Source organism: Paenibacillus silagei (assembly GCF_017874735.1).
In the GTDB taxonomy this organism is placed as follows: Bacteria; Bacillota; Bacilli; order Paenibacillales; family Paenibacillaceae; genus Paenibacillus_AQ; species Paenibacillus_AQ silagei.
In genome coordinates this window covers 1-56,657 of sequence record NZ_JAGGLV010000005.1, presented here as the reverse complement: position 1 = coordinate 56,657, position 56,657 = coordinate 1, and the positions used below count along the sequence as shown (strand labels likewise).

General features: G+C 49.3%; 56 protein-coding genes, 3 tRNA genes and 1 pseudogene (1 of these 60 running past the window's edge). 45 read left to right on the top strand and 15 right to left on the bottom strand.

The genetic code is table 11. The features are described from left to right. From J2Z70_RS09245 to J2Z70_RS09220, 6 genes are all read left to right on the top strand, one after another. A protein-coding gene (locus tag J2Z70_RS09245) for an SDR family NAD(P)-dependent oxidoreductase (RefSeq protein WP_209871895.1) crosses the window boundary here: on the top strand, positions 1-128 show its 3' end. It extends 667 nt beyond the left edge of the window; 128 of the gene's 795 nt are visible here — the last part of the coding sequence; its start codon lies beyond the left edge, outside the window; it ends in the stop codon at positions 126-128. Between the two features lie 17 nt (positions 129-145). Beyond that, the gene (gene pseG / locus J2Z70_RS09240) at positions 146-1,240 is read left to right on the top strand and encodes a UDP-2,4-diacetamido-2,4,6-trideoxy-beta-L-altropyranose hydrolase (protein ID WP_209871892.1); all 1,095 of its coding nucleotides are present in this window, start codon (positions 146-148) and stop codon (positions 1,238-1,240) included. Next, a complete protein-coding gene (gene pseH, locus J2Z70_RS09235) occupies positions 1,212-1,784 on the top strand; it encodes a UDP-4-amino-4,6-dideoxy-N-acetyl-beta-L-altrosamine N-acetyltransferase (protein ID WP_209871889.1) in 573 nt (190 codons plus the stop codon). Before pseG ends, pseH begins: the two co-directional genes overlap by 29 nt. Further along, positions 1,762-2,814 carry a pseudaminic acid synthase gene (pseI, locus tag J2Z70_RS09230; protein WP_209871886.1) on the top strand — a complete coding sequence of 351 codons (1,053 nt, stop codon included), beginning with the start codon at positions 1,762-1,764 and terminating at the stop codon, positions 2,812-2,814. Before pseH ends, pseI begins: the two co-directional genes overlap by 23 nt. Before the next feature lie 1,175 nt (positions 2,815-3,989). Beyond that, positions 3,990-7,082, top strand: coding sequence for an isoleucine--tRNA ligase (ileS, locus tag J2Z70_RS09225; RefSeq protein ID WP_209871883.1), 3,093 nt, complete (start codon positions 3,990-3,992; stop codon positions 7,080-7,082). Positions 7,083-7,532: 450 nt separating this feature from the next. Next, the gene (locus tag J2Z70_RS09220; protein WP_209872489.1) at positions 7,533-7,817 is read left to right on the top strand and encodes a DUF5665 domain-containing protein; all 285 of its coding nucleotides are present in this window, start codon (positions 7,533-7,535) and stop codon (positions 7,815-7,817) included. Between the two features lie 368 nt (positions 7,818-8,185). Here J2Z70_RS09220 and J2Z70_RS09215 read toward each other — a convergent pair whose 3' ends face one another. Beyond that, positions 8,186-8,914: a TraR/DksA C4-type zinc finger protein gene (locus tag J2Z70_RS09215; protein ID WP_209871880.1), complete on the bottom strand. Its 729-nt coding sequence runs from the start codon at positions 8,912-8,914 to the stop codon at positions 8,186-8,188. 256 nt (positions 8,915-9,170) lie between these two features. On the opposite strand from J2Z70_RS09215, the gene lspA reads away from it, so the two are divergent. The 3 genes from lspA (at position 9,171) to J2Z70_RS09200 (ending at position 11,996) form a co-directional block, all read left to right on the top strand. Then, entirely contained in the window at positions 9,171-9,674 is a 504-nt protein-coding gene (gene lspA / locus J2Z70_RS09210) for a signal peptidase II (protein ID WP_076075971.1), read from the top strand. Beyond that, positions 9,667-10,641, top strand: coding sequence for an RluA family pseudouridine synthase (locus J2Z70_RS09205; RefSeq protein WP_036724243.1), 975 nt, complete (start codon positions 9,667-9,669; stop codon positions 10,639-10,641). The genes lspA and J2Z70_RS09205 overlap by 8 nt, the downstream gene beginning before the upstream one ends. 101 nt (positions 10,642-10,742) lie before the next feature. Continuing rightward, positions 10,743-11,996, top strand: a complete 1,254-nt coding sequence (locus tag J2Z70_RS09200; protein ID WP_209871876.1) for an LL-diaminopimelate aminotransferase — start codon at positions 10,743-10,745, stop codon at positions 11,994-11,996. A gap of 415 nt (positions 11,997-12,411) precedes the next feature. Here the strand turns inward: J2Z70_RS09200 and J2Z70_RS09195 are convergent, their stop codons facing one another. Continuing rightward, on the bottom strand, positions 12,412-12,972 hold the full coding sequence (locus J2Z70_RS09195) for a GNAT family N-acetyltransferase (RefSeq protein WP_245368117.1): 561 nt from the start codon (positions 12,970-12,972) through the stop codon (positions 12,412-12,414). A gap of 170 nt (positions 12,973-13,142) precedes the next feature. Between J2Z70_RS09195 and J2Z70_RS09190 the strand changes: the two genes are divergently transcribed. From J2Z70_RS09190 to J2Z70_RS09135, 12 genes are all read left to right on the top strand, one after another. Next, entirely contained in the window at positions 13,143-13,379 is a 237-nt protein-coding gene (locus J2Z70_RS09190; protein ID WP_209871873.1) for a hypothetical protein, read from the top strand. 620 nt (positions 13,380-13,999) lie between these two features. Further along, positions 14,000-14,581 carry a bifunctional pyr operon transcriptional regulator/uracil phosphoribosyltransferase PyrR gene (gene pyrR / locus J2Z70_RS09185; protein ID WP_036724239.1) on the top strand — a complete coding sequence of 194 codons (582 nt, stop codon included), beginning with the start codon at positions 14,000-14,002 and terminating at the stop codon, positions 14,579-14,581. 2 nt (positions 14,582-14,583) lie between these two features. Beyond that, positions 14,584-15,492, top strand: a complete 909-nt coding sequence (locus J2Z70_RS09180) for an aspartate carbamoyltransferase catalytic subunit (protein ID WP_209871870.1) — start codon at positions 14,584-14,586, stop codon at positions 15,490-15,492. Between the two features lie 115 nt (positions 15,493-15,607). After that, entirely contained in the window at positions 15,608-16,882 is a 1,275-nt protein-coding gene (locus J2Z70_RS09175) for a dihydroorotase (protein ID WP_425355106.1), read from the top strand. Between the two features lie 84 nt (positions 16,883-16,966). After that, positions 16,967-18,148 (top strand): glutamine-hydrolyzing carbamoyl-phosphate synthase small subunit, encoded by a 1,182-nt coding sequence (gene carA, locus J2Z70_RS09170; RefSeq protein ID WP_209871867.1) that lies wholly within the window; start codon positions 16,967-16,969, stop codon positions 18,146-18,148. A gap of 1 nt (position 18,149) precedes the next feature. Then, positions 18,150-21,371, top strand: coding sequence for a carbamoyl-phosphate synthase large subunit (carB, locus tag J2Z70_RS09165; protein ID WP_209871864.1), 3,222 nt, complete (start codon positions 18,150-18,152; stop codon positions 21,369-21,371). Positions 21,372-21,559: 188 nt separating this feature from the next. After that, the gene (gene pyrF, locus J2Z70_RS09160) at positions 21,560-22,276 is read left to right on the top strand and encodes an orotidine-5'-phosphate decarboxylase (protein ID WP_209872480.1); all 717 of its coding nucleotides are present in this window, start codon (positions 21,560-21,562) and stop codon (positions 22,274-22,276) included. Next, on the top strand, positions 22,273-22,914 hold the full coding sequence (pyrE, locus tag J2Z70_RS09155) for an orotate phosphoribosyltransferase (RefSeq protein WP_209871862.1): 642 nt from the start codon (positions 22,273-22,275) through the stop codon (positions 22,912-22,914). Before pyrF ends, pyrE begins: the two co-directional genes overlap by 4 nt. 62 nt (positions 22,915-22,976) lie before the next feature. Beyond that, on the top strand, positions 22,977-23,237 hold the full coding sequence (locus tag J2Z70_RS09150; RefSeq protein ID WP_209871857.1) for a hypothetical protein: 261 nt from the start codon (positions 22,977-22,979) through the stop codon (positions 23,235-23,237). Positions 23,238-23,395: 158 nt separating this feature from the next. Further along, complete coding sequence (locus J2Z70_RS09145; protein WP_019909365.1) at positions 23,396-23,560, top strand: hypothetical protein; 165 nt, start codon at positions 23,396-23,398, stop codon at positions 23,558-23,560. A gap of 85 nt (positions 23,561-23,645) precedes the next feature. Beyond that, positions 23,646-23,719, top strand: a tRNA-Met gene (locus J2Z70_RS09140). Positions 23,720-23,768: 49 nt separating this feature from the next. Next, positions 23,769-23,842 (top strand) — tRNA-Ile (locus J2Z70_RS09135). Between the two features lie 287 nt (positions 23,843-24,129). On the opposite strand, the gene J2Z70_RS33225 is transcribed toward J2Z70_RS09135, so the two are convergent. Continuing rightward, positions 24,130-24,603 (bottom strand): site-specific integrase, encoded by a 474-nt coding sequence (locus tag J2Z70_RS33225; RefSeq protein ID WP_245368116.1) that lies wholly within the window; start codon positions 24,601-24,603, stop codon positions 24,130-24,132. Between the two features lie 428 nt (positions 24,604-25,031). On the opposite strand from J2Z70_RS33225, the gene J2Z70_RS09125 reads away from it, so the two are divergent. From J2Z70_RS09125 to J2Z70_RS09105, 5 genes are all read left to right on the top strand, one after another. After that, positions 25,032-26,180 (top strand): YARHG domain-containing protein, encoded by a 1,149-nt coding sequence (locus J2Z70_RS09125; protein ID WP_245368115.1) that lies wholly within the window; start codon positions 25,032-25,034, stop codon positions 26,178-26,180. A gap of 157 nt (positions 26,181-26,337) precedes the next feature. Next, positions 26,338-27,141, top strand: a complete 804-nt coding sequence (locus J2Z70_RS33855) for a phage tail sheath subtilisin-like domain-containing protein (RefSeq protein WP_209872478.1) — start codon at positions 26,338-26,340, stop codon at positions 27,139-27,141. A 3-nt stretch (positions 27,142-27,144) separates the two neighbouring features. After that, entirely contained in the window at positions 27,145-27,588 is a 444-nt protein-coding gene (locus J2Z70_RS09115; protein ID WP_209871851.1) for a phage tail tube protein, read from the top strand. A gap of 114 nt (positions 27,589-27,702) precedes the next feature. Then, positions 27,703-27,981: a hypothetical protein gene (locus tag J2Z70_RS09110; RefSeq protein WP_036724232.1), complete on the top strand. Its 279-nt coding sequence runs from the start codon at positions 27,703-27,705 to the stop codon at positions 27,979-27,981. 72 nt (positions 27,982-28,053) lie between these two features. Next, complete coding sequence (locus J2Z70_RS09105) at positions 28,054-28,464, top strand: hypothetical protein (protein WP_209871848.1); 411 nt, start codon at positions 28,054-28,056, stop codon at positions 28,462-28,464. Positions 28,465-28,610: 146 nt separating this feature from the next. Here J2Z70_RS09105 and J2Z70_RS09100 read toward each other — a convergent pair whose 3' ends face one another. Together J2Z70_RS09100 and J2Z70_RS09095 are read right to left on the bottom strand one after the other, a co-directional pair. Beyond that, positions 28,611-29,345, bottom strand: coding sequence for a hypothetical protein (locus J2Z70_RS09100; RefSeq protein WP_209871845.1), 735 nt, complete (start codon positions 29,343-29,345; stop codon positions 28,611-28,613). Between the two features lie 993 nt (positions 29,346-30,338). Then, complete coding sequence (locus J2Z70_RS09095) at positions 30,339-30,539, bottom strand: DUF6199 family natural product biosynthesis protein (RefSeq protein WP_036724228.1); 201 nt, start codon at positions 30,537-30,539, stop codon at positions 30,339-30,341. A gap of 647 nt (positions 30,540-31,186) precedes the next feature. On the opposite strand from J2Z70_RS09095, the gene J2Z70_RS09090 reads away from it, so the two are divergent. Together J2Z70_RS09090 and J2Z70_RS09085 are read left to right on the top strand one after the other, a co-directional pair. Beyond that, positions 31,187-31,918, top strand: a complete 732-nt coding sequence (locus J2Z70_RS09090; RefSeq protein WP_281068137.1) for a collagen-like protein — start codon at positions 31,187-31,189, stop codon at positions 31,916-31,918. A 194-nt stretch (positions 31,919-32,112) separates the two neighbouring features. Next, positions 32,113-32,916: an undecaprenyl-diphosphate phosphatase gene (locus J2Z70_RS09085; protein ID WP_209871840.1), complete on the top strand. Its 804-nt coding sequence runs from the start codon at positions 32,113-32,115 to the stop codon at positions 32,914-32,916. A gap of 10 nt (positions 32,917-32,926) precedes the next feature. On the opposite strand, the gene J2Z70_RS09080 is transcribed toward J2Z70_RS09085, so the two are convergent. From J2Z70_RS09080 to J2Z70_RS09070, 3 genes are all read right to left on the bottom strand, one after another. Then, on the bottom strand, positions 32,927-33,091 hold the full coding sequence (locus J2Z70_RS09080; protein ID WP_155991360.1) for a hypothetical protein: 165 nt from the start codon (positions 33,089-33,091) through the stop codon (positions 32,927-32,929). 92 nt (positions 33,092-33,183) lie between these two features. After that, positions 33,184-33,726: an ImmA/IrrE family metallo-endopeptidase gene (locus J2Z70_RS09075; protein WP_036724201.1), complete on the bottom strand. Its 543-nt coding sequence runs from the start codon at positions 33,724-33,726 to the stop codon at positions 33,184-33,186. Positions 33,727-33,869: 143 nt separating this feature from the next. Then, on the bottom strand, positions 33,870-34,046 hold the full coding sequence (locus J2Z70_RS09070; protein WP_076076056.1) for a YjfB family protein: 177 nt from the start codon (positions 34,044-34,046) through the stop codon (positions 33,870-33,872). A gap of 169 nt (positions 34,047-34,215) precedes the next feature. On the opposite strand from J2Z70_RS09070, the gene J2Z70_RS09065 reads away from it, so the two are divergent. Further along, positions 34,216-34,371 carry a hypothetical protein gene (locus tag J2Z70_RS09065; protein WP_155991357.1) on the top strand — a complete coding sequence of 52 codons (156 nt, stop codon included), beginning with the start codon at positions 34,216-34,218 and terminating at the stop codon, positions 34,369-34,371. A gap of 47 nt (positions 34,372-34,418) precedes the next feature. Here the strand turns inward: J2Z70_RS09065 and J2Z70_RS09060 are convergent, their stop codons facing one another. Beyond that, a complete protein-coding gene (locus J2Z70_RS09060; protein WP_036724199.1) occupies positions 34,419-34,607 on the bottom strand; it encodes a hypothetical protein in 189 nt (62 codons plus the stop codon). An 86-nt stretch (positions 34,608-34,693) separates the two neighbouring features. Next, positions 34,694-35,134 carry a NucA/NucB deoxyribonuclease domain-containing protein gene (locus tag J2Z70_RS09055; RefSeq protein WP_209871837.1) on the bottom strand — a complete coding sequence of 147 codons (441 nt, stop codon included), beginning with the start codon at positions 35,132-35,134 and terminating at the stop codon, positions 34,694-34,696. Between the two features lie 162 nt (positions 35,135-35,296). On the opposite strand from J2Z70_RS09055, the gene J2Z70_RS09050 reads away from it, so the two are divergent. After that, positions 35,297-36,772 carry a glycosyl hydrolase gene (locus J2Z70_RS09050; RefSeq protein WP_209871834.1) on the top strand — a complete coding sequence of 492 codons (1,476 nt, stop codon included), beginning with the start codon at positions 35,297-35,299 and terminating at the stop codon, positions 36,770-36,772. A gap of 17 nt (positions 36,773-36,789) precedes the next feature. Here J2Z70_RS09050 and J2Z70_RS09045 read toward each other — a convergent pair whose 3' ends face one another. Continuing rightward, a complete protein-coding gene (locus J2Z70_RS09045; protein WP_036724191.1) occupies positions 36,790-37,281 on the bottom strand; it encodes a PH domain-containing protein in 492 nt (163 codons plus the stop codon). A gap of 201 nt (positions 37,282-37,482) precedes the next feature. Between J2Z70_RS09045 and J2Z70_RS09040 the strand changes: the two genes are divergently transcribed. Further along, positions 37,483-38,085, top strand: coding sequence for a peptidylprolyl isomerase (locus J2Z70_RS09040; protein WP_036724189.1), 603 nt, complete (start codon positions 37,483-37,485; stop codon positions 38,083-38,085). 87 nt (positions 38,086-38,172) lie between these two features. Here the strand turns inward: J2Z70_RS09040 and J2Z70_RS09035 are convergent, their stop codons facing one another. Further along, positions 38,173-38,598 carry a GNAT family N-acetyltransferase gene (locus tag J2Z70_RS09035; RefSeq protein WP_209871831.1) on the bottom strand — a complete coding sequence of 142 codons (426 nt, stop codon included), beginning with the start codon at positions 38,596-38,598 and terminating at the stop codon, positions 38,173-38,175. A gap of 275 nt (positions 38,599-38,873) precedes the next feature. Between J2Z70_RS09035 and J2Z70_RS09030 the strand changes: the two genes are divergently transcribed. Continuing rightward, on the top strand, positions 38,874-39,209 hold the full coding sequence (locus J2Z70_RS09030; RefSeq protein WP_209871828.1) for a YolD-like family protein: 336 nt from the start codon (positions 38,874-38,876) through the stop codon (positions 39,207-39,209). A 42-nt stretch (positions 39,210-39,251) separates the two neighbouring features. Here the strand turns inward: J2Z70_RS09030 and J2Z70_RS09025 are convergent, their stop codons facing one another. Further along, positions 39,252-39,413, bottom strand: a complete 162-nt coding sequence (locus J2Z70_RS09025) for a hypothetical protein (RefSeq protein WP_209871825.1) — start codon at positions 39,411-39,413, stop codon at positions 39,252-39,254. Between the two features lie 178 nt (positions 39,414-39,591). On the opposite strand from J2Z70_RS09025, the gene J2Z70_RS09020 reads away from it, so the two are divergent. The 8 genes from J2Z70_RS09020 to J2Z70_RS08985 all read left to right on the top strand — a co-directional run bounded on the left by J2Z70_RS09020 (position 39,592) and on the right by J2Z70_RS08985 (position 48,529). Then, on the top strand, positions 39,592-40,278 hold the full coding sequence (locus tag J2Z70_RS09020) for a M15 family metallopeptidase (protein ID WP_209871822.1): 687 nt from the start codon (positions 39,592-39,594) through the stop codon (positions 40,276-40,278). Between the two features lie 75 nt (positions 40,279-40,353). Continuing rightward, positions 40,354-40,830 (top strand): WGxxGxxG family protein, encoded by a 477-nt coding sequence (locus tag J2Z70_RS33220; protein ID WP_245368112.1) that lies wholly within the window; start codon positions 40,354-40,356, stop codon positions 40,828-40,830. A 185-nt stretch (positions 40,831-41,015) separates the two neighbouring features. Continuing rightward, a tRNA-Leu gene (locus J2Z70_RS09010) sits at positions 41,016-41,101 on the top strand. 325 nt (positions 41,102-41,426) lie between these two features. Beyond that, entirely contained in the window at positions 41,427-41,618 is a 192-nt protein-coding gene (locus tag J2Z70_RS09005; protein ID WP_209872472.1) for a helix-turn-helix domain-containing protein, read from the top strand. 453 nt (positions 41,619-42,071) lie between these two features. After that, positions 42,072-42,728 (top strand): hypothetical protein, encoded by a 657-nt coding sequence (locus J2Z70_RS09000; protein WP_209871820.1) that lies wholly within the window; start codon positions 42,072-42,074, stop codon positions 42,726-42,728. A 275-nt stretch (positions 42,729-43,003) separates the two neighbouring features. Further along, on the top strand, positions 43,004-43,891 hold the full coding sequence (locus tag J2Z70_RS08995) for a hypothetical protein (RefSeq protein WP_209871817.1): 888 nt from the start codon (positions 43,004-43,006) through the stop codon (positions 43,889-43,891). Between the two features lie 3 nt (positions 43,892-43,894). Beyond that, positions 43,895-47,479 (top strand): DEAD/DEAH box helicase, encoded by a 3,585-nt coding sequence (locus tag J2Z70_RS08990; RefSeq protein ID WP_209871814.1) that lies wholly within the window; start codon positions 43,895-43,897, stop codon positions 47,477-47,479. Between the two features lie 90 nt (positions 47,480-47,569). Next, positions 47,570-48,529, top strand: coding sequence for a restriction endonuclease (locus J2Z70_RS08985; RefSeq protein WP_209871811.1), 960 nt, complete (start codon positions 47,570-47,572; stop codon positions 48,527-48,529). A gap of 122 nt (positions 48,530-48,651) precedes the next feature. Here J2Z70_RS08985 and J2Z70_RS33215 read toward each other — a convergent pair. Beyond that, positions 48,652-48,849, bottom strand: a pseudogene (locus tag J2Z70_RS33215) (IS256 family transposase); the annotation flags it as partial. A gap of 171 nt (positions 48,850-49,020) precedes the next feature. Next, a complete protein-coding gene (locus J2Z70_RS08980) occupies positions 49,021-50,058 on the bottom strand; it encodes a LacI family DNA-binding transcriptional regulator (RefSeq protein ID WP_209871808.1) in 1,038 nt (345 codons plus the stop codon). Positions 50,059-50,493: 435 nt separating this feature from the next. Here J2Z70_RS08980 and J2Z70_RS08975 point away from each other — a divergent pair, with 435 nt between their 5' ends. The 5 genes from J2Z70_RS08975 (at position 50,494) to J2Z70_RS08955 (ending at position 56,537) form a co-directional block, all read left to right on the top strand. Beyond that, positions 50,494-51,483: an ABC transporter permease gene (locus J2Z70_RS08975; RefSeq protein WP_209871806.1), complete on the top strand. Its 990-nt coding sequence runs from the start codon at positions 50,494-50,496 to the stop codon at positions 51,481-51,483. Between the two features lie 14 nt (positions 51,484-51,497). Further along, a complete protein-coding gene (locus J2Z70_RS08970; protein WP_173128009.1) occupies positions 51,498-52,382 on the top strand; it encodes a carbohydrate ABC transporter permease in 885 nt (294 codons plus the stop codon). A 47-nt stretch (positions 52,383-52,429) separates the two neighbouring features. After that, on the top strand, positions 52,430-54,019 hold the full coding sequence (locus tag J2Z70_RS08965) for an ABC transporter substrate-binding protein (RefSeq protein WP_209871804.1): 1,590 nt from the start codon (positions 52,430-52,432) through the stop codon (positions 54,017-54,019). A 96-nt stretch (positions 54,020-54,115) separates the two neighbouring features. Further along, the gene (locus J2Z70_RS08960; protein ID WP_209871801.1) at positions 54,116-55,666 is read left to right on the top strand and encodes a glycoside hydrolase family 32 protein; all 1,551 of its coding nucleotides are present in this window, start codon (positions 54,116-54,118) and stop codon (positions 55,664-55,666) included. After that, the gene (locus J2Z70_RS08955; protein WP_209872468.1) at positions 55,647-56,537 is read left to right on the top strand and encodes an ROK family protein; all 891 of its coding nucleotides are present in this window, start codon (positions 55,647-55,649) and stop codon (positions 56,535-56,537) included. Before J2Z70_RS08960 ends, J2Z70_RS08955 begins: the two co-directional genes overlap by 20 nt. The last annotated feature ends 120 nt before the right edge of the window (positions 56,538-56,657 follow it).

The following is a 56,657-nucleotide window of genomic DNA, read 5'->3' as shown; positions in this document are numbered from 1 at the left end:
AGAATCCGCTGGGCAGGATCGGCACTCCTGAAGATCTAAAGGGAGTGATGGTATTCCTGGCTTCCGCCGCGTCAAGCTATGTTACAGGTGAGAATATCTCTGTTGACGGAGGCTGGACCGCATGGTAAGCACAGCAGCTAATCCAATGAATATATGGATCCGGGCCGATTCCTCGTATTCTATGGGCACGGGCCATATCATGCGCTGCCTGACACTTGCAGGCGGGCTCGCCGCCAGAGGCGGGCAGATCACGTTCATTTGCCGTGAGCTGCCGGGGAATCTGGCTGACTATATCAGGGGCCAGGGCTATGCGGTGGAGCTGCTGCCGCCTCCGGATGATCCGTCGTACGCCGCATTCTGGCTTCAGGTGGATTGGCGGACCGATGCCTTGCAGACAGTTCAGCGGCTGGAGGGAGCTGCTCCTATAGATTGCCTCATTGTTGACCATTACGGGATTGATAAGCGGTGGGAAGCATGGGTACAGGGAAAAGCGAAGAAGATCGTGGCCATCGACGATTTGGCGGACCGCCCGCATGAGTGTGATCTGCTGCTGGACCCCAATCCATCCGCTGCCCGGGACCGCTACCAGGGGCTGCTTCCCGCCTACTGCACGAAGTTGACAGGCACCTGCTATACGCTGCTGCGGCCGGAATTCCGCGCGGCTAAGCTGGGGCTGGCTGAACGGGACGGAGGCATAAACCGGGTTCTGGTCTTTTTTGGCGGCACAGATCCTACGGGTGAGACCCTCAAAGCCTTACAGGCCCTGCAAAGTCCCGCCTTCGCTAACCTGCAGCTGGATGTCGTAGCAGGCGGAATGAACTGCCGCAAGGATGACATCGCAGCGTTATGTGACTCGATGCCACAGGCCAGCTTCCATTGCCAGATTGATTACATGGCGGACTTGATGCAGAAGGCAGACCTCTCCATCGGAGCAGGCGGAAGTACGACCTGGGAGCGCTGTTACCTGGGCCTGCCTTCACTGTGTATTATTACGGCGGATAATCAGCGGGAGATCACGGCCTTGGTTCATGCGCAGGGAGCTGCACTTTGCCTGGGGAAGAGTAATGAGGTGACCGCTCAAGCCATTGAGCAGGGGCTTAAGGCTATGCTGGCCGACCCGTCCAAGGTACAGGCCATGTCTAAGCAAGCGCTCCGCCTGATGGGCGAGGATAAATGGAATGAGGTCATAGACAGGATTATGGGAGGGGACTATGGCAGACCTAAGGGACTACAGGCTTGAGAAGCTGGGCCAAGAGCATAGCCGGCTCATATGGGAATGGCGCAATGCCGATCACATCAGGCCGTATATGAATCATGACGAGATCATTCCGCTGGAAGAGCATCTTAACTGGATGCATGCTATAGAGGAGGATACCAGCCGGGTGGTCCGAATCTGTTACTATCTGGACACACCGGCAGGCTTCGTGCAGTTCTCACAGATTGACAGGGTCCACAAGACCTGTGAATGGGGCTTTTATATAGGGGACAAGAGCTGTCCCCCCGGCTCCGGCACCATGATGGGAATCTTGGCGCTGGAGCATATTTTCCAGGTGGAGCAGCTAAATAAGGTGTGCGCACAAATCCTGGATTTCAATCAGCGGAGCTTGTCCTATCACCGCAAGCTAGGCTTCATAGAGGAAGGCAGGCTAGGCAGACAACGGATCAGAAATCATCAGCCTGTGGATGTGGTCTTGATGGCCCTATTCCGGGAGCAATGGGAGAAGCACAGGCTACGGCTGACAGAGGAGGCAACGACAGGCCATGAAGGAAATCAGGATCGGTAACCGCACCATCGGCAGCGGGCATCCGCCTTTTGTCATCGCGGAGATGTCCGGTAATCATAATAAGTCCCTGGACCGCGCGCTCGACATCGTTAAGGCCGCCGCCCGGGCTGGCGCACATGCGTTCAAAATCCAGACCTATACGCCGGACACCATGACGCTTAATCTGCAGAATAAGGATTTCATGATTGGGGATTCGAATGGACTGTGGAAGGGAAAATCGCTGTATGAGTTGTATGCTGAGGCGTATACGCCATGGGAGTGGCATGAGCCTATCTTTGCTTCGTGCAGGGCGCTCGGGATGATTCCGTTCAGCACCCCGTTCGATGAGTCCTCGCTCGAATTCCTGGAGACCCTCGGCGTCGACTGCTACAAGATTGCTTCCTTCGAAAATAATGATATTCCCTTATTGCGGAAGGTGGCCTCCAAAGGGAAGCCGATGATTATTTCCACCGGGATGGCCTCGCTTGGCGATATTGAACAGGCTGTCCACACCATTACCGAAGCCGGCTGCCGGGAATATATCCTGCTCAAATGCACCAGCAGCTATCCGGCTTCGCCCGGGAATACCAACCTCAATACCATTCCGTATCTGCGCGACATCTTCCGTGCTCAGGTGGGCCTGTCCGACCATACCCTGGGCGTAGGGGCCGCTGTGGCAAGCGTGGCGCTGGGCAGTACGGTGATCGAAAAGCATTTCACCCTGAACCGTGCGGAAGGCGGCGTGGATGCTGCATTCTCCCTGGAGCCGGCAGAATTCGCTTCCCTGGTCCGGGAGACGGATACGGCCTGGAGGGCACTCGGGGGTATCTCCATCGGTCCCACCCCCGAAGAAGAGAAATCCCTGCAATTCAGACGATCTGTCTATACCTCCAAGGACATCAAGGCCGGAGACCTGCTCACTGCGGATAACATCAAAGTCATCCGCCCCGGCTACGGCCTCGCGCCCAAATACTATGATCTTCTTCTCGGCAAACGCCTCAGAACCGATCTGCCCGTCGGCACCCCGCTGAGCTGGGACCTGCTGTTGTAATCCGCCTTGACAATTGGGGCGAAAACGTCTATAACTAGAACATATCTGTATCCATTGAGTCTAAATTCGATGACGGGACAAGTACGATAAGGTAACGTTCTCCAGAGAGTCGGTGCTTGCTGCGAGCCGATCGTTCACGCCTTACCCGAAGATCCTCCCCTAGAAGCTAAGCTGAAGCGTGTATACGTGCGTAGGCTCCGCCGTCTGCCGGACGTTATCCCGGACCCGCAAGGTTGTCTATTGCCTGCGGACTGAGATTGTACTGAATCCACACCCTTAGGATGTGCGTGCAGTGCAGATTAGGGTGGTATCGCGAGCGCTGTCTCGCCCCTTTGGGGGCGGGGCGGCGCCTTTTTGTGTGGTGGGCATCCCCCTAAATCGTCAGAGATCCCCCTAAATCCCCCTTCCAAGGGGGACCCCAAGGGCTGGCCGCCCTCTGGACACCCGCAGGCAAGTGCTTATCGAGGTTGGAGAGGCGTCCGCGGAAGGGGGGGGATTTGTTCGGCGTAGGACCGGCCCTTCTTAGGCTGCCCTATCGGGTACGCCTGCGGGGCCTCAACAGCGCCCCGAGCAATGGGCCAAGAGCCCCCGGCAAGAACCCCAGGCACAGCGCGGACGGTGTAACGGACTGAGGAGCCCTTATTCTGGAAGAAAGCTACTATTAGGGCAAGTAAAGGACCCCACAGCCCTTATTACCGGAAAATTCGCTTCTAGATGGTTCTTAGTAGGACAATAAGGTCGACTGGGTCCGTTAGTTCGCCAAAAGTGCTGTTTTCTTGAATATAACGGCTCTGCGGTCCGCTAGGACTGACCTACTCGGTTGGTGTGGCTTCTTTTCATCCAACCTTCAGTGGGCCTGGGTTTAAAGATTCATGCTGCATTAGCGCGGTTAAGGCCCCGCAGGCGTACCCGTCAGGGCAGCCTAAGAAGGGCCGAGGACCCCGTCGAAGTAATCCTTCCCGTCCACTGACACTGCTCCTCGCACGATGCACTTATTTCGGGTGTCCAGAGGGCAGCGCCCTTGGGGCCCTCCCTTGGCGAAGGGAGGGTTTGGGAGGGATCGAAAATCTTTAAAATCTCGCAACGGTTTACGCTTGCAAGCTTTAAAATCTTTTAAAAAGAAGGCTCGGATGTAATCCGATACAGTTTAAGACTAAACGAAGGGATTGACCATCATGCATAAGGTAGACGTCAAAGAAAAAGCCCGGGCCAGAGATGTCCGGATCTTGAAAAAGTGGAGTGAGGAGGACACATTCCGCCGCTCGATGGAGAACCGCGAGGGACGCCCGAACTATGTGTTCTATGAAGGGCCGCCGACCGCGAACGGGGTGCCGCATATCGGGCACGTGCTGGGCCGGGTCATCAAGGATTTTATCGGCCGCTACCAGACCATGAAGGGCTTCCGCGTCATCCGCAAAGCGGGCTGGGATACGCACGGCCTGCCGGTAGAGCTCGGAGTGCAGAAGAAGCTTGGCATCTCCGGCAAGCAGGATATCGAAGAATATGGTGTGGAGAAGTTCATCAAGGAATGCAAGGAAAGTGTATTCGGCTATGAGAAGCAGTGGCGCGAGTTCACGGAAGCGATCGGCTACTGGACAGATCTGGATCATCCGTATGTAACACTGGACAATACGTATATCGAGAGTGTGTGGAACATCCTGGCTACGGTTCATGAGAAAGGCCTGATGTACCGGGGGCACCGCGTTAGCCCGTACTGCCCGAGCTGCCAGACGACCCTCAGCTCCCATGAAGTAGCCCAGGGATATAAGACCGTTAAGGATCTGAGTGCCACCGCCAAGTTCAAGCTGGACGGCAGCGGCGACTATGTGCTGGCCTGGACGACTACGCCTTGGACGCTTCCGGCGCACATGGCGCTGGCGATGAATCCGGCTATGGAATATGTGCGTGCGCAGCAGGAAGACGGCGTGTATGTACTGGCTAAGAATCTGGTGGACGAAGTATTGAAGGGCGAGTACACCATCCTGTCTACACACACAGGCGCTGACTTTATCGGCCAGAGCTACACACCGCCGTTCGGTTATATCAAGGCAGAGAAGCATAATGTGATTGTCGGAGCCTCTTTTGTAACGGACTCCAGCGGTACCGGGATCGTACATATGGCTCCGGCTCACGGGGAAGACGACTATAAGAGCTGCCGCGAGAATGGGATCAGCTTCGTGAATGTAGTGGATGCTTCCGGGAAATACACGGATGTAGTGAGTGATTTTGCCGGACGGTTCGTGAAGGAATGTGACCTTGATATTGTGAAGGTGCTGTCTGAACGCGGCCTGCTCTACCACAAAGAGAAATACGAGCACAGCTATCCGTTCTGCTGGCGCTGCGACACCCCGCTGCTCTATTACGCAACAGACAGCTGGTTCATCCAGACGACAGCAATCAAGGATCAGCTGATTGCCAACAATAACAGTGTGGACTGGTACCCGGACCATGTGCGCGAAGGCCGCTTCGGCAAGTTCCTGGAGGAGCTGGTGGACTGGAATATCAGCCGTAACCGCTACTGGGGTACACCGCTTAACGTATGGGTCTGCCAGGATACCGGCAAGGAATTCGCACCGCACAGCATCGCCGAGCTGAGAGCGATGGCCATCGGCGAGGTCGCTGAGGATATCGAGCTGCATAAGCCGTATGTGGATAATATCCAGCTGCGCAGCCCGTTCAGCGAAGGCGGCGTCATGGTCCGCACCCCGGAAGTGATCGACGTCTGGTTCGACAGCGGCTCGATGCCGTTCGCCCAGAGTCATTACCCGTTCGAGAATCAAGACCGGTTCGAGGACCAGTATCCGGCAGATATGATCTGCGAAGGGATCGACCAGACGCGCGGCTGGTTCTACAGCCTGCTGGCAGTATCGACCCTGTTCACAGGCAAGGCGCCGTACAAGGCGGTTATCGCCCACGGCCATATTTTCGATGAGAACGGCCAGAAGATGTCCAAATCCAAAGGCAATGTCATCGACCCTTGGGAGATCATGAACGAATACGGCACGGATGCCTTCCGCTGGGCCATTCTGTCTGACAGTGCGCCGTGGAACAACAAGCGGTTCTCGCGCGGTCTGGTCGGGGAGACGAAGTCCAAGGTAGTGGACACTCTGGTGAACACGCATGCCTTCCTAACGCTGTACGCCGGAATCGACGGCTATGATCCTGCGGATCACACGTTCAAGGTGTCTGAGCATAAGCTCGACCGCTGGATTCTGTCCCGCCTGAACAGCCTGATCGTGCTGGTGGATAAAGGGCTGGCTGTGAATGATTTCGTGAACACCTCCAAGGCCATTGAGAACTTCGTGGATGAGCTGAGCAACTGGTACATCCGCCGTTCCCGTGACCGGTTCTGGGGCAGCGGGCTGGGCGAAGAGAAGCTGGATGCTTACCGCACCCTTACGCATGTCCTGCTGACCACAGCCAAGCTGATGGCTCCATTCACCCCGATGCTGTCCGAGGATATCTTCACGAACCTGGGCGGCGGAGAGAGTGTGCATCTGGCAGACTATCCGGCAGCGGATGAGAACCTGATCGACCTTGCTCTGGAAAAAGATATGGAGTACGCCCGCGGCATCGTCGAGCTGGCCCGTAACGTCCGCAACGAGAGCGGCATCAAGACCCGCCAGCCGTTGTCCGAGCTGATTGCCTCCACTCCGGACGACTTCAACGTGGCGGATTATGAAGAGCTGATCAAAGAAGAGATCAACGTCAAAAATATCGTCATCGAGCACAGCGACAGCGGCTTCGTAGACTTCACCCTGAAGCTGAACCTGAAGGTGGCGGGTAAGAAATACGGCAAGAGCGTCGGCTTCCTGCAAGGCTTCCTCAAAGCGATGGATAGTGACGCTACCCGCAAAGCAGTGCAAGAAGGCGTTATCGCCATTGTGTCACCGGACGGAGAAGAGCTGCAGATTACGTCCGAGGAGCTGCTGGTTGAGAAGCAGGCCAAACCAGGCTTTGCCTCCGCTTCCGGCTATGGACTGACCGTGGCCTTGAACACGGAAATCACGCCGGAGCTGGTACAGGAAGGCTGGGTACGCGAAGTCGTACGTGCGGTGCAGGATTACCGCAAACGTCTGGACCTGCCGATCGACAAGCGGGTTGCGCTGACCCTGCATGTCGATGACGAGCTGAAGGCGGCGGTGACCGCATTCGAGCATGTGCTGCGTGAGAATGTACTGGTGACTACGGTTGATTTTGACGGAGAGTATACCTATGAGACCGTGGATGCCGGCGGCAAGAGTATCGGTATTCATATCGGCGCTTAACTCCGGAGCGGCCGCGCATTTCCTGCATTACTTGTCCATGTATGGCATATACTAGCCGCAAAGAAAGTTTCCACGGGTTAGAATGCAAATGACGAGCCCTGTGCTTGAAGAGAGAATTCTCTTTGACCGGGCTCGTTTGTTTTGCGGCGTATAGACAACAGGAGGTGCAGGGGCATGGGCGGATGGAACAACGGGAAGATTCCTGCGGAGCAGCCGAAGCAGCCGGAAGGGCCGGGCAGAATTTCGATCAGAACCACGGACAGAGGGAATAACAGGGAGGAAGCACAGCATGAGCAGAAGCCCACGCATTCTGGAGCAGGCCAACCATCGGGCAAGACAGATCCGGGCGCAGAATATCCTGAGAAAAGTCAGCCGACCGCTTCCCCTCCTAAGCCTACAGCGGCTGTTACAGCAGCCGTCGATCCGGCCGATCTTCCCCCGGAAGAGAAGCTGAACGCCTTGTACCGGATGACCACGAGTCTGGCTCAACAGATGGAGAAGTCACGAATCTCGGAATATACCGAGCTGCTGCATTCCCCGTTCCGGCTGATCTGGCTGAACATTCTCTCCGGAACAGCCAGGGGGCTGGGGATTGCGCTCGGGTTCACTTTTTTTGCGGCGACGATTATTTATGTGCTTCAGGTGCTGGGTGCGCTGAATCTGCCGATCATCGGCGACTATATCGCGGACATTGTGCGGATTGTCCAGCATCAGCTGGAGCTGAAGACGTTCTGAGTGCGGCTGAACCTGAAATAACCCCACAATGTGGGGCCTTGCGATTGCGAATAGAAGGAAATGGAACAGGGTTCCAAGACAAGCACAGGGATAGTTGTAAAATGTACACCTAAATGCAGCAAAATAGCCTGCTTTAAACAGATAACTGTAATCTGTACAACTAAATTTGCCTAAAGAGGACCGAACTTAGAGTACAAGGCTTTTTAAATGTACGGAATGCAACTAAACAGGATATCGCGTATAAATCAGATGTTTTACTTGTACAAAGTGCAATTAAGCCAATCCAACTCTCTCATCGGATCATTCCTAACCATTGCCAAGCAACATTAGCTGGGCATGGTTTGTGCTCATTTGCTGTGCCAGCTGATCTATTTCCGTTCTTTTCGAGTCGGGTCCAGCAGGTAGTCGCCTTCCTCGTCGTCCATGTAATGGCGGTAGCTGTTGCCCTTGATAATCATCAGATGATTGCCCGAAATGTCGGTGGCCACGAAATTCTCCCAGGGCTCCACGAAGCCCTCGGTTTCGTCCGCTTCGATCTCCATATCATTGTAGGAGCCGATGTTGTTCCCATCTGCCATGGCCGGCGAATCGGAGTTGCCCCAGCTCTCCACGATCTGCCAGGCATCCTCGCCATCGAAGCCGTTCTGGTCGTCCCGCTCATCCAGACTGGTGCGGCCAAACGGCGGAGACAGCAGCTCTTCCTCGGCCGGACGGGTGAATGGAGCACTCTGGCGGGGAGCATGCTCTTTCGTGTAGCGGGTGGAGGGAAGGGCGGCCAGGCGCTCGTAGGGAATCGGTTCGCCGCTGACTATGCATACGCCGTAGGTTCCTTCATCCATCGCCTGCAGGGCAGCTTCAATATCGTCCAGCTCATGCTCATCGCGCTCCAGCAGGGAGATATCCATGGAACGGTTATACAGCTCTGTGGCAGCATCGCCGGGATGGTTATCAATTTCGGACAGCTCGCCGGTGTTGTCCCGCATAGCCTCCTGCAGTCCGTATTGTCCGCTATTGCTTAGCCTGTGCTTGATATCCTCCTGCTGCTGCAGGAGAGCAGTACGCAGCCCGGAGAGCTGCTGTGGTGTCAGATGGCTCATTGCTGTGAGCTCCTTTCGGTAGCTAATCGCTGAAACGGTACCGTCCTTTAAAAAGACGGCAAAGCCGGTTCCGCTTGTACGGATAGCTTGGCCTCCGGGGCCCCTTTTTAGCGATGGCAAATAGTGCCCTGACTTAACCGGCTTACCTGGTCATGCAATAGACGGGTTCTTGAGGCCTGTGCTACAATATACAAGTCTTTATACAGTATTCGTACCGCGTAGCCGCGGGAAAAATAAGAACGGAGTGACAACTTCTGTGGTGTACTTTCTGATTGCGCTAATTGTATTTCTGATTGACCAGGGTACCAAATATCTGATTGCCACCCGGCTGGAGCTCGCAGAGCAAATTCCGGTAATCAAGGATTTCTTCATTATTACGTCACACCGCAATCGTGGAGCCGCCTTCGGAATTCTGGAGGGGCAGCAGTGGTTCTTCATTGTGATTACAGTAATCGTTGTATGCGGAATCGTCTGGTACCTGAACAAGGCCCGCAAGACCCGCAAGCTGCTGCCTACCGCGCTGGCGCTTGTCCTTGGCGGAGCGATCGGCAACTTCCTGGACCGGATTCTTAACGGTGAGGTTGTGGATTTCCTCATGTTCAATTTCGGAAGCTATACGTTCCCGATCTTCAACGTGGCCGATTCCTGTATCGTGGTCGGGGTGGGCCTGATTATTCTGGACACGCTGCTGGAAGTGAAAGGCGAACAGGAAGTCACCGAGGTGAAGGAATCACAGGAAGTCAAAGAAGGGAATGAATGATTTGAACAAAGACGTCACAGAGCTGGCGGATTCAGGCGCCCTCGAGGAAGAAAGAGACGTCACCGAATGGATCGTTGCCGAGGGCAATGCGCGGGAGCGGATTGATAAATACGTTACAGAGGCCTTGGAAGACGAGATCTCGCGCTCCCAGGTTCAGCTATGGATCGGCAGCGGCCATGTTGTGGTGAACGGCTCGCCGGTCAAAGCGAACTACAAGCTGAATGAAGGCGATAAGGTAACCGTTACGGTGCCGGAACCCGAGGTTACGGACCTGATCGCACAGGATATCCCAATTGAAGTGGCTTATGAAGACAGTGATGTGATTGTGGTGAACAAGGCGCGCGGCATGGTCGTGCATCCGGCAGTAGGGCATCCCTCCGGCACTCTGGTCAATGCGCTGATGTATCACTGCAAGGATCTGTCCGGTATTAACGGCGAGATTCGTCCAGGCATTGTCCACCGGATCGACAAGGATACCTCTGGTCTGATTATGGCGGCCAAAAATGACGCCAGTCATGCTTCGCTGTCCGCCCAGCTTAAGGAGCACAGCGTGACCCGCCGCTATATCGCAGTGGTGCACGGCAATCTGTCTCATGACAAGGGAACCGTAGATGCTCCAATCGGCCGTGATCCGCATGACCGCAAGCTGTATACCGTAACCGAGAAGAACAGCAAGCGCTCCGTGACGCATTTTACCGTGCTGGAGCGGTTCGGTGACTGCACACTGCTGGAGCTTCAGCTTGAGACAGGACGCACGCACCAGATCCGTGTTCACATGAAATTCATCGGCCATCCGCTGGTGGGTGATCCGGTCTACGGGCGCAGCAAGGGAACTACTATGAACGGACAAGCCCTTCATGCAGCGGTACTCGGTTTTGTACATCCTTCTACAGGCGAGTACAAGGAGTTCAGCGCACCGATTCCGGCGGATATGGAAGAGCTTCTATTTACGCTGCGCAGCAGATAAGTACAAATCAATAGATTATAAATCCATGGTACACAGGCCGGATTTGCGTCATATTAAGAGCATAGCTTCACAATATAGGCCCAGGAGATGAATAGAAGATTATGAGCATTGAACAATATCAGGCGACATTCATTCAGACGAATTTTGCAGACCGCATCGGCGGCGAAGGATACGGCAAGGACACCTCCATCTACAAATTTGAGAAAATCAAGCGCGCCAAAGCTTCGGCGAAGCAGGATTTTCCGAACATTGAACTGATCGACATGGGCGTCGGTGAGCCGGACGAAATGGCAGATGAAGGCATCGTGTCCAGACTTGCGCTGGAAGCGGCTAAGGAAGAGAACCGCGGTTACTCCGATAACGGTATTCCTGAATTTAAGGCGGCTGCGGCTGTGTATCTTAAAGAAGTTTTTCAGGTGGACGGAATTGACCCTGTAACGGAAATCGTGCATTCCATCGGCTCGAAGCCTGCACTGGCTATGCTGCCATCCGTATTCATTAATCCGGGCGACATCACGATCATGACCATTCCGGGCTATCCGGTGCTGGGCACCCATACCAAGTATCTGGGAGGACAAGTCTACTCTGTGGAGCTGAAGAAGGAGAACAACTTCCTGCCTGACCTGAGCTCCATTCCTGAAGAGGTAGCCCGCAAGGCGAAGCTGCTCTACCTCAATTATCCGAACAACCCTACCGGTGCAAGTGCCACACCTGAATTCTTCAGCGAAGTAGTGGCCTGGGCCAAAAAATATGATGTAGTCGTCATCCATGACGCACCTTATGCTGCACTAACGTATGACGGCGTGAAGCCGCTGAGCTTCCTGTCCGTGCCTGGTGCCAAGGATGTTGGCGTTGAGCTGCATTCCCTGTCCAAGTCCTATAACATGACCGGCTGGAGAATCGGCTTCGTGGCCGGCAACCCGCTGATCGTGAAGGCGTTCAGTGATGTGAAGGACAACAATGATTCCGGCCAGTTCATCGCCATTCAAAAAGCTGCCGCTTACGGCCTCTCTCGTCCTGAGATTACCGAAGCGATTGCCGCCAAATACTCCCGCCGCCACAACATGCTGGTGGATGCGCTGAACAGCCTGGGCTTCAAGGCCGAGAAGCCGAAGGGCTCCTTCTTCCTGTATGTAGCCGCACCTAAGGGCGTCAAGGGCGGACGCCGTTTCGAATCCGGCGAGGATTTCTCGCAGTTCCTGATCCGCGAGAAGCTCATCTCCACCGTGCCTTGGGATGATGCAGGCGCGTTCGTGCGTTTCTCCGTGACCTTCGTGGCCAAGGGTGAGGAAGAAGAGAAACGTGTCATCTCCGAAATCCAAAGACGTCTGAGCGACGTTGAATTTGAATTTTAAGTTTTGGTTGGAATGGGAGCCGCTGCAGAGCAATCTGCGGCGGTTTTTATTTAAATATAAGCGAGGATTTATATGTTGCACACGATAACTTATCCTTCTATTTCTCGCTGAAACGGTACCGTCCTTTAAAAGGACGGCAATGCCGTTTCCACTTGGTCGCCGTCTATTTACTATGGTGATCGCCTGGCCTGACCCGGCCACCCGCCCCAATTTGTTGCACAAATTGCAACCTCGCACCGCTCAAACCAAGCCCGGACACGCAAATCCTGCACTTTTTGCAACAATCCATTCGGTGAAGATAACTATTTGGCATGAATCCTGCAAAAACTGCAACAATTGGCCCAGCAGCTTAGTTAAGCGGAAGAATTCCTGCATAATGTGCAACATTAGTGCATCAGTAAAGCATCAGTGCAGCCTATCCTTTCCGGTAAGCAACCCGATGGAAAGCATTAATGTACCGAAACAGCGCTTCGCCGTCATCCGGCACATTCACCGATCTACCCAGCGGCAGTATCATGGCCTGATAAGGCTCCGGTACCATTCGATATTGATGCACATAGGAGGTCAGGACGAACCCGTTCCGCTCCCAGAAATGAATACGTTCCTTGTGCGATGCCGTAGCCCCCGATTCCGCTTCGATGATGATTCCCCGGATGCCATGTTCCTGCACAGCCCAAGCTTTGATCTGCTCCAGCATCCAAGTCCCCGTTCCCTCCCCGCGCAATGCCTTATCCACCGCCAGGTAATCGATAATCAGGATCTTGTCCGCAGCTTGTCCCACAACGCCAGTAACAGCCATCGCGACAACCACCCCCTGATGCACCCCCGCATGTAAGTAACCAATCCCCCGGTTCAGCATACTGCGCAGTATCGCGTCCGTCTTAGCCCCGCTGGGAAAAGCCTCATGATAAACCTGCTCCATCCGCCCCCACCACGCTTCATCCCATTCTTCTATAGTAATAAACTCCATGTTCATGATTGTATTCGCCTCCAGCTTCATTCCAGTTTTATCATAACAGAGCAGGGGCTGGAACGAAATCAGGGTAGAATGTATGTGTAAAAAAATGGTATAATATAAGAACTAATAATCAGACTCTTGGGCTATTGGATTTTGTATGACATTATATTTCCATTAGGAGAGAGAAGATGAATACAATACCTGCACATGCTGAAACCCGTAAGAAAGCTGATATTGCTGAAGGCAGTAACGGTTATATTGATGAACAATTGCTGCCTCAGCAGGTGATCGAAGGCGGGGGGCCTTTTCGGCGAGTTGATCTATCCAGCCTTCCCGGACCCGTGAAATATATAGGATACATGATTGTCTACGGTATCCCCGTGTTGTTACTAAGTTTGATTGTGGCGGTCACTTTTTTTAAATGAGCCGGCATATTCCCGCTGATGCGGTGGCTTGTGCCATTAGTGCAATTCCTGCATTCTGCAGTTGTGTAGTCCGCACTATCAGCGCAGCGCCATAGTGCCCCCACTGCCTGCCCCTCCCCCAAGGGGGATGGCAAGTCCTTGTCCCTTGCACCGTTTAGGTGGAAGCGGCGGAGGGGATTTTGGAACTGCAGGAGCGGAGCGTCCGCCTTTATGTTTGGATTTCTACCGCTGCTGCGGTAATAATCAGGAAATCCAAACATAACAGCGGCCGAAAGTCCAAAATCACCGCAGCCGCGCCCTTCACCTAAATGTAGCCTGCTCCCGCCGCTCCCCCTCACCACGCCCACGAATATAATTTGACATCCCCCCATCCATCTGTCATAATTCCCTATAGTTGAATAGCGCCTTTAATTCAGTCCCGTGAGGCTGGCAAGGTAACGTGAATCGAGGTTCGCGTCATGAAAGAAGGAATCCGTAGGAGTACGGAGGGTCTTTTTATGCGCGCGGACACGCCATCTTTTTGAATCTGCGGATTTCACTCCTTGCCTGCTTTGGGCAAGGAGTTTTTTAGTTATCCGGGGAACTTGAACAGGCGATCAAGCAGGGGGATGGCAAAGAGGATGGTTACTGAAAAAAATGTCATTATGGACGAAACGGCGATTCGCCGGGCACTGTCACGCATTGCACATGAGATTTTGGAGAAAAACAAGGGTATCGAGAATTGCCTGCTGGTCGGCATCCGGACCCGGGGGATCTACCTGGCTCAGCGGATCGCGGAGCGCATTAAGGAAATTGAGGGCGTAGACATCCCTTACGGGGAGCTGGACATTACCCATTACCGCGATGACCGCGAAGGCGGCGGGAACAACCGGGAAGCGATGGACAAGACGGTTGTCAACAGCAACCTGATCCTGCCTCCGGGCACCAGCGGCACCCGGGACAAGAAAGTGATCCTGTTCGACGATGTATTGTACACCGGAAGAACGATCCGCGCGGCAATGGATGCGCTGATGGATTGCGGACGGCCCCGGATGATCCAGCTGGCTGTACTGGCTGACCGAGGCCACCGGGAGCTGCCGATCCGCCCCGACTATATCGGCAAGAACGTACCTACCTCCAGGCATGAGCAGATTGAAGTGTCCCTGAGCGAATACGACGGCAAGGACGAGGTGTACATTATTTCAAACCGGGAGGAACGATAACAATGATGACGGCAACTAAGGTGAAGGAACGCAGTCTGCTGGGGATGAAGGAGCTGGCGGAGTCGGAGATTACCCAGCTGTTAGACAGAACAGCCTACTGGGATCATCAGAGCGAGAAGCTCACGCCGGTGCTGAGAGCCCATTTTGTTGCCAATATGTTCTTCGAGAATAGTACGAGAACCCGCTTTTCCTTCGAGATGGCTGAGAAACGCCTGGGTGTGCAAGTACTGAACTTCACGGCTGCGGCTTCCAGTGTCGAGAAGGGCGAGTCCATCTACGACACAGTGCGCACACTAGAGTCGATGGGCATCGATGCCGGAGTGGTCCGGCTGAAGCCAGCCGGGGTACTGCAGCAGCTTGCCGAGAAGGTAGGCGTTCCGCTGATCAATGCCGGGGACGGCAACAACGAGCATCCGACGCAGGCGCTGCTGGACCTGTACACGATGCGCAAGCATTTTGGCGGATTGAAGGGCCTGAAGGTCTCGATTATCGGGGATATTATGCACAGCCGGGTAGCGCGGTCCAACCTCTGGGCACTCACCAAAATGGGGGCAAGCGTGCAGTTCTGCGCACCGGCAAATATGCAGGCTCCTGAGCTTGCGGCCTACGCTCCATATGTGTCTATGGAAGAAGCGCTGAAAGCGGATGTGGTCATGATGCTGAGGGTGCAGCTGGAGCGGCATGCTTCTGGCATTATTTTATCGGCCGAGCAGTACCGGGAGCACTTTGGGCTGACCGAGGAACGGGCATCGAGGCTGGACCCGGCAACGATCATCATGCACCCGGCGCCGGTTAACCGCAATGTGGAGATCGACGATGCGGTGGTGGAGAGCAGCCAGTCCCGGATTTTCCCGCAGATGGCGAACGGAGTCCCGGTACGGATGGCTGTCATGGAGCGGGCGCTGCAGTAGCAGAAAAAAACCTCACATAAGCGTATTAATAAATATACACAAAGATGAATTTTTATTATATAATAACTACAGAGCTTACGGCTGCGGCCGGAAGGCACAAAGGAGAATCCTAACCGTGATCATCAAAAATGCCAGTGTACTGAACGAAGAAGGCGTGCTGGAGCGCAAGCATATTGTTGTGCAGGACGGAGTTATCTCGAAGATTCAGGATGCCGCTGAGGCGGTAGAAGAAGCCGGAGAGATCGTTGAAGCGGAAGGCAAGCTGCTGATTCCGGGACTGATTGATATGCACGTACATCTGCGCGAACCGGGGTTCGAGCATAAGGAAACGATTGAGACCGGTGCACGTTCGGCAGCCAAAGGCGGATTCACAACGATTGCCTGCATGCCGAATACACGCCCGGTAACTGACAGTGCAGAGATCGTACAGCTCGTGAAGGACAAGGCACGTGAAGCGGGGCTTGTGAAGGTGCTGCCTTATGCGGCCATTACCAAGAATGAGCTGGGACGCGAGCTGACGGATTTTGCGGCACTGAAGGAAGCGGGAGCGATCGGCTTCACCGATGACGGCGTAGGCGTACAGAGCGCGCAGATGATGAAGGATGCGATGAAGCTGGCGAAGGAACTGGATATGCCGGTGATTGCCCACTGTGAGGATAACTCCCTGGTGGAAGGAGCGCCGGTAGCCGAAGGCACTTTTGCCGACAAGCATGGCCTGAAGGGAATTCCGAACGAGTCGGAAGCCATTCATGTAGGCCGTGACATTCTGCTGTCTGAAGCAACCGGTGTTCACTATCATGTGTGCCATGTCAGCACCGAGCAATCGGTCCGGCTGATCCGCCAGGCGAAGCAAATCGGCATTAAGGTGACCGCCGAGGTGTGCCCGCATCATCTGCTGCTCTCGGAGGAGGATATTCCGGGCATGGACGCCAATTGGAAAATGAATCCGCCGCTGCGCTCGCGCCGTGACGTTGAGGCCTGCATTGAAGGGCTGCTGGACGGCACGCTGGATATCATCGTGACCGACCATGCCCCGCACAGCGAGGAAGAGAAAGCCAAAGGCATGCAGCTTGCACCGTTTGGCATCGTCGGCTTTGAGACGGCCTTCCCGCTGCTGTATACCGCTTTTGTGGCCCCAGGCAAATGGGATCTGTCCCTGCTGGTGCAGCGGATGACCGCTGATCCGGCCCGGGTGTTCAGACTGAATACAGGCAGCCTTACCGTTGGGGCGCCTGCCGATCTGACCCTGATTGACTTGAATGAAGAGAAGGAAGTAGACCCGGCCACGTTTGCGAGCAAGGGTCACAATACACCTTTTACCGGATGGAAGCTTAAGGGCTGGCCGGTGAAGACCTGGGTAGACGGCAGAGCCGTATGGAGTGAGGCTTAACAGAAGTAAGCAGTAGCCCATGCAGCCCGGCTGCATGGCTGTGACATAAGAATCAGACTACAGAAACAAGAAGGAGTGGAAGGCATGCAGGCGAGATTGCTGCTTCAGGACGGAACACTGTTTACAGGCACCGCATTTGGCGCGGAAGGCGAGAAGACGGGCGAGGTTGTTTTTAACACAGGAATTACAGGCTATCAGGAGGTACTATCGGACCCTTCGTACTGTGGGCAGATCGTCACCATGACGTATCCGCTGATCGGGAATTACGGTATTACCCGTGATGACTTCGAGTCCGTGCGCCCTTTTGTACACGGCTTTGTGGTGCGGCGTCACGAATCCGTACCCAGCAACTGGCGTGCTGAATACAGTGTAGACGATCTGCTGAAGGAATATGACATTCCCGGCATCAGCGAGATTGATACCCGTATGCTTACCCGCATTATCCGCCACTATGGCACCATGAAGGCAATCCTCACCACTTCGAACAAGCGTGTGGAAGAATTGATGGAGATGATGGGTGACACGACCATTGAAGAGCTGCGCAATCAGGTTGCACGTACCTCAACTACAGCAGCCTACAGCAGCCCGGGCACCAAAGAACGCATCGTGCTGGTCGATTACGGCGCGAAGACCGGTATTCTGCGCGAGCTGAACAACCGCGGCTGTGATGTAGTGGTTGTCCCTCATGATGTCACCGCAGACGAGATTCGCCGCCTGAACCCGGATGGCATTCAGCTCTCGAATGGCCCTGGAGACCCGAAGGATGTGCCTTATGCGGTACAGACGATCTCCGAGCTGCTCGGCGAATACCCGATCTTCGGGATCTGCCTGGGACACCAGCTGTTCGCCCTGGCCTGCGGCGCCGATACCGAGAAGCTCAAGTTCGGCCATCGCGGCGGGAACCATCCGGTGAAAGAGCTGGAGAGCGGACGCTGCTTCATCACCTCACAGAACCATGGATACACCGTGAATGAGGAATCCATTTCCAGTACAGACCTGGAAGTTACCCATATCAATAACAATGACAAGACCGTTGAAGGACTGAAGCATACCCGCTACCCTGCTTTTTCGGTGCAGTACCATCCGGAAGCGGCGCCGGGACCGCATGACAGCAGTTATCTGTTCGACCGCTTCCTGCAGCTGATCGCAGACCACAAGGCACAGCGGCCGGCCGGATCGCGTCAGGCGCAGCTTGCAGCGAATGCCAGAATCACGGCACCTAAATCATCCGTACCCCAGCTTGAAGCCGTGAAAGGAGCTCTATAACATGCCTAAGAACAACAAACTCAAAAAAATTCTGGTTATCGGCTCCGGCCCGATCGTTATTGGTCAAGCTGCCGAATTCGACTATGCAGGCACTCAGGCCTGCCAGGCCCTTAAGGAAGAGGGCGTCGAGGTCGTACTGATTAACAGCAACCCGGCGACGATTATGACCGATACCAATATGGCTGACAAAGTATACATCGAGCCGATTACGCTGGAATTCGTTACTGGCATTATCCGTCAGGAACGCCCGGACGGACTGCTGCCGACACTCGGCGGACAGACCGGCCTGAACATGGCTGTAGAGCTGGCCCGTGCCGGAGTCCTAGAGCAAGAGAAAGTGAAGCTGCTGGGTACACAGCTTGAATCCATCGAGAAAGCGGAGGACCGCGATTTGTTCCGCGAGCTGATGCGCGAGCTGGATCAGCCGGTGCCGGAAAGTGCGATTATTACCAGTGTGGAAGAAGCTCTGGGCTTCGCCGCAGGAATCGGCTATCCGCTGATCGTCCGTCCTGCCTACACGCTGGGCGGAACAGGGGGCGGAATCTGCGACAACGAAGAAGAGCTGCGTGAGACCGTCAAGGCCGGTATCCGTTACAGCCCGATCGGCCAGTGTCTGGTCGAGAAGAGCATCGCCGGCATGAAGGAAGTCGAATATGAGGTTATGCGTGATGCGAACGACAACTGTATCGTGGTCTGCAACATGGAGAACTTTGATCCGGTGGGCGTACATACGGGCGACAGTATCGTAGTGGCCCCGAGCCAGACGCTGTCTGACCGTGAATATCAGATGCTGCGCAGCGCTTCCTTGAAGATTATCCGCGCGCTGAATATTGAAGGCGGCTGTAACGTCCAGTTCGCCCTGGACCCGCAGAGCTACCAGTATTATGTGATCGAAGTGAATCCGCGTGTCAGCCGCTCCTCGGCGCTGGCGTCGAAGGCGACCGGCTATCCGATTGCTAAGATGGCAGCGAAGATCGCACTCGGCTACACGCTGGACGAAATCGTCAATCCGGTGACCGGACAGACCTACGCCTGCTTCGAGCCTACACTGGACTATATCGTCAGCAAAATCCCGCGCTGGCCGTTCGACAAGTTCATCTCGGCGAACCGCAAGCTGGGTACGCAGATGAAAGCGACCGGTGAAGTGATGGCGATCGGCCGTACCTTTGAAGAGTCGATTCACAAGGCCATCCGCTCGCTGGAGATTGGTGTCCACCGTTTCCGCTTGCCGGGAGCGGAGCTGCTTGAAGAGAGTGTGCTGCGCTATAGACTTGCCAAGCCGGATGATGAGCGCCTGTTCCTGATCGCGGAAGCCTTCCGCCGCGGCTATGAGCTGCAGGAGATTCAGGATATTACGAATGTGGACTGGTGGTTCCTCTCCAAGATCGAAGGGCTCGTGAGCTTCGAGGACGAGATCCGTGCCGAAGAGACACTGTCTGCTGACATACTGTATCAGGCCAAGCGTAAGGGCTTCACAGACCGGGCGATTGCCGAGATCCGTGCCGAAGGCCGTCCAGGCGGGGCATTCACCAAGGAGGCGGAAGTGCGTGTGCTGCGTCTGCAGCAAGGGCTGGTTCCGGTCTTCAAAATGGTCGATACCTGCGCCGCAGAATTTGAGGCTTCAACGCCATACTATTACTCCACCTATGAGACCGAGAATGAGGTCATTCATTCCGATAAGCAGAAGGTCATTGTACTCGGCTCGGGTCCGATCCGTATCGGCCAGGGAATTGAGTTCGACTACTCTACGGTACATGCGGTATGGGCCATACAGAAGGCTGGCTACGAAGCTGTAATTATCAATAACAATCCAGAGACCGTATCGACGGATTTCAATACCTCGGACCGCCTGTACTTTGAGCCGCTGTTCTTCGAGGATGTCATGAACGTGATTGCCCAAGAGAATCCGATCGGAGTCATCGTACAGTTCGGCGGACAGACCGCGATTAACCTGGCTGCACCGCTTGCGGCTGCGGGCGTGAACATTCTGGGTACCAGCCTTGCGAGCATCGACGAAGCCGAGAACCGCAAGAAGTTCGAAGCGCTGCTGGCCCGTCTGGATATCGCACAACCTAAAGGCAAGACCGTAATCAATATTGATGAGGCTGTCGAAACCGCGCAATCACTCGGTTATCCGGTGCTGGTTCGACCATCGTATGTCCTGGGCGGACGCGCCATGGAGATTGTCTACAACGACACAGAGCTGCTAAGCTATATGGTTGAAGCGGTAAAAGTGAATCCGGAGCATCCGGTGCTGATCGACCGCTATATGCTGGGTAAGGAAGTGGAAGTGGACGCCATCTGCGACGGAGAGACGGTTGTCATTCCGGGCATCATGGAGCATGTGGAACGCGCAGGGGTTCACTCCGGCGACTCCATCGCTGTCTACCCGCCGCAATATCTGGATGAAGGTCTGAAGCAGAAGATTGCCGAGATCACCATCAAGATTGCCAAGGAGCTCAAGACCATCGGGCTGGTGAACATCCAGTTCGTCATTTATCAGAACGAGGTCTATGTCATTGAAGTGAATCCGCGCTCCTCGCGTACGGTTCCGTTCCTGAGCAAGGTGACCGGTATTCCGATGGCGAACCTGGCGACCAAGATCATTCTCGGCGGCAAGCTGAAGGAAGACGGGTACACTGAAGGCCTGTGGCCGGAGAGCGATTATGTGTCGGTCAAAGTGCCGGTGTTCTCTTTTGCCAAGCTGCGCAGAGTCGAGCCTACGCTCGGACCGGAGATGAAATCCACCGGTGAGGTCATGGGCCGCGATAAGCTGTATGCCAAGGCGCTCTACAAGGGCCTGATCGGAGCAGGCATGAAGATCCCGGCTACCGGGGCAATCATTGTAACTGTAGCCGACAAAGACAAGGCTGAAGCGGTTGAGCTGATGAAGGGCTTCCATGCCATGGGCTACAAAATCATCGCCACCGGCGGTACAGCAGCTGCGCTGGAGCAGGCCGGGCTGAACGTGATGAACGTTAACAAGCTGGATGAAGGCGAGCCGACCATCCTGGATCTGATCCGCGGCGGTCAAGCGAACTTCGTCTTCAATACACTGACCAAGGGCAAAACGCCTGAGCGTGACGGATTCCGCATCCGCCGTGAAGCGGTAGAGAACGGCGTCGTATGTATGACCTCGCTCGATACGGTAACGGCGCTGCTGAGAATGCTGCAGACGATTAACTTCTCGTCCCAGTCGATGCCTGCTTTTGTCGGACAATAAGATAGAGGGTGAGGCAGCTTTAAGAGGCTGCTACAGGAACGGTTTGCGTTAGCGCAGACCGTTCACCTATGCCCGGGACCTGGAATGTTGCCAGATAACAATGAGAGAGGGTTGACTTTGTGGAGCAGACTTCAGCAGCACAGCAGCATGAACATGAGAACATCGGACAGGTAGAGAAGCGTAATGAAATGGCCGGACGCCTGATGGTCGCCTTGGATTATCCGAATGCAGACCAGGCACGGGCGCTGATCGAACAGCTCGAAGGCATTCCCTGTTATATAAAGGTGGGAATGCAGCTGTTCTATGCAGCCGGACCTGATTTCATCCGGGAACTGAAGGAGCGCGGATATTCGGTATTCCTCGATGTTAAAATGCACGATATCCCCAACACCGTAAAGGGCGGGGCAGAGAGCTTGACTCTGCTTGGCGTTGATATGTTCAACGTACATGCCGCCGGAGGAGCTGCCATGATGGCTGCTGCCGTGGAAGGAGCGGCCCAGGCGGTCAGCCTGAAGCCGTCGCTGCACATGCCGCTGATCATTGCAGTAACCCAGCTTACCAGCACCAGCCAGGAAGTGATGAACCGCGAAATCGGCATAGCTGGAACAGTGACCGATGCAGTGGTGCGTTATGCTAAGCTTGCCGCGGAAGCAGGCCTGCATGGAGTCGTAGCCTCGCCGCAGGAATCCGTGGTGATTGCCGAAGCCTGCGGACCAGAGTTCCGCACGGTTACCCCGGGTATCCGGCCCGCCGGGGCATCCCTGGACGACCAGTCCCGGGTCATGACTCCGAGGCAGGCTATCCGCCAAGGTAGCCACTACCTGGTAGTAGGCCGGCCGATTACAGCAGCGGCAGATCCGCGAGCAGCAGCACTGACTATTATTGAGGAGATGAGCCAAGCATGAGCATATTAGAGAATCGAAGTGAACAGGTCGCCAGTCATTTGCTGGAGATCGGAGCTGTAGCCCTGCGCCCGCAGGAGCCGTTCACCTGGACCTCCGGCATCAAATCACCGATCTACTGCGACAACCGTCTGACCATGGCCTTCCCGGCGGTCCGCAATTACATTGCGGAGGCCTTCGCAGAGCTGATCAGAACCAGCTACCCGGACGCCGAGGTGATTGCCGGGACAGCAACCGCCGGTATTCCGCACGCGGCCTGGGTGGCTGATAAGCTCGGTCTGCCGATGGCTTACATCCGGGACAAGGCCAAGGGCCACGGCAAGCAGAACCAGATCGAAGGACTCATCAAGCCCGGCCAGAAGGTGGTCGTGATCGAGGACCTGATCTCCACTGGCGGCAGCTCCATCAAAGCCGCACAGGCCGTACAGGAAGCAGGCGGCCTCCCGCTGGCCGTGCTGGCCATCTTCAGCTACGAGCTGGACCGCGCGGTAGAAGCCTTCGCTGCGGCGGAGCTTCCGCTCCAGAGCCTGTCCAACTACAGCACGCTCATTGACGTAGCGCTGTCTCAAGGCAAGATTGCTGAGAGCGATGTAGCGCTGCTGCAATCCTGGCGCAAGGACCCTGCCGCCTTCGGTGTGTAGGGGCTAGGAGAAGACGCAGGAAATAAGTAGAGGGTACGTAAAGAGTACGTAGAGCGTATAGAATGCATAGAAGAAGCTTTGTCCCCTTTGTCGGGGGATGGGGCTTCTTTTTTAATGCTTTAATTAGTTTTTGGGCTCTTAGGGAAAAGAAGTGGAAAAACAGCATCTATTCAATGGCTCAGCACACTTCTGGAGACTTTAGTTGGAAAAAATACACTTGTTCAGGCCCGATATGGATAGTAACGCAGATACCTCTAGAATTAGATGACCTAAATCCACTTATTTCCTTTGAAAAGGCGATTTCCGCCCAAGCAAATGTATAAAATCCAACTATTTCCCCTCAACGGCTCATTACAATTAGCTGCATACGGGCAGAAATTGCCATCCGCTCCGCTGAGCAATCCTCTAATTTTCTTGCAAAACTGGGCATGATAAATAGCACCGGGACATATATTATTGCGATGAAGGAGAAGAGGGTATCATGAATTGGATCTATTTTGCCAAGTTGTTCAGGACCAGATTTCAAGCGGGCTGCCTTGCCAAAAGACTGGAGCAGGACGGCTGGATCTATGGGTATCATGATCCGCGTTTTGTCGAAATATACCGTTCGCGCAAGGGCCGTTATGGAGTTCGTTTTCTGCCTTAGCCAGAAAAACCAAAATCATCCTTGACTTTATCCATGGCTATATTGTATATTATCTATTGTCGCTGTTTAAATAATTATTTACTGACGCGGGGTGGAGCAGCCCGGTAGCTCGTCGGGCTCATAACCCGAAGGCCGCAGGTTCAAATCCTGCCCCCGCAATTACCTTATTACACCGGACAGCACTTGTATAATACGGATATCCTAGTCCGGGCCCTTAGCTCAGTTGGTTAGAGCGGTCGGCTCATAACCGATTGGTCACAGGTTCGAGTCCTGTAGGGCCCACTTCACTTAAACCCTTACCCTGTAAGGGTTTTTTACTGTATGTAGGCTCGTAGGAGCGAATATGCTTGAGTGGGAAAGGCCGTATTTTTTAGCTTGCTAACGGATTTGCTAACGAAGATTTTTATTCTACAGTTTCAAGCTGCTTTTCTGCGAATTTATTGAGTTCATTTCAATTCTGTCAACGGCCTCTTCTTGCATGATTGGCAACAGAAGTGAGTACCTCTCATTAAACATCGCTGGAGTCATTCCCAGACGTTCGGCGGCAACCTTAGGATTTATTCCAATCGCTAGTAGAAATGAAGCATGGGTGTGACGCTGATCATGGAACCGTATCTTCTTGCCCCTGTTTTACGAATAAGAACATCCATCCCTTCTGTGATTCGCTTCGGCTTAATATAACCTCCTCCAGGATAACAGCATACCAGGTCATTGTCCTCGTAGGCTTCTCCATGCTCCTTCTTGTACGCTTCGACTTGTGCATGGCGTTCAAGAAGATCTTCAATAATATTCTGAAAGAGTTTTACCCGCCGGATCGAATCATTTGTCTTGGGACGCTGGATCACTAATCCATCCCGTGTCCAATTCGCTGTCTGAATAACCTTCAGCTCTTTCTTCTCAAAATCGATATCTTTCCACCGCAGCCCCAGAATTTCACCGCGCCGCATTCCAGTGTAAATTGCTAATGAAAAAGCAATGTAGTGAACATGATGCTTTGAGGATTGCAAAAACTGAGTAAATTCTTCAATGGTCCAGAACTGCATTTCTTTTTGTTCATTTCCATTACTTTGCTCCGCATGGACACCTTACTCATGATGTCTTCTGCCAGTAACCCCGATTCTGTATATGCAAGCCTGAGCGCGCGTTTCAGCACTCCGTGAATGTTCTTCACATAATCCTTTGAATATTTCTTTCTGAGTTCAGCATAAAATCCTTTGATGTTACGTGGAGTTAATGCCTGCAAGTTTCCAGACTAATCTCCGTTTCGTTAATATGCATTAAAGTGGAGGGGGCTGATGATGATCATTAAGCTAACGGGAGGATAGCGAACATTTAAAATCAAAAGCGATACAAACAGTCGCGGACCTTCAGAGATGGAAGATTCGTTTTTTCTATACGCAGATTCCACTTTATGGTATATTTATATGCGTTTATCATATCGAATTCATATGACGAAGTGGGTGTAAACAAAATGGATTTTCGGAAGTTTTTGCTTATATATGGGGTGATTATCCTGTCTTTAATCTTTTCTGGCTGTACTTATACGAAAAATGAGAAGGGTGCTGAAGGTGGGAAGGGTAAGCTAGTTGCAGCAAGTGAAACAACTGGTGTTCCTTCCACTGTGGCAACACGGGATTATATTCTGAAGGACAGCTCGAACTCGGTGCTGTCCCCGGAAAAGATCGGCAGCCTGGACAACCATATACTGGAGCTTGCGCGCAACGAGATATTTGCAAGGCATGGGTATGTATTCAAGCGGAAGGATTTGCAGGACTACTTTGCCGCCAAGCCTTGGTATCATGCAGACTCTACTTACAAGGAGCATCTTAACCCGACGGAGAAACAGAACGTTGCGTTACTTCATGAATACGAAGCCAAATATGCTGCCTATAAGCTCGAACCTGCCCACATAGATGACGTCCATTTACGGGGTTACACAGGCGATTCGGGCTTTAAACAGAAGAAGATGAAAGTGGATCTGAACGGAGATGGTAGTGAAGAAGAAATCCAGTTAATCCCTCCTGAAACGGAATTAGGGGCTTTCAAGCTGAAGGTGAAGGACATCACGATGGAGGTGGGCAGTGAGCTGCTTCCTTATCTTGATATTGTCGATTTGGATATTGACGATCAATATTTTGAGATTGCACTTCAAATGGATTCGCAAATGGATTTTCTACGATCAACATCTTTCTATGCCTATGACGGTGAAACCCTAAAGCAGATAGGTGAACTTCCCGGTTTCTCGGCACACAGCTCGATGTTTGACGGCCATGGACGAGTGGTCAGCGCAAAAGAAAGCAAGGATTTTCAAACCTGGTTCCGTGAATTGGTATTCCATCTGGATAACGAACATGCTCTTCATGAAGAGCACCAGGACTTTTATCCGATGGAACCACCGACGCCTTTAACGATCAAAAAGGAAATTACCGTGAAGTTTCATAAAGATGATACGGGCGAAACCTTTTCGCTGAAACCCGATGACAACGTAAAATTTCTGGGTGATGACAAACTCGGCCATATCAAGTTTCAAACTAGCACGGGGAAGGAAGTCTGGTACACAATGAGCGATAAGGATGTGGACTATAGTGATTTTTTTGACGGGTTGATTTTATATGATTAGACGGAGAATGGCGTTCTGGACCCGTTGTAAAAGTCGGTTTGGACAATTATTTAATCTCACACGTGATCGGATTGACGAGTAATCAACTGTTTAACGGGAAACGATAGTTTAAAAAACAGCGGTAGTATAGGACGGTGGAGTCACCGGTACCGCAGCCATTACTGCAGCAAACTGGAGCGGAGTCTTCAACCGGATCGACGGCTTGGTGTTTGATGTCGTCTATCTGCAGTCCTCCGAGGCGGCGGTACAAGCAGCGGCCAAGCAGTGGCTGCTGGATCGCCGGACCAAGGCGCGCAAGCTGGCGCAACTAGTTATTGCTGGTGCGGCTTCTGCAGACGACGACATCGAGATCCATAATACCCGCAGCCGTGATGCAAATGCCCGCTTTATTATTAATTGCTCTCTGGCCGGTGAACATACCAACGGTAAGACCTATGACTCTCTTCGGTGGGCTGCGTGGGTGGCTGGGTTGGTCTCGGGCACGCCTGCGAATCGGTCCTTTACAGGTGTTAAGGTGCCAATGACACAGGCTAAGGTGGACTGGAGCCATTCGGAGGTATTGAAGGGTTTGTCCGAAGGAACCCTGATGGCCACTCGAGACGGCTACGACTATATTATCGAGTCTGCAGTGAACACCCTGACCACGCTGGGAGCTGGGGAGCGGGAGGACTTCGGGAAGATCCGCGTGTCGATGACAATCGACCAGATCTTGAACGACATCTACGCTGCTGGTAAAGCCAATAAGGCCAAGCTGGACAATGACAAGGACGGCCGAGGGCTGTTCATCGCTGCGGTCGTCAGCTATCTGAAGGTGCGGGCGCAGCAGAAGGCCATCGGTGATGAATTCACCTTTACCGAGCACCCGACAAAGGTGAGCGACCCAGATTACGCATACTTTTCCCTGTCGGCAAAGCCTCTCGATGCGATTGAAATCTTTAATATTGATTGGGAGGTGGCGTAATCCATGGAACGCGAGCTGATTGGCCGTAATTTAGCTGTGCAGGATGATAACGGGGATTCAATTCAGACCATCAAAGAAGTAGAAGTTATCCTGAAGCCGGAGACGCTGGACATTATCCGTGCGCGGAAGATGTCCAAGACGAAGCAAATTGTTGGGTATGAAATTACGGTGAAACTGGTGATGTCGAAGTTGGAGTCTGCCCTTCGTTACCGCCTTCTGGCTGACTTCAAGGCGAGTAAGACGATGTTCCTGGACGGGATCACCGGCTCTCTCGAGGACATGCAAACTGGCAATGTAGAACGAGTGATGATCAGCGGCGTGCATATTCATGATGAGATGGATCTCCTGGTGGCTAAGATCGACGACAATAACGGAATTGATATCACACTTTCCGGGACTGCGAATGATTTTGATTTCATTGAGCAGTTCCCAGCTTATATGGCATAAAGATGGTTGCTTCAGTGATTTAATCGGTTTATGATTTGATCAAGGAAAAATAAGGGGTGAATCAATGAAATTACTGGACGGACTCTAGCTTCCCTGAAGGAGGTTAGAGTTGATTTGAGTAGAAGTATTAAGAAAACACCCGTATGTAAAGAGCAGGCAAGTCGTTGGATCAAACGGCAGGCAAGCAAGGCTGTAAGAAGATATCCTCATGACATTTCATTTGGAAAATCCTATAGAAAGATTTTTTCTTCTTGGGATATCAGTGATTGGTGGTTCTACACACCGTACAAAAAGGCAGTTAATGAGTGGGAAACTACTCACAAGACTTGGCGTAAACAGGTGAGTTTTCAAGAAATGACTTTCCAATGGGCTAAGAGCTTTAAACGAAAATAGTAAAAGAGTCGTTGGCAGGGAAGCGCCAGCGACTTTTTTGCATTCTAATACAAAAATATGGAGGTCTTTTGCATGACCGATAAATTAGAAAAATATCTATCCAAGGGTAAAGCAGGCCGGAACGATGATACCATCATGGTACCAGCAGACGGAGAGGATTGGTCAGTACGCCGCCTGACTACCATTGAGGTACGCCGGGCCTATGAGCTGGCTTATGAAGAGAACGGAGATCCGAAAGAATCCTATAACGAGATTGATGTGATGATTGTCAAGGCAACGGAACACGAATTTGATTGGAATAACAAGGATTTGCTGCTGGCTTTCAATTGTATCAATAAGTATGAGCTGCCGCCGCGCATCCTGGACAACCCTGCTGATTATGCGGAGCTGAGCAAAGCAGTGACCAAGTTCCAGGAGACAAAGGATGCATTATTGAAAGAAGCAAAAAACTCATCAAGCAAGACGGAGAAGCAAGCTGGATAGCATCCTTTTGGATAAACCAGAAGCGGCTGCCAGCTGAGGTCCTTCCGTATGAGGTAGATAAACAGCGGCAGTATTATTTCTGTCTTGCGGCCGGCATGGTCGCCGAAGAAGAAGCCAAGAGAGTTCTAAGAAAATGATATAGATCTTTATTTGCTTAAATAAAATTTTGAAACAACAGAACCTTGGTCTAGATCCACAGTTAACCAATCAATTGTATCTGTCCCCCCAGATCCTGGATTATAAATCTGAAAAACAAAATTTTCATTTTCCATCTGAGAAAACTCAACATATGTAAGTTTATCGACGTAGCCGTGTTGAACTAAATTATCGGCTGCAAATGATTTAGCAAGTTCCAAAGCCTGTTGCTGTTCTAGGGAAAGCTCGTTTAGATCATCTGTTACCAGGGGAGTGTAGTCATCAAGACAGGTGTCTCCAAGTATCTCGCAACTAATCTCTTGAGTAACTAGATTCACATGGTACCACTCCATGACTTCAGTTGTAACTTTACTAGATTGTTTAACTATGTAATTCCCTTCATCATCAGTTCCAACTATATTTATAGACGAAATCCTTAATTGCTCTTGATTTAACTTGGAACTCACTAATTTTATTGCTGCGTCTTCACTCGAAATAGACTGGTTTTCTGAGGTGATATTAGAGTTGTTAGGATTTGCCTCAGAGCTAATCTGATTATTAATTTCTGATTCATCGCTAGTTCCAGGGGCTTCGCTTGATTCTGCCTTTATTTTAACGGTTGTCTTTACTTCTTTTGTTTCATTTTTGTTTGTATTTATTGAGTTATTTGTAGAAAATTTACTTTTTTCATTATGAGAACAACCAATAAGAACCAAGAAAAATAATATTATCATTACTTTTTTCATAATGCTTCCCTTCAGTATTAAATTTATTAATAAGTTTTGCGTTATCTCTGATGAAATCCCTTAACGAACTTCACAATATGCTCATCCCAGTTATTCGTGAATTTGTTTAAATATCCTGCTTTGTAGATTTATATTTCGAATGCTTAAAAGACCTATATCTATAAATGCAAGGTGGTGAAAAACCATTGCAGCGACAACAAAAGTGACGGTCCCGTTTGAAGCGAGGGACTTTATTTCCGGTGCAGTCCGGAGTATGCGGACTGCACTCCGTGGAGCAACTGATGATTTACTCGACTTCCGCCGGGCTGCAGGACAGACGGGGGATAACTTGGTATCTGATCTTCGTCGTTCCCGGAGTGCGGCAAATGATTTAGGCGGCCGAATTGGTAATGCATCGGACGAGGCGCGCCGGCTGGGTCGTGCGAACGTCGATGATATCTTTCGACGCGCTCGATCCGGAGCAGAAGATTTACGCCGCTCAGCATCTCGCGCGGACGCTGAGTCCGCGGTATGAGCGATTCACGGGTGCACATAAAAGCACAAGATGGAGTCAGTCCGGTCATAGATGGGATTTCAAGCAAGCTAACTAATTTTATTACTTGTTACTTCCATTCTTTTGTTCTTTAGCTTTCTCGCTGAAATGTAAGCTAATAATAGCAATTACCAATAAAGCAACACCTACTATATTAGAGAATACAGGCTCATTGTTTGAAAATGATCTTATTAACAACCGAATATTTATAGCAAGCGCCCCGAACCAACATATGTAAACAAACGATTTAGTAGTATTTTTCATTATTTTACCTTTCCAATACATTATTTTATAGTTATCCACGGAACCGTTGAAAATATTATTGTATCGGCAATCGTCTGGCCTTCCCCATGCGCTCATTGCTATTCCTTAACAGGGCTGAAAATTTTAAATGAAAATAAAAACAGGAGTGGTTGGCAGGGAAGCGCCAGCAGCTCCTGTTTTATTGTTAACGTACACCCCTAACCAAACATAGAAGGCAAAAAGAACAAGAAAAAGATTATAAGTACAATAACGCTGCTTATTCTGCTCATCATGAGATAAGCCTCACTTGGTTCGGAATCGCCCTTTACCATCCAACCATAACGCATATACCAGCCCATGGCCGGGAAGAAGATATTCAGGATTGCAATCAGTACAAATAGAATAGCAAAGACAACCATTTTTACCAACTCCTTTATCAGTTTTACGTGAATTGTGCATCTGAAGTTGCACATCTTTTATAACGTCAGCTTAATTGATGTAGCATGAGTTTGAAGGAGTATAACCAAAAAACAGACCCGAATTAGAAATTCGGATCTGACAGGGAAGTATCAGTTGTCCAATCCTAAAATACGAAAAATAATAAAATTTGGTGTGGGACATTGTGATGTATTCAAGGGCGTAACTACTATGGCTAACGCCCGTTTTTTTGGAATTAGGTTGCTGACTAGTAAAAACTAGTTGTTCGTCCATTTCTAAATCGGATGTAATGCGTACACTACACTATCTTATTAGGGAGGTGTCCGTATTGAGTTGTCCAGACGATAAAAAATGTCATCCTAAAAAAATCGTCACCCTTGTTCCTTCAAAAAGAAAAAGAAAAGAACATCGGAAAGTTGTTAAAAAAGTGATTAAAAAGGTGGTTAAAGTAACCTGTCCACCGCCTGAAGTCAATGTCACTACACCTACCGTCATTGGTCCCACAGGGCCCCAAGGAGCACAGGGCTCCCCAGGCATACCGGGAATCCCGGGGGCAAGAGGCCCCCAGGGAACAGCAGGTCCTCAGGGACCTGCCGGTGGCCCTCCAGGGCCCCAAGGCCCCCAAGGTGTGCCCGGGCCATCCGGAGCGATAGGCCCCCAGGGAGCAGCGGGGCCCGTTGGCCCGCAAGGGGCGCAGGGAATTCCGGGAGCACAGGGCCTCATAGGTCCCCAGGGCCCGCAGGGTGAACCTGGTCCGGCGGGAGCGATTGGGCCACAAGGCATTGCCGGAGCTACTGGGCCGGCCGGAGCGGCAGGGGCTGCAGGGCCGGCTGGAGCCACAGGAGCCACTGGGCCAGCCGGAGCCGCAGGAGCTGCAGGAGCCACAGGAGCGACCGGGGCCACAGGAGCAACCGGGGCAACAGGAACGGCGGGAGGAGTATTAGGATTTGCTGATTTCTTTGCTCTGATGCCTCCTGATAATGCAGCAACGGTAGCGCCGGGCACAGATGTTAGCTTTCCACAAGATGGCCCTACCAGCGGAACAACGATTGCCCGGACCGGGCCGAGTTCTTTTAATTTAGCGGCCATTGGGACGTATCAGGTGCTGTTTCAGGTTAGCGTGACCGAAGCCGGACAACTAATCTTGACTTTAAATGGTGCAGATCTCGCTTATACCGTAGTGGGGCGGGCAACAGGTACCTCACAAATCGTAGAAATGGCTATTGTGCAAACAACGGTCATTAACAGTATTCTAACCGTTCGTAATCCTGCCGGAAACTCCACTGCACTTACGATTACTCCTCTTGCAGGAGGAACAAGACCCGTTTCAGCACATCTTGTTATTACACAATTAGCGTAGCGGCTATTTTAAACGAATAGAGCATAATAAAATTTTGCCACCAGTAGCTTGGTGGCTTTTTTGTGATCACAATAAACCACGTGACATTGTTGTCACACCAACTCCCATATTGTTAGCTCATTCGATGGGGAATTCTATCTTAGCCTCTTATACTGGAAATATATTGATTCACTTCCGAGAGGGGCTATTCACCAATGACTGAAGCTATCAAAGCAATTATATTAGGGATTATTGAGGGGTTGACTGAATTCTTGCCGGTCTCGTCTACCGGGCACCTTATCCTGGCAGGGGATTTGCTGGAGTTCGAGGGGGAGGCTGCGGTTACCTTCAAAATCGTGATCCAGCTAGGTGCGGTAATGGCCGTGCTGCTGCTATATTGGAAGAAGTATATGAACATCGGGATGAATATGCTGAAGCTGGACTTCTCCAAGGGCAAGGGGCTGAACGCCATCCACATGCTCCTGGCTATGGTTCCGGCACTAGTGGTGTATCTGCTCTTCAAAGACACGATCAAGAGCCAGTTATTCGGCCCCAAGCCGGTTCTTATTGGTCTGATTGCCGGTGGCCTATTGATGATCCTCGCTACACGCAGCAGGAGATCCGTAACGTCAGAGACGGTTGACGGTCTTAATTATACACAAGCCTTCGGCATCGGGCTGTTCCAGTGTCTGGCACTGTGGCCCGGGTTCTCCAGATCCGGTTCGACGATCTCAGGCGGTCTGCTGCTGGGAACCAGCCAGAAAGCCGCTGCGGACTTCACCTTCCTGATCTCCGTGCCGGTGATGTTCGGAGCAAGCCTCCTGGACCTGTATGACAGCAGGGATCTACTCAATTCAGATACGCTGACCCTGATGCTGATCGGATTCGTGACGTCCTTCCTCGTAGCCATGATTGCAGTAGTCACGTTCATCAAGCTGATCAAGCGGCTCCGCCTGGAGTGGTTCGCGCTGTACCGGTTCGTGTTAGCGGGGCTGTTCTATGTAATTGTTATACTGTAAAATCCTGCTCTCAGCCGTATTCCTTAGGCTCCTGCAGCAGGATGGAGAAGGTCTGGGTAACGTGGTCCACTTCAATCGTCTCGATACCCACAAAATCCGGAATTTCAGGATGAACGGCATCCACGCTATATTCAGGGTGAGTCAGCAATAATTGAATGACTTTCAAGGCTTCCACGTTAATCTTGATCCCCTTTACAGTAGAATCTAACCCTGTTATAGAGGGGAATCTCCGCCCTCCGGGTCTATAGCGTATTATCCCCGCAGCGCTTAGCGAATATGTCTGTGGATGATATTTCTGTCTTCGTTACGTTCCATAACAGCCATTAATTGCCCCTGGAAAATCCGTCTCTGGATCTGGTCGATCCGCTGCAGCGCGAGGGGAACGGGAACCTGGAACGCTACAGCCAGCTCGGCAACGGCATCCTCACGAAGCTCGGGCAGCGTATTCGCGGAGATCATACTATAGGGCATGGAGGCATACAGAATGAACCGGTCGGATTCATCTCTCTGCGCCTGCGTGAACACTCCGGGCATAAGCGTAGACTTGCCGGCATGCCGCAGCAAATGACAGAGCTCGTGGAGGAATTCCAGCCGCTGCAGCTCGGGAGGGAGGCGGTTGTCGATGAACATACTGTACATTCCGGCCGCAGCCTCAATCGCCTTGCTTCTGACATCCAGATAGTGTACCCAGATATTGAGCTGCTTCGCTATGTAATCAATGGAGATATCGGCCGGCTTGCGGACGCCAATGCGCTGGTATAGATCCTCTGTCCATTTCTCCAAAGCGGTCATCTGATAATAGCCTTGCATAATCAATCACCCCATATATAAGATCGTATGTTCGTGTTATTGGCCAAAAGAAAAGCCCTTAAGGGCTAAGCAGCAGTTCAGCGCGTACTCTTCAACGGCTGAAATATGGAACGGGTGTTCCTATGTATGTAAGCATAAAGGAATTACGCCCGAATATCAAGTGTTTTTCCCAAGGTGGGGTGCGTGGCCTGACTCAGCATCTGAACCATATCTTGGGCGCTGCTCTGTGCCTGCTCCTTGGCAAGGCTCATCACCTGCAGCCCTGCGGCCTGCTGTAAGGATGACTGGCTCATCACTACGGATAATGCAGCAATATCCATCCGGCATTCCTCCCTTCATTTGTTGTTAAGTTATTGCTTCATACTCTATATCGACTACTGGACGCCTGTCCGTTAGGTGAAAGGCATTTCTTTGCCAATTGGCCCATGCAACGGGGCGGAATTCCACATATTCTGTGCTGTATTCAATATTCAAGAGGAGGAATTAATTATGGGAGCAGAGTATGGTTGCGGTTGTGGAAATAACGTAGGTGGAGTGAATCAGGGACCTCCAATCGTTCCGGTAGTAAGCCCTTGGACTTCGACAGGTGCCATTCTGGTTCTGTTCATTCTGCTGGTTATCATCACTAAAGCCTGTTTGTTCTAGAACCGCCTATAGCCAGTGTAGCCCTGTCCGGCCTGTGCCGGATAGGGCTATTTCTTTTTCTTCTTATGAGCACGGACCGTTGGCCCGATCTGGCGTTTGATTCTGCCTGTAGCTGCATCGGTTTCAATAATATAGAGCTCCTTGACTGTTCCTGCAAGCGCGAACCATTCCTGTAAGGCTTCAGCTTCGGACATAGGGCCGTACAGCCGTTTGCCCCGATAACAGATATAGAACACTTCCGGCTCTCCATCTAAGTTATATTATCCCATTTCATTCTACGCTTTATCGCAGTGAAATTGAACAACATCCCCCACAGGCCGGCTTATTTGAAAATAAACTCCACACGCGTACCGTCTGCGAACGCCTCCAGCTGATTGCCGACCCAGCTTCCCGCTCCGCGGTTATCACTGGGTGTTATGTACTCAATATGTGCCCCGGCTCCGCCTTCATCACACATGGCCATCGGCCATTCATCCCGGTCATAGCCTTTCTTCGTGGGGACTCCCTTCAGAGACGCCTTGCGGTTCTCCTCCGCCTCCTTGCGGTTGATCGTGCAGATGGCCGACTCTCCCTTGCGGATGGCCTTCTGGATGTGCCTCGCGGTCTCCGGGTAGCGGTCTGCCGGGAACTTCAGCTTCACGACCTCCGAAGGATTCGCAGAAGGGGTCTGCGGCAGCCATTGCCCGTTCTCCTCCAGCAGGTAGGCGGCAAGACTGAGCAGGGCGATAATGATGAGACTGATGATGGACTTTTTGGCTTTCATATCTGCTCCTTTGGATGTGGGTATGGGTATAATGCCTGTGCCCTGAATAGTATAGCGTAAGAATAACGGATTGTGACAGCCCTAATTCTGTGTATTTGCCGTGCTGAAGTTCCACAATTCGTCATAATATGTACAAACACAAGGAAAAGGATGGTGGAAAATGTGGAACAGCGCAACCTCAGGGACCTGCTGGATTCAGCCTCACGGCTGATAGGTGATGTGCAGTGGCAAGCGGCTTTTCGCAAAATACAGATGTCTCCCGCTGACGCGGAGCTGGGGGCGCCTGCACGGAAGCTGCTGGAGACGCTGTACTGGCTGCAGGGCCAGGGAATGATCAGCGGTCAGCATGATTACCTGGAGAGCCCGGATGATATCAACAACAAGCTTAAGAATACGGCTGGCGGCTATGCCGGACTGCACGGCTATGAGATGGGGCCGATCAGCAACCAGACGGAGAAGCTCATCAGCAGCCAGCGGCAGGGCGTAACCGACAGTGCGATCCGCTGGCACAAGGCCGGGGGGATCGTAGCGATGACCTATCATGCCAACCTGCCGGGCAGCGCTCCAGCCTGGACGAATGTCTCCATGAGCCTCAGCGAAGCTAATTTCAGCAAGTACATCACACCGGGAACGCCAGAGTATACGGCAATGATTGCTGAGCTGGATAAGGTAGCTGTTTTCCTGAAAAAGCTCAATGACGCCGGTGTTCCCGTACTCTGGAGACCCTACCACGAGATGAACGGCGGCTGGTTCTGGTGGGGGCAAAAGTCCTCCTTCGTCACCCTCTGGGAGATCATGTTCCAGCGGTACACCGTCTATCATCAGCTGCACAATCTGCTGTGGGTGTGGAGTCCGAATGCCAAGAACAAGAATAGTGAGGAGCCGGCGAAGTATTATCCGGGCAGCGGCAGAGTGGATGTGCTGGCAGCGGATATTTTCGAGGGGGATTACAAGGTAAGCCATCATGATACGCTCTGGGACCTGGGGCGCGGCAAGCTGATTGCCATCGGCGAGAACGGGGAGCTTCCTCCGCCAGCTGTGCTGGCAGGCACGCAGAACAAATGGAGCTACCAGATGACCTGGGGCAAGATGCTGTACGAGCGCAATAAGGATGCAGTAATTCAGGCTTTTATGAAGAATAGTGCCGTGTTCTCCAGAGATGATTATTCGGCCAAGGCTGCGGCGTATGCTTCTTCAGGAGGGGTACTCCCCAAGCCGGGCCTCTATGGTCAGTATTATAACAATATTACGCTTAGCGGCACGCCTGCCCTCACCCGGACAGATGCCAATATTAACTTCGCCTGGAGGCAGGCGGCGCCTGATCCGGCCGTTCACGCAGATCTGTTCTCCGTACGCTGGAGCGGCCAAATAAGCGCTGCCTACAGTGAGACCTACACGATCTATTCGTATTCAGATGACGGAATCCGGGTATGGATTGACGGGAAGCTGGTTATTGACAGCTGGATTAAGCAGAGTGGGCAGGAGCGGCAAGGCACAGTGAGTCTGATTGCAGGGAAGCTGCATGAGCTGAAGGTGGAGTACTATGAGAACCAGGGGGATGCGCGGGCGGTACTGATGTGGGAGAGCCCCAGCCAGGCCAAAGGCGTAATTCCGGCAGGAGCCCTCTACCTTCCATAACTAAGTGTAACGAAGCGTCAGATATGCTCGCGGTAGCTGATGTTGTTGGCGATTTTCTCGTCACGGACGGCTTGGCGCAGGATATCCTTGACAGCTTGAACCTTACGGATTCTATAGAAGGGGAGCTGTGGAGATGAAGCATCATCCGACAAAATGATCAGCGTCCCGATACCCAGCATACGCTGCATAACCGACTGAGTGACAGAGAAATCATTCACCCGCAGCAGCTCGATTTCTTCGACATCCTTGCCGATCAGTCCGCTTTTCACCATAATCCGCTGGGACGTAATCGTATACTTGGTGGTATTCAGTCCGATCAGCCCCTTGAGACGGTCGGAGATGCCGGCAGGCTTGCCCTGCCATAATTCTTTTTCGGGACCGGAGCTATGGCCAGCCGCCGGACGGCGTGCTGCTGCCGGAGAACCGGCCTCTTCTGTACCTGCCCCGCATTCCCCGCAGAATTTGGCACCTTCCTTGTATTCCGCACCACATGCTGTGCAATAAGCCATGATAGATCTTCCTCTCCTTGAACAGATGAATTCATTATAGTATAACAGGAATTGCCAGTCATCAACGGGTTATGGACCGCCGTTTCTCCCTATGAATACGCTTAACTGCTGACATATGTTTCATTGCGCCGAATTTTACATTAATTTCATTTGCACTTAACAAAAATCGATATTATTCTGTTAAGTGGAGGGATATTAACTATGAGACAAGCTTTACTTGCAGGACTGCTAGTGGCCGTCATGATACTCAGTGCCTGCGGCAATAACAGTGCTGAACCGGCGTCCCCGGAAGAGGTACAGGAGACGGTACAGAACTTTTACAATGAAATGTCGAAATTCGACGAAATGGGCAAATCCTCGCTAGAGAACTTCAACACCACGCTAACCTCTTATTCCACCGGACAAGCGACAGACAAAGAATTCGAGAAGGCTGTGGACAGCTTCCAGGATACCGCATCTCAGCTTGCAGATCATGTGAACGATATCAAGATTGCGGGTGGCCTGCCGGATACGATCGAGAAGCTGCTTAGAGATTCGGTGATCGCTTTCCAGAGTGCCTATCAGATCAAGGAGAAGGCTTCCAAGGGCGCAGTATCGCCCGATGTGACCGCTGAGGAATTCAACACGATGAATGAGCAGGCGGACATAGCGATGCTCTACGGCATCTCCAAGCTGAATGAAGCCAGAGAAGCCGCCGGATTGATTGAACCGGAGCAAGCCGTACCGGGAACCGTATCAGATGCAGGCACAGATGCCAAGCAGGAACCGGGTGCTGGAAGCGCAGGGACTTCGTCAGTGAAATAAGTAGAGACAAGACTTGTTATACGCCAAAGGATGCAGGTGAAGACGCTGTACAGCATTACTGTAGGCGTCTTTTTGCTGCCGATTGAATTATTGGTCCAACCTTTTTGAGAAGTACTTAGGGGCTTCCCTGAAACCTTGTCTTTCATAAAATGTATGAGCCGCTATTCTTCTGGCATGGCAATGAACCTGGATACTGGCACATCCTCTTCGGGTGGCGGAAGCTGAAGCGGATTCCACTAATTCCTGTCCAATTCCCTTACTTCTAGCTGAGGAGTCCACAACCAGATAACTAATGGAGGCGATATCTCCTCTCATGCCCAGTTGCGGGATATAATGCAGGGAAAGACAGGCGATAACACATCCTTCCGCCTCATAGACCATTAACTCCTCATTGGGGTCAGCAAGAAGTCTTTCTATATTCTCTTTCATATAAAGCTCGGTATCCGGATAACCTAACTGCGTCAATAGTCTGGAAATACCCTCCCGATCCTCCACATTTGCTGCTCTAATCATAAATATCATCTCCGTCCTTTCTACCCCTTTCCCCTAATGATGGCATCAGATTAGCTAAAATACTAGAACCACGGGATGGCTGTTTTCATGCAGGTGTGGTGCTAGTTCAACCCTTTGTAATGATCAGTTAAAGCCCTCCTTCTGCGTCCTTGGCCTGACATTAATTTCTGCTTGCTTAACAAGCTGAATCGCGGATATAATACAAACATACGTTCGGTTTATGAGCGAAAAGATGATGTAGTCCGGGTTATAAACATCAGAGTGGGGGAATAGCAATGGGCAAGAAGCTTGAAGCGGGCGGTCTGCGGGAGAGCAGCCGAATCATGTTGACGGAGCATAAGGGCGGGATCAGGAGGGACGAACGGGAGACCTGGCATAGCCTGAGGCCGGTGCTGGATGAGCAGAAGCTGGAGGAGATTGAGCATACGCTGGCCTTATCGCTGCGGAGTCATGTGCGGGTAACGCTGGTGCTGTATGGTCCTCAGGAGCAGGTGAAGCTGAGCGGGTTCGTGACCTCCATTCACACCCACTCGCGTGAATTCAAGCTGCAGTGGGCGGAGGAATGGAAGTGGCTGCTTGTAGATGACATTGTGGAGGCTTATATTGTCTAAAAGGAAAGCTATCTGCCTGGGATCAGCACGGGCACGCTTCATTTACTTGCTGTGGTGTCCATCCGTCTTCTCATAGGCAATCAGCGTGACTTCCGGGTTCCCGGTCATCCGGGCAATCTCCGATTCCGCCTGGCGGATTACTTCGACCACATCCTCCTGATCGCTAAGCGGGGCTATTCTGTAGCTGTCGCTGTGTATCTCCATGTTCATCCCCCTTTTCGTTTGAATGACCTGACTTACGGTCTGTCTTCTTATTCTGGCCTGTAGGCGCACAGTTCATCCGGGGAGATAGGACGCTGCACAGCTTATTTTGTGAAAAAAACGGTCATTGGTGCAAGCAATCCGGCCTAAGCGGGCATTTACTATACCAGGGGGTGAGTAGATGCTTACTTTGGAGCAGGTCAAGCAGAAGTCCGCCGCAAGGCTGGCGAAGCTGCATCCGGCCGTACTGGCCGGGGCGAACGAGCTGATTAGACGGAGCTATAACCGGGGGGTACCGATCCTCATTACGCAGGGCATGCGCACGATAGCGCAGCAGAATGAGCTATATGCTCAAGGGCGAACCAAGAAGGGCGACATTGTAACGAATGCCCGGGGAGGCGACAGCTACCATAATTACGGACTGGCAATAGACTTTGCGCTGCTCCTGCCGGATGGCAGGAATGTGTCCTGGGATATGAAACGTGACGGGGATGGCGACAAGGTGGCAGACTGGCAAGAGGTGGTGCAGGAGGGGAAGAAGCTGGGATTTGAATGGGGCGGGGACTGGACCTCCTTCAAGGATTACGCTCATCTGCAGATGAGCTTCGGCCTTAGCATCCAGGACCTGAAAGCGGGCAGACGGCCTACTGCCCAGCAGAGTGCAGCCGCACTAAGCCGTATAACCGGAGGTGAGCCAGAGGTGAACAAGGATATCCCGGTAAATATTACGCTCAATGGAAAGAAGCTGACGACCGGCGTCATGGACGATGCGGTAACCTATGCGCCTGTACGTGCGATTGCGGAAGCACTTGGAGCCAAGGTCACGTATAATGCGTCCAGCAAGACCGTGAACATTGTGAAGGAATAACTTCTCTGCATAGATGCTGTCCCGGATGGGGAAATTATCAGCGATTAACCACATCCATGAAGGGGGCACAACATTTTGAACAAGCTGATCACAAGTCTTGCCTGCGGTACGGTCCTGTCCATGAGTCTGCTCGGAGCAGGTGACATCTCCGCAGCAGCGCCGGGCGGTATGACAACTACGACTCCGGGCGTTATGAGCACCACCGCTCCGGGCATGCACAGCACAACTACTGACGGCCGGATGGGCAACATGGGGAATATGGGCAATCTGGATGACCGTATGATGGACAGCCGGGGCAACACCATGATGAATGAGACCAGAGATTCGATGCACAAGACCGAATCCATCATGAAGGACAAAATCCGTACCGGCGACAACAGCTCCGTCTCCCCGCTGTCCAACAATAACACAACGGGCCGCTACCGGGCACAGAGCACAACCACCACAGCCAACAACGACAACCGCTCCTCCAACTGGGGCTGGCTCGGTCTGCTCGGCCTCCTGGGTCTGGCTGGCATGCGCAGCAGAACCGGTGAGCGTGACCGCCACTAGTCCGAGCAGCGCAGGGCAGAATGGATCTGATCAGATCCGATTCGGTAAGACGAGCAAAAGGCCCGCGTCAGTCTTGGCTGAGCGGGCTGTTTGCTGCGTCTGCAGCAATATTAAAAAAAGGAATTGCGTATCCCCCGTATACGTGCTATTATATTTCTTGTCGCGTTAGTTCGCGCACATAACATGCCGGGGTGGCGGAACAGGCAGACGCACAGGACTTAAAATCCTGCGAAGGGTGACCTTCGTACGGGTTCGACCCCCGTCCTCGGCATCCATATTCATTGTAAAAGGCGCATTCAACTGAATGCGCTTTTTCTATACATACAGAACAGAAAAAGGATAATGTAAATGAAGAATCGAATTAAGCAGGAGACGAAATCTGTAATTCATTGAAGAGATAAAGGGCATCTTTGAATCACTGCAGATAGATGGAGCGTTCAAGAAATGGCTTGCAGCGATAATTGGGCATCGTCGTATAGGAATATAGCCTTTTGATGCTCCTCTGGCAGAGCAATCCTAAGTTGCCGGAAGCACTCACTGCTAATCATTCATACTAATAGCTGGAGGGGAACTTCTTGTTGAAAAGCAATCTAAGAATGCTAATGGCCGAGCATCAGATCGACGACATTACTGAATTAATGGAGAAGTCAGGATTAAGCCGGAATTCAATCAATAAGCTGTATAGAGGAACCCATCTGGAGACTATTAAGCTGGAAACACTGTTTAAACTTTGTGATACGTTTCAATGCAAGCTGTCGGAGTTGATTGAGTATGTGCCGGAGGAATAGGATATTATCAGGAATTAGCCGGGAGGGTGCCTTTGCAGGTGCTCTTTTTGTTTGTTTTCTACTTCTAAGTAACTGGACAGTCAAAAATTCTTGTCAAAAATCATAATACAGAAAAATAACCCATTTCGGCGATCTTTGAAAACTTCGTATGAAGCGCGGCGGGCACCATTTTCGAAGATGTAGCCGTGGGATTTGGCAAAATGAATAAGCGTGATTTTGTTTGCTTGGAGAATTGTAATTGATTAAGAGATTTGAGTTCTCTAATAATCATAACTCCTTTTATTAGAAATAAGTATTTTAATTATAAAAAAAGATTTCACAGAAACGTCATTTAAATCTTTGAAATCATGTGTTTTATTTGAGAACAAAATATCTAAATAGTAGATAATTAATATAGATAAAAACTGCTAATTTTTATAATGCATAATAATAATTCGAAGGGAGTGGATGTTAATGTATGAAGCCATAGATATAGTCACTAATGAGCTTTATGGAATTGATGATTGGTTAAAGAATTGCGAAAATAGAAAAGAAGGTTTATGCCGTGTTTGTGGTGAGAAAATTTATATTCGGGCTGATAAATCAGAAAATACAAAAACTCATTTTTCTCATTATAGGGACTCGAAATGTCCAACAATAGAAAAGAATCATAGACCCTTCGCTCATTTAAATGCCAGTGAACTTGATCTTGAAAATGGGGAAATAATTAAAGGTAAGGTTGCTGAACATTCATTTCTAATATTTGAGAAATGTAAAGGAATGGCCGAGAATTTGAATGCTAAAGAATTTAGAGATTTAATCGATTTTGCGACGCAAAAAGAAGTCTGGAATTATAAGGGACTTACGTTTACTTATGTTCCATACATTCTTTTAACCTGCAGGGAAAAATTCACAAAAGGGGAGAGGAATTATAGGAAAAGTGATTTTTATTTTGTATTTGATCCCAACATTAAGAATGTGGACGAGCTTTGGAATCAATCAGGAAAAAAACAAAAGCTTTGGAAAGTTGATTGTAAAGATAATAATGTAACTGAATATTCTATAGACAGCGCACTTTTACCGAAATGGTATGAATTCACAGACGAATATATTAGAAATAAATTCACTTAATTAGTATTGCAATTTAAACAAATTAATGAATAGATGGAGGCTTATATCCTCTGTCTTTTTTGTTTACTATTATCCTAATTTCTTGCTTTCTTATATTAATGGGTAAATTTGTTGCTCTTGAACATCTAGATAACAAATTGTACGGATTCAATGTAAAATTAGGATATAATTACATTGTGTATTCCAGTAGTATTGTTGAACTTTTTATAGAATGATGTTGACTTTTCAAATTTAAATTGTGTGGAATTTTAATATATCTGAACGGTGGGACACAAATGCTTCCAAAATTAAATTTGTCATCTTTACCTTTATGGTTAGAAAATGATGTATCTTCTAGTGAAAATGGAAGGTATAAACACAATTTACTAAGAGAGAATCCTGAAGTTAGGCCAACTGTACTCGAAGATTTAAAAACTCTTGTTCAAAAATCTCACGATGATGCAAGATACAGGCTTCGAAGTTTCTTAGAGGATAATCTAGACCCACTCGATGAATGGAAAGATGAAATTGATCCAGCTGAGGGATATCCTCATTTTTTTGATTTGACAACACTCAAAGGGTATTTTGGAGAATTCTTTTCTGGATTGATTGCTGAGAATCTGACGCTTTTTGACGAAGCGCATTGGAAAGTACCAGTTTTCTCCTTCAGATGGCACGACACCGCTTTTGACCAGCTTGAAATGATGCGCCAAACCGGAAATATGAAAGGTGCTATATTTGGCCGTACTGGAGATGACTGTGTTGCTTTTGTTATGGAGAAAGGAATAATTAAAAAGATCCTTTTCCTAGAGGCAAAATGCTCAGCTGCATATGATATGGGTATGATTAATGACGCCCATGTTAAAATCAGTACTAAAAATTTGGCACCATTGGAGATAAGGCGATTAATCGAAATCTTGCAAGACTATGAATCTAATCCTGATGCGGGAGTATGGATCCATGCTCTTAGAGGTCTATATAGGGAGTATAAAAATGTAGATAGATATGATTGTGTAAGTTACATTTGTGGTCAATTTCCAAAAAGGCCAACGGAAAGAGTTTGCTGGATGCCACGTTTAGAACCACATCCAAGTTATAAAGGGGAAAGAATGTTAGAAGTTGCTGAGATTCATATTAATGACGTTAACAAACTTGTTAGCTTCGTTTATGGAAAGGAAGAATAGCAAGTGAATGAAAATGATTTTACATCAGAAGAGTTTGAAAACATTTATTTAGAATTAGCGGGCGATACGTTGTCCCCTTCAATAGCAAAATTATACAGTCATTATACTCGTATTAAAATGAAACAGCCTGGACTTCTTGGTTGGAGGAATGACGAGTTTTCTGAAAGATTAGAAGAAGCGGTTACATTAATTGATATTGGACTCTTTGAGAAAGAGCATGGATTAGCAAACTGGCGTAATGCATTAAGACGCGCTGGTGAACTTTTGGAGTGGTTGTCACTTCCAGATTTAAATGACAATCAACTTCCGCTACGTTTACTGGCAGCTGCTGTATACCAGTTAGCTGGGTATCCAGCACTTTCTTTGGGTTTATTAAATAATGAAATATTAGATTCGAATGATTCTCAAATGTTGACCATGCTACTGAAAGGGGATTTTCCTCATCTTTTAAATTTGAATATAAGTTATTGGACAAAAGCGAGAAGCCTCAAAAACAAGCAAAATGATGTGGAACCTAATTCAATAAATAGCATTATAAATAATCGGATTGTAGATGAAGTGGTACGAGCTCTTGGGATATTCTGTACATACATGCGTTGGGGTGATGCAGAACGTTTATCAATTGCACAGAAAAAGCTGCATGACTTATCAAAACTTATGATTTATGGTAGTGATAGTTACTCGTGGTTGCTTTCTAAAATTGTCTCTGAAGTTGTAAAGGAATTTGTTACTAATTCACTACGATCAAATGTACAGTATCTTTTGGATGGTGTATCTGCTGACGGTAAGAAAGCATTTGAAAGATATTTGAGAAACAACTATCGAATTCAGAAATCTTTAGCTTGGTATTCACAAATTAAGGGTATTGAAAGACTAATAAAAGATGAATCCTTTACACTTTGTACACCTACCGGTTCTGGAAAAACAACAATTGCTGAGCTGGCCATAATTCAAAGTATGTTTCTTGAAATAAAGGAAGGTTCTTTTAATTTGTTAAACGTTGCTCCTATTACAATGTATTTGGTTCCTTCAAGAGCGCTTGCAACGGAAGTTGAATCAAAACTTGGAAAAGTTTTAGGAGACTTAGGAAGTTCTTCGGTTAGAGTAACAGGACTATATGGCGGTATAGATTGGGGTCCCACAGATGCTTGGATTACTTCAAATGATCCAACTGTTTTAATTTGCACTTATGAAAAAGCAGAGGCACTAATTAGATTTTTGGGTCCGCTTTTTTTAAATCGTGTTTCGCTAATTGTTATTGATGAAGTTCATTCAGTTCAATACAATAGCATTAATCATGAGGACCTAAGAAGTGGCGACAATAGGAACCTGAGACTTGAAACGTTAACAAATCGTTTATTACGTTACACTGAAGATAAAAGAACTATTGCCTTATCAGCGGTTGCCGAAGAAAATGAATTTCTTGCTAAATGGATATCCGGAAATGAAAATGCAGATCCAGTAATTTCTAGCTATCGTAGCACTCGTCAGCTCATAGGACGACTTGAGTGGATTCAGACAGGTGAGTATGAAATGCGCTTTGATATCCTCGATGGAAGTGATTTACTGTTTAATGAAACTAATGGTTCGGAAAATGTACCATTTATTCAAAGACCATTTGATTCTTTTCCTATACCATATAAAGTGATACCCAAGAGCTTTACAAATGAGAAAAATGGGGTTAGTAAGCGGCAAAGACCACATTTATTTTGGGCTGCAATGCAGCTAGCACAGCCAGACGAACAAGGAATTCAACATTCGGTATTAATATCAATTACACAACATATTGGTGGTTATGCTGAAGATTTTTTGCTTGTCTTGAATAAAGTATTAAAAGGAATAGAACTCCCTCCATTCTTCATCCCCCCCTCTGAAACAGAGCATATTAAATTGTTTGAAAAATGCTTACTGGCTTGCGAGGATTATTTTGGTATTGAGTCAAATGAATATCAGTTACTATTAAAAGGTATTGCTGTTCACCATGGAAATATGCCAGGAGTAATGGCCCGGCTAATGGTAGAACTTCTACAGAAGCATATTGTTCATATTGCTCTAGCCACATCAACATTATCAGAAGGAGTGAATTTGCCTTTTGAGACAGTAATAGTTCCAACATTAACTCGTGGTGGTGATGTTATTCCATTATCCGAGTTTAAAAATCTAGCAGGTAGGGCAGGAAGACCAGGATCTGGAACAGAGGGTAGAACACTAGTGTTTTTGGAAACAGGAACTAGAGTATACAGTAGTCTAAATGCTCGTCAGAACTATGATTTACTTATCGATACAATGAGAAAAGAACAGCTTATGGAAGTTAGGAGCACACTTAGCCCTTTAGGTGCATTAATTCAACATATTGCAGATGAATGGCGAAAAATTACCGGATCAAATTCTTTAAAGGAATTGTTGAATTGGCTTGAAAAAACAATACCTTGTAATGGTGTAAATGAAGAGGATTTAGAACCTCATTATGCTGAAGAGGCATTGGATTCATTGGATGGTTATTTACTCTCTGTAATTGTTGAACAGGAAGAAGTAACCAACAAAATTTTAAATCTAGTAGAACTAGAAGACTATCTTCGCGATGTATGGAAAAAAACATATGCTTGGCAAGTGATGCAGAATAAAGAAACATGGGAAAAAGTTTTTTTAAAGCGAGGCATATCAATACGTGAAAATGTATATCCAGACCCTGAAATAAGAAGACGTCTTTACCGGACTAGCGTAGCACCGCGTTTTGGTAAAAAAATTATCAGTGAGTATCATTTGGTAAAGGCTCATTTGGCTAAAGGATTTAATTATGCCCGTTGGTCTTCAGATGAAAAAATAAACTATATTGTTGAAGCTGTAAAAGTAGTAGGAGATTTAGGGAAATTCAAAGTAAAGGAAAGCGTGAAAAGGGGCAAGAATGCTGGTAAATGGGACGAAGTATTAACGTGGTGGTTGCACCCAGTTAAGCTATCGAAAAAGCCAGTGAAAAATGAAGTGTCAGAATGGATCAAATTCGTTAAAGGAAACTTTGAGTATAAATTCAGTTGGGGACTAGGTACAATTATGGCGTTGGTTTTAGATGATCTTAATAACGGGGTCTTGGTAGAAACCAAAATTGAAGATTGGCCCAATACAGGCCTTCCATGGGTTGTGTTTTGGTTAAAGGAGCTAATTACTTGGGGAACTCTAGATCCTGTAGCTGCATTGTTACTTGCTCACGGTGTAGAAATTACTCGTAAAACAGCAGAAGCAAAAGCAGAAGAGTATTATTCAAGTAGTGAGCTTTCCGAGGAAGAGGTATTAAACCCTTTAAAGATTAAAGAGTGGGTAGACATATATTCTAGAAAAGATATTAATATACTGGATTTTTCTATAAAACCAATTAATGCGAACCTTACTCGAGATTTTAGCAATGCAAGTAATAGAAAATGGAGAGTTTTCCCAATTATATTGGAGAATAATATATCTTGGATTGATCCAGGGGGATATGAATTGGCTACGAGTGATAAGTCAATGCAATGGGGTAATAATATGGAATCCAGATATGATTTTATATTAGATGTTGATACAAAGATGATCGACACTTCCACATTTTTATAAATAAAAACTGTATAATAATTTCTATTAAAAAATGATCAAGAAAGATTATAGGCATGAAAATAAGAATAATTAAAAAAGGATGATAAATTGATGGATAAATTAACGTATCATTACCCTCCCGAAGTATTTAATTTATTAGTTGATACAATCCCTTTATTAAATCGTTCAAAGAATGACGTGCTTTTATTTTTTAAGGGAGCTGGAGTAAAGAACTCATTATTATTGGATATTGAAAATACTATTCTTACAAATAGAGATTCAATAAATAAATATGATATGGTTCGTACAATACTGGCACGACTCAATGAGTCAGGTGAAAATACATTAAGAGAGAGGAGAGAGGTTGTAAAAAGAGTAGTAGAGTTTGAGAGTTATGAAAGTTGTTGGGATACAGATAGATTAAAAGCAAAAGGACTAGTTTATGAAGTTAGGCAATTAGTTAATGTAAAAGATTCATTCACCAGAATGAAAAATGCAAAAGAAGAGGCTGAGCTGGAGATAAGAAAAGAATATCTTAAAAAAGCTGCTGAAGCTCAAAAACTCGCTCAAGCTAAAGAATTATTTAAGAATGAGATCAGTACACTGTTTGTTATGAAAGATCCGCACAAACGTGGGAAACTATTTGAGGATGTTCTAAATAGGTTGTTTAGTTCATTTGGTATTCTGATTAAAGAGGCCTTTACCTTAACTGGGGATAGTAACGAAGGGATTGTAGAGCAAATAGATGGTGTGATTGAACTGGATGGCGACTATTATCTTGTTGAAATGAAATGGTGGAACCAGGCTGTTGGCCCCGATGAAATTGCTAAACATTTAGTCAGAGTATTTACACGAGGGCAAGCACGAGGTTTATTTTTTTCAGTAAGTGGATTCACAGAAGGTGCTCTGACCATGTGTAAGCAGTCATTAGACAAAGTTGTTATAGTTTTAGGAGATCTCTATGAATTTATAATCATGCTTGATAATGATGGAGATTTAAAAAAAATTCTAAAGGATAAAATTCAAGCGGCAATTATAGATAGAAATCCTTACTATAAAAGAGAATATTGATCTGGGATTTTCGTGAGGGGAGTTGTTGTAACTTCAGCGACTCCTCAAATGGGGGTCTGTCAATAATTTTGTGTAAACTCTTTTAAGCATAGATTCCCCGAGGGGGGATTTGTGATATAACGCAAGCATTGACTGACCCAATCGGGAAAAAAGACGGAAAGCTGGAGTAGCATTTGGCCCCAGTTTTGAACACTTCTTGTCCATTTCCGGTTGACGTCTACGGTAGTCAGATTGAGCATCTTCAACAATGCTTCATCTTTAGGAAAGATGCTCTTTCCTTTCGACACTTTACGAAGCTGACGGCGGTAACTCTCAATCATTTACACCTCTGATAAATAGATTGATATAGCAGCGGCTAATTGCTGCATGGAATAAAAAACAAGGAACCCTTTCAGCAAACGCTATGCTGAAAGGGTTCCTTGTTTTAAGCTTTACGACACGTTCAATACTCATCTTCTGCCAACGCGTATTTCACGGCATTGTTCAACTGTCTACTCCTCATGCCCCGTCGATTGACGGAAAACCGGCAGCGTCTTCACATGCGTAACCAGTGGAGGTCTGCCGGGGTTTTCGATTTTGGACAGAAGCATCTCGGCGGCAAGGAAGCCCATTTCGGACCGGTGGATATGAACGGTGGTCAAGTGGGGTTCCACGATTCGCGACTCCGGGGAATTATCGAATCCGCAGACCCTAACCTCACTAGGAATTTGAATATCCAGGTCCTTTAAGATACGAATGGCATTAATGGCGATGTAGTCATTGGCGCATACGAACGCGGGTGGAAGATTAGTCATGCTGGCTAGTCGCTGCTTAAGCCACTTGTAGTCAGCGATATGCCGGTCGTCCTCGAGAATGCAGAAGGATTCATCAAGATCAATCCGGGCGGCATTCATGGCTTTGGTGAACCCGTCCCAACGCTCGTTGAAGCTCATGCAATGGCGGGAGTCGCCGATGAACCCGATCTCCGTAATTCCTTCATCAATGAGCTTCTTCGTTAGACTGAAAGTACTATGAATGTTCTCCATCAGCAGCAGATCTGCCTTCATCTCTGAAAACGTCAGTTCTGCTGAGGCGTCAATGAATAATGTCGGGATTCCGAATGACGTAATAAACTCCGAGTAGTTCTTGTCGAACAATTCGATACAGACAATGCCATCTACTTTACTTGTGTCGAAATTGACAGGAAGAGCCGACGAATCGAGTTCATTCTCCCGAACGATATGTATCGACAAATTGAAGCCTTCGGAGCTGATTTTTTGTTCGAGGCCGCTTAGCAGTGATGTGCCAAAATGTGAATTGTTCGGCATATTTGCTGTAAGCAGGGCAATATTGCCGGTTTTTTTGGCGGGTGAGACTTCTTGTTCGAACAAGGCGAACTGCTTGTAATTCATATCAATAGCTTTCCTAACCACTTTGCTGCGTGTCTCATCCGGTATAGAAGGATTATTATTTAATGCTTTGGATACAGTATTCCTAGAAAGCCCAAGCGAATCGGCTATATCTTGAATGGTTACTTTTTCTTTGTTCAAAGATAATGGCTCCTTTAGCAGAAGTGATGCGTTCTCAACCAAAATAATCGTAGTATAAATTAATGTAATTGTCAACTTAATTGTTACAAATGAACAATTAGATAAAAAGTAAAAAGAAAGATTGATATGGTTTGCATTTTGTGCAAAAGTAAACAAATGCACAATGATAGTGGACGGCGTTCGTTCACACCACGTTGGATTTTTCATAATAAAAAACTAATATTTCGTTGTTTAAAGCAGAAAAACAAATGAATTTTACGTTATTAAAATGAAAAGGTGTTTTATTGTGTGCATATGTTTACTTTTGTATTCATAAAAAGTCTTGACGAAGTAATCGTGATGTTGTAAATTAAATTTGCTAAGCCGTTGACCGTGACTTATGGAAGCACTTACTTTCGCGCGAGAAGTATCCAAAATCACATTTATGTTTTGCAAATGAGTATTGAGGGGGAGGAGAAGTTGCAACAAACTTCTGGAATTACACAAAATAAAAGACCGGAAGCCCGGAATCGCATAGGACTTATGGAGAAACTCAGGTATATCAAGAACAACTATTGGCTTTACCTTTTTGTGCTTCCCGCAGTCGTATTGACTATTATTTTTAAATATCTCCCTATGTATGGTGTTCTGATCGCTTTTAAAGACTACAGCTTTCGCAAGGGTATTTTGGGGAGTGACTGGGTTGGGTTTCATCACTTCGAACGATTCTTTAATGCACCCAATTTTGAGCAATTGTTATTCAATACACTTCAGTTGAACATTTACGGTCTTTTACTGGGATTCCCGGTGCCGATTATTCTGGCATTAATGTTGAATCAGGTACGCAAGGCCGCGATGAAAAAGAACATTCAATTGTTCTTATATGCGCCGAATTTCATTTCTGTTGTGGTTGTCGTGGGTATGCTCTTTGTCTTATTCTCTCCAACAGGCCCGGTCAATCAATTAGTGGTGGCCTTTGGCGGGATGCCGCTCTCGTTCATGTCAGAACCGGAATATTTCCGTCCGATGTATATCCTCTCCGGCATCTGGCAGGGAGCTGGATGGTCATCCATTATCTATGTGGCTGCATTGGCCAATGTAGATCCGGAGCTGCACAATGCGGCGACACTTGACGGTGCAAGCCTGCTTCAGCGCATACGGCATATCGATCTACCTACCATCAGGCCGGTTATTGCGATCATGATCATTCTCGCGGCAGGCGGCATTATGGCCGGCGGCGGTGACAAAGCCATCCTGATGTGGAACGAAATGAACATGGAGAAATCGGATGTAATCAGTACTTATGTCTATCGGATCGGCTTCCAGCAGGCGAACTATTCGTTCTCTGCTGCCGTGGAATTGTTTAACACCATCATTAACCTCATTATGCTGTTTACGGTGAATTTTATCGTGAAACGGGTTAACGATGGTGATGGAATTGTATAGGAAAGGAGATCATCATGGACAGTATTAAACCAACTAAGATGGACAAGGTCGTGCTCGGTGTTATCTTCACCCTGCTAGTTCTCCTCGTTGTAGCGATTATTGGTCCGCTGATTTATATGGTCGTGGCTTCGTTCATGGAACCGACGGCACTTCTGAATAAGGGGTTATCCTTCGACTTCTCAGATTATAGCCTTGAGGGATATAGAATGATTTTATCGGATGACAAAATCATTGGTGGATTTCTGAACGCGTTGCTATATTCCTCCGTTTTCACAGTAATAACGGTTTCTGTCTGCGTCTTTGCAGGATATCCATTGGCGCTCGACGACTTCGTCGGAAGAAAAGTGATTATGACGCTTTTCATTATCACCATGTTCTTTGGCGGTGGTCTGATCCCGACTTATCTCGTGGTGAAGAGTCTGGGCATGCTTGATACCATCTGGGCGCTCGTGATCCCGGGTGCAGTGAGCGTGTGGAACATTATTCTGGCCCGGACGTTCTTCCGGGGCTTGCCAAAGGAAATGAACGAAGCGGCTAAGATTGATGGTGCCTCGGATTTCACAATTTTCTTTAGCATCATCATACCGCTGTCCAAGCCTATCGTATTTGTCCTTGCGTTATATGCTTTCGTGGGTCACTGGAATGATTTCTTTCAATCTCTGATCTACTTGGAGAATCAAGACAAATATCCGCTGCAGCTCGTACTTCGGCGTATTCTGATTCTGAACAAGGTTGATCCGAATATTGTCTCTTCTATTAAGGAACAGGCTGAGCTAGCACGACTGTCTGAATTGATGAAGTATGCAGCCATCGTAGTCTCAAGTCTTCCGCTTCTTGTAATGTATCCTTTCTTCCAGAAATACTTCGAAAAAGGTGTCATGGTCGGTTCCCTCAAGTAGAGAGCCCACAGTTATTTAAATGAAGACAACAAAAGGGGAGAATTAGTATGAAACATATTAAGAAAACAGTATCCATTATTTCTCTGACGGCTGTTATGGCAATTACGGGATGCAGCAGCGATAAAGGAAGCGACAAAGAAAAAGGGAATTCCGGTGATCAAACCCTAACCTTCATGACGCCGAACTCACCGCTTGCTCCTCAAGACCCGAATGATAAGCTGATCTTCAAACGCCTGGAAGAAAAGACCGGCATTCATATCGACTGGAAAGTCTATTCGGAAGATGTGTACGTCGAGAAGCGGAATCTGGCTTTGGCCACAGGTGAGCTTCCGGATGCGCTTTTCAACGCTGGCCTGAGTGATTTCGATTTGTTGAAATTGGCCAATGACGGCACAATCATTCCTGTCGAGGAATACATTACGCCTGAGAAAATGCCGAACCTCAGTAAGGTGCTGGAGCAGGCACCCCAATACAAAGGTATGATGACTTCACCGGACGGGCACATCCTCGCATTTCCTTGGATTGAGGAGCTTGGTGAAGGCAAGGAGAGTATTCACTCTGTCAACAATATTCCGTGGATTAACAAGGCGTGGCTGGATAAGCTTGGCCTGCAAATGCCAAAGACGACGGAAGAACTGAAACAAGTGTTGATCGCGTTCAAAACGAAGGATCCGAATGGCAATGGCAAAGCCGACGAAATTCCGGTTTCTTTTATTAATGATGACGGGGCCAACGAGGATTTAAGTTTCCTTCTCGGTTCCTTCGGAGCTGGCTTTAACGGGGATCTAACGCTGGTCGACAATGACGGCAAGGTGAACAATGCTGTATTGGCGCCGGGCTATAAGGAAGGTATGAAGTACTTTCAGGAGCTGTACGCAGCGGGTCTGATCGATCCGGAATTCATTACCCAAGACTGGAACAAATTTATAGCCAAAGCAAAGGATGATCGCTACGGTTTGTACTTCACTTGGGACAAGGCGAATGTGAGCGGCATGGACAGTCCGTTTGAGCCGATGCCGGCACTGGAAGGGCCGAACGGCTGGAAGAATGTAGCCCGTGCGAACGGTATGGGATTTGACCGCGGCAGAATGGTTCTCACAGCCGATAACAAGAACATCGAAGCGACGATTAAATGGATAGACACACTGTATGATCCGTCCCAGTCTGTACAGAACAATTGGGGAACTTATGGCGATGAAGCGCAGCAGAATATTTTTGAAATGGACGAAGCTACTAAAATGCTGAAGCACTTGCCGCTGAACGGTGCTTCACCGAATGAGCTGCGCGTCAAAACAAGCGCTGGCGGACCGTTAGCTATTCTCGATTCCTATTACGGTAAGGTAACGACGATGCCGGACGATGCGGCCTATCGCATTGATATTTTGAAGAAGATCTATGTGCCAGATATGAAAGCTGAACATATGTATCCGAGAGTATTTTTCTCCAAAGAGGAATCAGAGCGCCTGACCCAAACCGAAGCCGACCTGTGGCCATATATTCTGAAGAAACGTACGGAATGGATGCAAGGCGCGAACGTGGACAAAGAGTGGGACGCATTCATCAAAGAGCTTGATCGTCTTGGCATGCAGGATTGGCTGAAAATCAAACAAACTGGTTACGACAGAGCGGGGAAATAACCAGTTACATTATAAGGCATACCGTCGGAGCATGAGCTCATTCTGCAGTGGGCCATGCTCCGACTATTATTATTATCCTGGAGGAGTGGGAGAAACATGAATTATACAGAGAAGTTCCGTCCGCAGTATCACTATTCGCCACAAAAAAACTGGATGAATGATCCGAACGGAATGGTTTATTACGAGAATGAGTACCACCTATTTTATCAGCACACTCCGTTCGCAAGCCAACCCGATTTCGGGAAAATGCATTGGGGACACGCGGTAAGCTCCGATCTGGTCCATTGGGAGGAGCTTGAAGCATCCTTGCCGCCAGGTGAGGACGGTGCGATTTTCTCTGGAAGCGCGGTAGTCGATACACAGAACACAAGTGGTTTTTTTGATGATTATGGTTCAGGGCTTGTGGCGATCTACACGAATAACGACAACAAGGCGCAACCAGGTAAGCCGCAGGTTCAAAGCATCGCCTACAGCAGAGACAAGGGACGGACTTGGACGAAATATGAAGGGAATCCGGTCTTGTTCCCGGAGACGACTCTTGATTTCCGTGATCCGAAGGTATTCTGGCATGAGGATACATCCCATTGGATTATGACTCTGGCTGTTCAAGACCGTGTGGAATTCTACACCTCTCCGAATTTGAAGGAATGGGCATTTGCTAGCGCATTTGGTGCTGACATCATCGGAACACATCGCGGCGTGTATGAATGTCCGGATCTATTCTCGATTCATGTCGATGGTGATCCCAATCAGAAGAAGTGGGTGCTCATTCTAAGTGTAGGCGATTGTAATGGAGTGAACCCGTACGAGCCTGAACCACCGGCAGGAGGCTCCGGTATGATGTACTTCGTCGGCAGCTTCGATGGTAAGACATTTACACTCGATGAGCCTATTCTTTCGGTTCATGATGTGAAATGGATTGATTTCGGGTCCGATTTCTATGCAGCCGTCACCTGGAGCGATATACCGGAAGGAGACGGACGCAAGCTCTGGATCGGCTGGATGAACAACTGGCGGTATGCCGGGACGCTTCCGACTGACAAGTGGCGGGGAAATGCATCCATTCCACGGGAGTTGAAGTTGAGAACCTATCGGGAAGGCCTTCGTCTGGTGCAAGAACCGGTAGAAGAATTGAGAAGGATAGGTTCACCGCTTATGGCTCTGGAGGATGTGACCTTGGTTCCGGATACGAATCTGCTGGCTGACATCACCATTAATAATGCGGAATTGATCGCAGAGTTCGAAATTGGAACCGCAACGGAGTTCGGAATGAAGGTTAGAAAGTCTGCGGATGAAGAAACGGTGGTCGGGTACGATACCCTAAACATGGAGTTGTTTGTCGATCGCACGAAATCAGGCACTACGAATTTCCATCCGGATTTCGCTGCTAAGCACCAGGCACCGCTCCGGCCTGTGAATAACCGTATACGCATGTCCATCTTCATGGATTGGTCTTCGGTTGAAGTGTTCGGTGGTGAGGGTCTAGCGGTCATCTCGGACATGATTTTCCCCGCTTCCGAAAGCAACGGACTTGAGCTCTACGCGGTTGGCGGAGGCGTAAAGCTTGTGTCGCTCCAAATCAATGAGCTGGGAAGCATATGGAGAGATGAGGTCAAGGAGGAAGCTCATGCGTATCGGGGCCATTGAAGCAGGCGGAACAAAGTTTGTCTGCGGTGTCGGGAATGAATTAGGGGAAATTGAGGATCGGGTTCATTTTCCGACCCATCGACCCGAAGAGACGATGGAGAATGTCATCGCCTACTTCCGCGATAAGAGAGTCGATAGCATAGGGATCGGATCGTTTGGTCCGATTGACCTCGAACACGCAAGTCCGACTTACGGTTATGTGACGACAACACCCAAACCTGGCTGGTCCGGATATAATTTCGTGGGTACGCTAAAATCGGTCTTCGATGTTCCGGTCGGTTGGGATACGGACGTCAATGCTGCCGCGTTGGGCGAAGCCACATGGGGTGCAGCGCAAGGATTGGATAGCTGCGTCTACTATACGATCGGGACTGGCGTAGGAGTCGGCGTCTATACCGAGGGTAACCTGGTGCATGGACTTGTTCATCCAGAGGGTGGACATATCCTTACAAGGCGGCATCCGGACGATGATTTTGCTGGCAATTGTCCCTATCATAGCGATTGTTTGGAAGGAATGGCTGCCGGACCGGCGCTCGAAGCAAGATGGAAGGCTAAGGGCGATACACTGCCGGAAGACCATCCGGCATGGGAGATCGAGGCATTCTACATCGCGCAGGCCATATCGAATGTCATCCTGACGTTATCCCCTAAGAAGGTCATTCTCGGCGGGGGCGTGATGAAGCAAGCTCAGTTATTCCCGATGATCCGGGCCCAGGTGGGCAGCATTCTCAATGGATACGTGAGTGCCAAGCCTATTGTATCGGATATCGAACATTATATTGTCGCCCCTACGCTCGGCGATAATGCCGGCTTGTGTGGGGCATTAGCACTGGGAGTAAGAGCATTGGATTCAGGTACAAATGTAAGTTAGTAGTTGAATCAAATCATGTCAGAACAAGAAGGGGCTGTCCCAAAAGCCATGAAATGGCTGCTTGGGACAGCTTTTTATTTTGGAGTAGGATCAACGTGAGCACTTGGGTGGACGCTGCGC

What these genes read in the sequence shown, in the direction of transcription:
- J2Z70_RS09030 (WP_209871828.1), top strand. Translation starts at nt 38,874, where the DNA reads ATGGGCAAGAAGCTTGAAGCGGGCGGTCTGCGGGAGAGCAGCCGAATC.
- J2Z70_RS08970 (WP_173128009.1), top strand. Translation starts at nt 51,498, where the DNA reads ATGGACAGTATTAAACCAACTAAGATGGACAAGGTCGTGCTCGGTGTT.
- J2Z70_RS08960 (WP_209871801.1), top strand. Translation starts at nt 54,116, where the DNA reads ATGAATTATACAGAGAAGTTCCGTCCGCAGTATCACTATTCGCCACAA.
- J2Z70_RS09020 (WP_209871822.1), top strand. Translation starts at nt 39,592, where the DNA reads ATGCTTACTTTGGAGCAGGTCAAGCAGAAGTCCGCCGCAAGGCTGGCG.
- J2Z70_RS08965 (WP_209871804.1), top strand. Translation starts at nt 52,430, where the DNA reads ATGAAACATATTAAGAAAACAGTATCCATTATTTCTCTGACGGCTGTT.
- J2Z70_RS09100 (WP_209871845.1), bottom strand. Translation starts at nt 29,345, where the DNA reads ATGAAAAAAGTAATGATAATATTATTTTTCTTGGTTCTTATTGGTTGT.
- J2Z70_RS08975 (WP_209871806.1), top strand. Translation starts at nt 50,494, where the DNA reads ATGAGTATTGAGGGGGAGGAGAAGTTGCAACAAACTTCTGGAATTACA.
- J2Z70_RS09200 (WP_209871876.1), top strand. Translation starts at nt 10,743, where the DNA reads ATGAGCATTGAACAATATCAGGCGACATTCATTCAGACGAATTTTGCA.
- J2Z70_RS09195 (WP_245368117.1), bottom strand. Translation starts at nt 12,972, where the DNA reads ATGAACATGGAGTTTATTACTATAGAAGAATGGGATGAAGCGTGGTGG.
- J2Z70_RS09145 (WP_019909365.1), top strand. Translation starts at nt 23,396, where the DNA reads ATGAATTGGATCTATTTTGCCAAGTTGTTCAGGACCAGATTTCAAGCG.
- J2Z70_RS09125 (WP_245368115.1), top strand. Translation starts at nt 25,032, where the DNA reads ATGGATTTTCGGAAGTTTTTGCTTATATATGGGGTGATTATCCTGTCT.
- J2Z70_RS09045 (WP_036724191.1), bottom strand. Translation starts at nt 37,281, where the DNA reads ATGGCTTATTGCACAGCATGTGGTGCGGAATACAAGGAAGGTGCCAAA.
- pyrR (WP_036724239.1), top strand. Translation starts at nt 14,000, where the DNA reads ATGGTTACTGAAAAAAATGTCATTATGGACGAAACGGCGATTCGCCGG.
- J2Z70_RS09025 (WP_209871825.1), bottom strand. Translation starts at nt 39,413, where the DNA reads ATGGAGATACACAGCGACAGCTACAGAATAGCCCCGCTTAGCGATCAG.
- carA (WP_209871867.1), top strand. Translation starts at nt 16,967, where the DNA reads ATGCAGGCGAGATTGCTGCTTCAGGACGGAACACTGTTTACAGGCACC.
- J2Z70_RS09215 (WP_209871880.1), bottom strand. Translation starts at nt 8,914, where the DNA reads ATGAGCCATCTGACACCACAGCAGCTCTCCGGGCTGCGTACTGCTCTC.
- pyrF (WP_209872480.1), top strand. Translation starts at nt 21,560, where the DNA reads ATGGCCGGACGCCTGATGGTCGCCTTGGATTATCCGAATGCAGACCAG.
- J2Z70_RS09000 (WP_209871820.1), top strand. Translation starts at nt 42,072, where the DNA reads ATGTATGAAGCCATAGATATAGTCACTAATGAGCTTTATGGAATTGAT.
- J2Z70_RS09070 (WP_076076056.1), bottom strand. Translation starts at nt 34,046, where the DNA reads ATGGATATTGCTGCATTATCCGTAGTGATGAGCCAGTCATCCTTACAG.
- J2Z70_RS08985 (WP_209871811.1), top strand. Translation starts at nt 47,570, where the DNA reads ATGGATAAATTAACGTATCATTACCCTCCCGAAGTATTTAATTTATTA.
- J2Z70_RS09150 (WP_209871857.1), top strand. Translation starts at nt 22,977, where the DNA reads ATGCATAGAAGAAGCTTTGTCCCCTTTGTCGGGGGATGGGGCTTCTTT.
- pseG (WP_209871892.1), top strand. Translation starts at nt 146, where the DNA reads ATGAATATATGGATCCGGGCCGATTCCTCGTATTCTATGGGCACGGGC.
- pyrE (WP_209871862.1), top strand. Translation starts at nt 22,273, where the DNA reads ATGAGCATATTAGAGAATCGAAGTGAACAGGTCGCCAGTCATTTGCTG.
- J2Z70_RS09105 (WP_209871848.1), top strand. Translation starts at nt 28,054, where the DNA reads ATGACCGATAAATTAGAAAAATATCTATCCAAGGGTAAAGCAGGCCGG.
- J2Z70_RS09115 (WP_209871851.1), top strand. Translation starts at nt 27,145, where the DNA reads ATGGAACGCGAGCTGATTGGCCGTAATTTAGCTGTGCAGGATGATAAC.
- J2Z70_RS09055 (WP_209871837.1), bottom strand. Translation starts at nt 35,134, where the DNA reads ATGAAAGCCAAAAAGTCCATCATCAGTCTCATCATTATCGCCCTGCTC.
- J2Z70_RS09190 (WP_209871873.1), top strand. Translation starts at nt 13,143, where the DNA reads ATGAATACAATACCTGCACATGCTGAAACCCGTAAGAAAGCTGATATT.
- pseH (WP_209871889.1), top strand. Translation starts at nt 1,212, where the DNA reads ATGGCAGACCTAAGGGACTACAGGCTTGAGAAGCTGGGCCAAGAGCAT.
- J2Z70_RS09075 (WP_036724201.1), bottom strand. Translation starts at nt 33,726, where the DNA reads ATGCAAGGCTATTATCAGATGACCGCTTTGGAGAAATGGACAGAGGAT.
- J2Z70_RS09180 (WP_209871870.1), top strand. Translation starts at nt 14,584, where the DNA reads ATGATGACGGCAACTAAGGTGAAGGAACGCAGTCTGCTGGGGATGAAG.
- J2Z70_RS08995 (WP_209871817.1), top strand. Translation starts at nt 43,004, where the DNA reads ATGCTTCCAAAATTAAATTTGTCATCTTTACCTTTATGGTTAGAAAAT.
- pseI (WP_209871886.1), top strand. Translation starts at nt 1,762, where the DNA reads ATGAAGGAAATCAGGATCGGTAACCGCACCATCGGCAGCGGGCATCCG.
- J2Z70_RS09065 (WP_155991357.1), top strand. Translation starts at nt 34,216, where the DNA reads ATGGGAGCAGAGTATGGTTGCGGTTGTGGAAATAACGTAGGTGGAGTG.
- J2Z70_RS09005 (WP_209872472.1), top strand. Translation starts at nt 41,427, where the DNA reads ATGCTAATGGCCGAGCATCAGATCGACGACATTACTGAATTAATGGAG.
- ileS (WP_209871883.1), top strand. Translation starts at nt 3,990, where the DNA reads ATGCATAAGGTAGACGTCAAAGAAAAAGCCCGGGCCAGAGATGTCCGG.
- J2Z70_RS08955 (WP_209872468.1), top strand. Translation starts at nt 55,647, where the DNA reads ATGCGTATCGGGGCCATTGAAGCAGGCGGAACAAAGTTTGTCTGCGGT.
- carB (WP_209871864.1), top strand. Translation starts at nt 18,150, where the DNA reads ATGCCTAAGAACAACAAACTCAAAAAAATTCTGGTTATCGGCTCCGGC.
- J2Z70_RS09205 (WP_036724243.1), top strand. Translation starts at nt 9,667, where the DNA reads ATGAATGATTTGAACAAAGACGTCACAGAGCTGGCGGATTCAGGCGCC.
- J2Z70_RS09040 (WP_036724189.1), top strand. Translation starts at nt 37,483, where the DNA reads ATGAGACAAGCTTTACTTGCAGGACTGCTAGTGGCCGTCATGATACTC.
- J2Z70_RS09035 (WP_209871831.1), bottom strand. Translation starts at nt 38,598, where the DNA reads ATGATTAGAGCAGCAAATGTGGAGGATCGGGAGGGTATTTCCAGACTA.
- J2Z70_RS09085 (WP_209871840.1), top strand. Translation starts at nt 32,113, where the DNA reads ATGACTGAAGCTATCAAAGCAATTATATTAGGGATTATTGAGGGGTTG.
- J2Z70_RS33225 (WP_245368116.1), bottom strand. Translation starts at nt 24,603, where the DNA reads ATGCAGTTCTGGACCATTGAAGAATTTACTCAGTTTTTGCAATCCTCA.
- J2Z70_RS09095 (WP_036724228.1), bottom strand. Translation starts at nt 30,539, where the DNA reads ATGGTTGTCTTTGCTATTCTATTTGTACTGATTGCAATCCTGAATATC.